The 52,919-nt window shown below is 69.4% G+C and carries 53 protein-coding genes and 2 pseudogenes; 34 read left to right on the plus strand and 21 right to left on the minus strand.

What is annotated here, in order from left to right:
- From Q8W71_RS24235 to Q8W71_RS24245, 3 genes and pseudogenes are all read left to right on the plus strand, one after another.
- A pseudogene (locus tag Q8W71_RS24235) lies at positions 1-881 on the plus strand (IS630 family transposase); the annotation flags it as partial.
- Positions 856-2,070, plus strand: coding sequence for a Nif3-like dinuclear metal center hexameric protein (locus Q8W71_RS24240; protein WP_305527980.1), 1,215 nt, complete (start codon positions 856-858; stop codon positions 2,068-2,070). The pseudogene Q8W71_RS24235 and the gene Q8W71_RS24240, both read left to right, overlap by 26 nt.
- A 190-nt stretch (positions 2,071-2,260) precedes the next feature.
- Positions 2,261-2,566, plus strand: a complete 306-nt coding sequence (locus Q8W71_RS24245; RefSeq protein ID WP_305527981.1) for a DUF4326 domain-containing protein — start codon at positions 2,261-2,263, stop codon at positions 2,564-2,566.
- Positions 2,567-2,789: 223 nt separating this feature from the next.
- On the opposite strand, the gene Q8W71_RS24250 is transcribed toward Q8W71_RS24245, so the two are convergent.
- From Q8W71_RS24250 to Q8W71_RS24280, 7 genes are all read right to left on the minus strand, one after another.
- Positions 2,790-3,224 carry a tautomerase family protein gene (locus tag Q8W71_RS24250; RefSeq protein WP_305527982.1) on the minus strand — a complete coding sequence of 145 codons (435 nt, stop codon included), beginning with the start codon at positions 3,222-3,224 and terminating at the stop codon, positions 2,790-2,792.
- A gap of 88 nt (positions 3,225-3,312) precedes the next feature.
- Positions 3,313-4,212, minus strand: coding sequence for a 3-methyl-2-oxobutanoate hydroxymethyltransferase (gene panB, locus Q8W71_RS24255; RefSeq protein ID WP_305527983.1), 900 nt, complete (start codon positions 4,210-4,212; stop codon positions 3,313-3,315).
- A gap of 65 nt (positions 4,213-4,277) precedes the next feature.
- Positions 4,278-4,574 carry a DUF6166 domain-containing protein gene (locus Q8W71_RS24260; RefSeq protein ID WP_305527984.1) on the minus strand — a complete coding sequence of 99 codons (297 nt, stop codon included), beginning with the start codon at positions 4,572-4,574 and terminating at the stop codon, positions 4,278-4,280.
- On the minus strand, positions 4,571-4,789 hold the full coding sequence (locus tag Q8W71_RS24265; RefSeq protein ID WP_305527985.1) for a hypothetical protein: 219 nt from the start codon (positions 4,787-4,789) through the stop codon (positions 4,571-4,573). The genes Q8W71_RS24260 and Q8W71_RS24265 overlap by 4 nt, the downstream gene beginning before the upstream one ends.
- A 28-nt stretch (positions 4,790-4,817) precedes the next feature.
- On the minus strand, positions 4,818-5,207 hold the full coding sequence (locus tag Q8W71_RS24270; protein ID WP_305527986.1) for a hypothetical protein: 390 nt from the start codon (positions 5,205-5,207) through the stop codon (positions 4,818-4,820).
- A 63-nt stretch (positions 5,208-5,270) separates the two neighbouring features.
- Positions 5,271-6,047 (minus strand): sterol desaturase family protein, encoded by a 777-nt coding sequence (locus Q8W71_RS24275; RefSeq protein ID WP_305527987.1) that lies wholly within the window; start codon positions 6,045-6,047, stop codon positions 5,271-5,273.
- 372 nt (positions 6,048-6,419) lie between these two features.
- Positions 6,420-7,844 (minus strand): MFS transporter, encoded by a 1,425-nt coding sequence (locus tag Q8W71_RS24280; RefSeq protein WP_305527988.1) that lies wholly within the window; start codon positions 7,842-7,844, stop codon positions 6,420-6,422.
- 164 nt (positions 7,845-8,008) lie between these two features.
- Between Q8W71_RS24280 and Q8W71_RS24285 the strand changes: the two genes are divergently transcribed.
- On the plus strand, positions 8,009-8,761 hold the full coding sequence (locus tag Q8W71_RS24285; protein WP_305527989.1) for a GntR family transcriptional regulator: 753 nt from the start codon (positions 8,009-8,011) through the stop codon (positions 8,759-8,761).
- A gap of 197 nt (positions 8,762-8,958) precedes the next feature.
- Here the strand turns inward: Q8W71_RS24285 and Q8W71_RS24290 are convergent, their stop codons facing one another.
- Entirely contained in the window at positions 8,959-9,522 is a 564-nt protein-coding gene (locus Q8W71_RS24290) for a MucR family transcriptional regulator (RefSeq protein ID WP_305527990.1), read from the minus strand.
- A 303-nt stretch (positions 9,523-9,825) separates the two neighbouring features.
- On the opposite strand from Q8W71_RS24290, the gene Q8W71_RS24295 reads away from it, so the two are divergent.
- The 6 genes from Q8W71_RS24295 (at position 9,826) to Q8W71_RS24320 (ending at position 18,103) form a co-directional block, all read left to right on the plus strand.
- Entirely contained in the window at positions 9,826-14,187 is a 4,362-nt protein-coding gene (locus Q8W71_RS24295; RefSeq protein WP_305527991.1) for a strawberry notch-like NTP hydrolase domain-containing protein, read from the plus strand.
- A 27-nt stretch (positions 14,188-14,214) separates the two neighbouring features.
- Complete coding sequence (locus Q8W71_RS24300; protein WP_305527992.1) at positions 14,215-15,270, plus strand: DUF7146 domain-containing protein; 1,056 nt, start codon at positions 14,215-14,217, stop codon at positions 15,268-15,270.
- 344 nt (positions 15,271-15,614) lie between these two features.
- Positions 15,615-16,541, plus strand: a complete 927-nt coding sequence (locus tag Q8W71_RS24305; protein ID WP_305527993.1) for a DUF2493 domain-containing protein — start codon at positions 15,615-15,617, stop codon at positions 16,539-16,541.
- Between the two features lie 72 nt (positions 16,542-16,613).
- Positions 16,614-16,865 (plus strand): type II toxin-antitoxin system Phd/YefM family antitoxin, encoded by a 252-nt coding sequence (locus tag Q8W71_RS24310; RefSeq protein ID WP_305527994.1) that lies wholly within the window; start codon positions 16,614-16,616, stop codon positions 16,863-16,865.
- Positions 16,858-17,265 (plus strand): hypothetical protein, encoded by a 408-nt coding sequence (locus tag Q8W71_RS24315; RefSeq protein WP_305527995.1) that lies wholly within the window; start codon positions 16,858-16,860, stop codon positions 17,263-17,265. Before Q8W71_RS24310 ends, Q8W71_RS24315 begins: the two co-directional genes overlap by 8 nt.
- A 664-nt stretch (positions 17,266-17,929) precedes the next feature.
- Positions 17,930-18,103: a hypothetical protein gene (locus Q8W71_RS24320; protein ID WP_305527996.1), complete on the plus strand. Its 174-nt coding sequence runs from the start codon at positions 17,930-17,932 to the stop codon at positions 18,101-18,103.
- A 145-nt stretch (positions 18,104-18,248) separates the two neighbouring features.
- Here the strand turns inward: Q8W71_RS24320 and Q8W71_RS24325 are convergent, their stop codons facing one another.
- The 3 genes from Q8W71_RS24325 to Q8W71_RS24335 all read right to left on the minus strand — a co-directional run bounded on the left by Q8W71_RS24325 (position 18,249) and on the right by Q8W71_RS24335 (position 20,711).
- The gene (locus tag Q8W71_RS24325) at positions 18,249-20,135 is read right to left on the minus strand and encodes a conjugal transfer protein TraG (protein WP_305527997.1); all 1,887 of its coding nucleotides are present in this window, start codon (positions 20,133-20,135) and stop codon (positions 18,249-18,251) included.
- Positions 20,136-20,251: 116 nt separating this feature from the next.
- Positions 20,252-20,449 carry a conjugal transfer protein TraD gene (locus Q8W71_RS24330; protein ID WP_305527998.1) on the minus strand — a complete coding sequence of 66 codons (198 nt, stop codon included), beginning with the start codon at positions 20,447-20,449 and terminating at the stop codon, positions 20,252-20,254.
- The gene (locus Q8W71_RS24335) at positions 20,433-20,711 is read right to left on the minus strand and encodes a TraC family protein (RefSeq protein WP_305527999.1); all 279 of its coding nucleotides are present in this window, start codon (positions 20,709-20,711) and stop codon (positions 20,433-20,435) included. Before Q8W71_RS24335 ends, Q8W71_RS24330 begins: the two co-directional genes overlap by 17 nt.
- Positions 20,712-21,193: 482 nt before the next feature.
- On the opposite strand from Q8W71_RS24335, the gene traA reads away from it, so the two are divergent.
- From traA to Q8W71_RS24355, 4 genes are all read left to right on the plus strand, one after another.
- Positions 21,194-24,976, plus strand: a complete 3,783-nt coding sequence (gene traA / locus Q8W71_RS24340) for a Ti-type conjugative transfer relaxase TraA (RefSeq protein WP_305528000.1) — start codon at positions 21,194-21,196, stop codon at positions 24,974-24,976.
- 148 nt (positions 24,977-25,124) lie between these two features.
- Positions 25,125-25,412: a hypothetical protein gene (locus Q8W71_RS24345; RefSeq protein ID WP_305528001.1), complete on the plus strand. Its 288-nt coding sequence runs from the start codon at positions 25,125-25,127 to the stop codon at positions 25,410-25,412.
- The gene (locus Q8W71_RS24350; protein ID WP_305528002.1) at positions 25,409-26,710 is read left to right on the plus strand and encodes a Fic/DOC family protein; all 1,302 of its coding nucleotides are present in this window, start codon (positions 25,409-25,411) and stop codon (positions 26,708-26,710) included. Before Q8W71_RS24345 ends, Q8W71_RS24350 begins: the two co-directional genes overlap by 4 nt.
- A complete protein-coding gene (locus Q8W71_RS24355; RefSeq protein ID WP_305528003.1) occupies positions 26,707-27,618 on the plus strand; it encodes a hypothetical protein in 912 nt (303 codons plus the stop codon). The genes Q8W71_RS24350 and Q8W71_RS24355 overlap by 4 nt, the downstream gene beginning before the upstream one ends.
- A 40-nt stretch (positions 27,619-27,658) precedes the next feature.
- Here Q8W71_RS24355 and Q8W71_RS24360 read toward each other — a convergent pair whose 3' ends face one another.
- The 9 genes from Q8W71_RS24360 to Q8W71_RS24400 form a co-directional block, all read right to left on the minus strand.
- Positions 27,659-28,036 (minus strand): DUF6180 family protein, encoded by a 378-nt coding sequence (locus Q8W71_RS24360; protein ID WP_305528004.1) that lies wholly within the window; start codon positions 28,034-28,036, stop codon positions 27,659-27,661.
- Positions 28,037-28,063: 27 nt separating this feature from the next.
- Positions 28,064-28,486 (minus strand): hypothetical protein, encoded by a 423-nt coding sequence (locus Q8W71_RS24365; RefSeq protein WP_305528005.1) that lies wholly within the window; start codon positions 28,484-28,486, stop codon positions 28,064-28,066.
- Positions 28,483-31,470: a hypothetical protein gene (locus Q8W71_RS24370; RefSeq protein WP_305528006.1), complete on the minus strand. Its 2,988-nt coding sequence runs from the start codon at positions 31,468-31,470 to the stop codon at positions 28,483-28,485. Before Q8W71_RS24370 ends, Q8W71_RS24365 begins: the two co-directional genes overlap by 4 nt.
- A gap of 11 nt (positions 31,471-31,481) precedes the next feature.
- A complete protein-coding gene (locus tag Q8W71_RS24375; protein ID WP_305528007.1) occupies positions 31,482-31,736 on the minus strand; it encodes a hypothetical protein in 255 nt (84 codons plus the stop codon).
- Positions 31,737-31,833: 97 nt separating this feature from the next.
- Positions 31,834-33,132: a DotG/IcmE/VirB10 family type IV secretion system protein gene (locus Q8W71_RS24380; protein WP_305528008.1), complete on the minus strand. Its 1,299-nt coding sequence runs from the start codon at positions 33,130-33,132 to the stop codon at positions 31,834-31,836.
- 11 nt (positions 33,133-33,143) lie between these two features.
- A complete protein-coding gene (locus tag Q8W71_RS24385) occupies positions 33,144-34,259 on the minus strand; it encodes a DotH/IcmK family type IV secretion protein (RefSeq protein ID WP_305528009.1) in 1,116 nt (371 codons plus the stop codon).
- A complete protein-coding gene (locus Q8W71_RS24390; RefSeq protein WP_305528010.1) occupies positions 34,256-34,912 on the minus strand; it encodes a DotI/IcmL family type IV secretion protein in 657 nt (218 codons plus the stop codon). The genes Q8W71_RS24385 and Q8W71_RS24390 overlap by 4 nt, the downstream gene beginning before the upstream one ends.
- The gene (locus Q8W71_RS24395; protein WP_305528011.1) at positions 34,909-35,268 is read right to left on the minus strand and encodes a hypothetical protein; all 360 of its coding nucleotides are present in this window, start codon (positions 35,266-35,268) and stop codon (positions 34,909-34,911) included. The genes Q8W71_RS24390 and Q8W71_RS24395 overlap by 4 nt, the downstream gene beginning before the upstream one ends.
- Before the next feature lies 1 nt (position 35,269).
- Positions 35,270-35,734, minus strand: coding sequence for a thioredoxin domain-containing protein (locus Q8W71_RS24400; RefSeq protein ID WP_370875520.1), 465 nt, complete (start codon positions 35,732-35,734; stop codon positions 35,270-35,272).
- Between the two features lie 949 nt (positions 35,735-36,683).
- On the opposite strand from Q8W71_RS24400, the gene Q8W71_RS24405 reads away from it, so the two are divergent.
- Positions 36,684-37,205 (plus strand): hypothetical protein, encoded by a 522-nt coding sequence (locus tag Q8W71_RS24405; RefSeq protein WP_305528028.1) that lies wholly within the window; start codon positions 36,684-36,686, stop codon positions 37,203-37,205.
- 23 nt (positions 37,206-37,228) lie between these two features.
- On the opposite strand, the gene Q8W71_RS24410 is transcribed toward Q8W71_RS24405, so the two are convergent.
- A complete protein-coding gene (locus Q8W71_RS24410; protein WP_305528013.1) occupies positions 37,229-37,738 on the minus strand; it encodes a hypothetical protein in 510 nt (169 codons plus the stop codon).
- Between the two features lie 108 nt (positions 37,739-37,846).
- Here Q8W71_RS24410 and Q8W71_RS24415 point away from each other — a divergent pair, with 108 nt between their 5' ends.
- From Q8W71_RS24415 to Q8W71_RS24500, 19 genes and pseudogenes are all read left to right on the plus strand, one after another.
- Positions 37,847-37,987 (plus strand): hypothetical protein, encoded by a 141-nt coding sequence (locus tag Q8W71_RS24415; protein WP_305528014.1) that lies wholly within the window; start codon positions 37,847-37,849, stop codon positions 37,985-37,987.
- Positions 37,988-37,991: 4 nt separating this feature from the next.
- A complete protein-coding gene (locus Q8W71_RS24420) occupies positions 37,992-39,137 on the plus strand; it encodes a type IV secretory system conjugative DNA transfer family protein (RefSeq protein WP_305528015.1) in 1,146 nt (381 codons plus the stop codon).
- Between the two features lie 3 nt (positions 39,138-39,140).
- On the plus strand, positions 39,141-40,322 hold the full coding sequence (locus Q8W71_RS24425) for a type IV pilus twitching motility protein PilT (RefSeq protein ID WP_305528016.1): 1,182 nt from the start codon (positions 39,141-39,143) through the stop codon (positions 40,320-40,322).
- Complete coding sequence (locus tag Q8W71_RS24430; protein ID WP_305528017.1) at positions 40,303-40,935, plus strand: YcbK family protein; 633 nt, start codon at positions 40,303-40,305, stop codon at positions 40,933-40,935. The genes Q8W71_RS24425 and Q8W71_RS24430 overlap by 20 nt, the downstream gene beginning before the upstream one ends.
- A complete protein-coding gene (locus tag Q8W71_RS24435) occupies positions 40,932-41,177 on the plus strand; it encodes a hypothetical protein (protein ID WP_305528018.1) in 246 nt (81 codons plus the stop codon). The genes Q8W71_RS24430 and Q8W71_RS24435 overlap by 4 nt, the downstream gene beginning before the upstream one ends.
- 17 nt (positions 41,178-41,194) lie before the next feature.
- Positions 41,195-41,833, plus strand: coding sequence for a hypothetical protein (locus Q8W71_RS24440; RefSeq protein WP_305528019.1), 639 nt, complete (start codon positions 41,195-41,197; stop codon positions 41,831-41,833).
- On the plus strand, positions 41,830-42,225 hold the full coding sequence (locus Q8W71_RS24445; protein ID WP_305528020.1) for a hypothetical protein: 396 nt from the start codon (positions 41,830-41,832) through the stop codon (positions 42,223-42,225). The genes Q8W71_RS24440 and Q8W71_RS24445 overlap by 4 nt, the downstream gene beginning before the upstream one ends.
- A 176-nt stretch (positions 42,226-42,401) precedes the next feature.
- Complete coding sequence (locus tag Q8W71_RS24450) at positions 42,402-43,172, plus strand: M23 family metallopeptidase (protein ID WP_305528029.1); 771 nt, start codon at positions 42,402-42,404, stop codon at positions 43,170-43,172.
- Positions 43,169-43,933, plus strand: coding sequence for a hypothetical protein (locus Q8W71_RS24455; RefSeq protein WP_305528021.1), 765 nt, complete (start codon positions 43,169-43,171; stop codon positions 43,931-43,933). Before Q8W71_RS24450 ends, Q8W71_RS24455 begins: the two co-directional genes overlap by 4 nt.
- Positions 43,930-44,949 carry a hypothetical protein gene (locus tag Q8W71_RS24460; protein WP_305528022.1) on the plus strand — a complete coding sequence of 340 codons (1,020 nt, stop codon included), beginning with the start codon at positions 43,930-43,932 and terminating at the stop codon, positions 44,947-44,949. Before Q8W71_RS24455 ends, Q8W71_RS24460 begins: the two co-directional genes overlap by 4 nt.
- On the plus strand, positions 44,946-45,932 hold the full coding sequence (locus Q8W71_RS24465) for a hypothetical protein (protein ID WP_305528023.1): 987 nt from the start codon (positions 44,946-44,948) through the stop codon (positions 45,930-45,932). Before Q8W71_RS24460 ends, Q8W71_RS24465 begins: the two co-directional genes overlap by 4 nt.
- 8 nt (positions 45,933-45,940) lie before the next feature.
- Complete coding sequence (locus Q8W71_RS24470; RefSeq protein ID WP_305528024.1) at positions 45,941-48,211, plus strand: DotA/TraY family protein; 2,271 nt, start codon at positions 45,941-45,943, stop codon at positions 48,209-48,211.
- A gap of 3 nt (positions 48,212-48,214) precedes the next feature.
- Entirely contained in the window at positions 48,215-49,537 is a 1,323-nt protein-coding gene (locus Q8W71_RS24475) for a hypothetical protein (protein WP_305528025.1), read from the plus strand.
- A gap of 193 nt (positions 49,538-49,730) precedes the next feature.
- Positions 49,731-49,862, plus strand: a pseudogene (locus Q8W71_RS24480) (IS630 family transposase); the annotation flags it as partial.
- A 105-nt stretch (positions 49,863-49,967) separates the two neighbouring features.
- On the plus strand, positions 49,968-50,147 hold the full coding sequence (locus Q8W71_RS33080; RefSeq protein ID WP_458351520.1) for an AAA-type ATPase lid domain-containing protein: 180 nt from the start codon (positions 49,968-49,970) through the stop codon (positions 50,145-50,147).
- Positions 50,148-50,177: 30 nt separating this feature from the next.
- Positions 50,178-50,585 (plus strand): IS66-like element accessory protein TnpA, encoded by a 408-nt coding sequence (gene tnpA / locus Q8W71_RS33085; protein ID WP_458351519.1) that lies wholly within the window; start codon positions 50,178-50,180, stop codon positions 50,583-50,585.
- A complete protein-coding gene (tnpB, locus tag Q8W71_RS24490) occupies positions 50,582-50,929 on the plus strand; it encodes an IS66 family insertion sequence element accessory protein TnpB (RefSeq protein WP_305528026.1) in 348 nt (115 codons plus the stop codon). Before tnpA ends, tnpB begins: the two co-directional genes overlap by 4 nt.
- Before the next feature lie 95 nt (positions 50,930-51,024).
- Complete coding sequence (gene tnpC, locus Q8W71_RS24495; RefSeq protein ID WP_305528030.1) at positions 51,025-52,590, plus strand: IS66 family transposase; 1,566 nt, start codon at positions 51,025-51,027, stop codon at positions 52,588-52,590.
- 61 nt (positions 52,591-52,651) lie between these two features.
- The gene (locus Q8W71_RS24500; RefSeq protein WP_305528027.1) at positions 52,652-52,891 is read left to right on the plus strand and encodes a hypothetical protein; all 240 of its coding nucleotides are present in this window, start codon (positions 52,652-52,654) and stop codon (positions 52,889-52,891) included.
- Positions 52,892-52,919: the final 28 nt, after the last annotated feature.

The raw sequence follows: 52,919 nt of genomic DNA on the forward strand, positions 1-52,919 counted from the left end.
GAGGGGCTGGCGGGTCTGCGCGACCGCCAGGCACCGGGCCGCTCCGCCAAGCTGACGCCCGAGCAGAAGCAGCAACTGGCGGCCCTGGTCGAGGCGGGGCCGGACGTCGACAAGGATGGCGTCGTGCGCTGGCGCCGGGTCGACCTGCAGGCGCGGATCAAGGAGTTGTTCGGGGTCGAGATGCACGAGCGCACGGTCGGCAAGCACCTGGCGGCACTGGGCTTCGTGCGGCTGTCGGTGCGCCCGCAGCATCCCAAGGCCACCGACGAGACCCAGCAGGCTTTTAAAAAAACTTCGCCGCGCGCGTGGCGGAGATCCTGCCCGAGCCCGCCCGCGACAAGCCGCTCGAGATCTGGTTCCAGGACGAGGCGCGCGTCGGCCAGCAGGGCACGCTGACGCGGGTCTGGGCGCGCAAGGGCACGCGCCCGCGGGCGCCGCGCGACCAACGCTACAAGTGGACGTATGTGTTCGGGGCGGCCTGCCCAGCGCGCGGCACCAGCGCGGCCCTGGTGCTGCCGACGGTCAACACCACGATGATGTCGCTGCATCTGGCTGAGATCAGCAAGCAGGTCGCGCCCGGCGCGCACGCGATCCTGGTTCTGGACGGTGCCGGCTATCACGGCACCGCCAAGACGCGCCGACCGCGTGGCCTGGTGGTCCCGGACACCATCACGTTGCTCCACCTGCCGGCCTCATCGCCCGAGCTGAACCCGATGGAGCTGGTCTGGCAGTACCTGCGCCAGAACAAGCTCGCCAACCGGGTCTTCCGCGACTACCGACAGATCGTCGACGCCTGCTGCGACGCTTGGAACTTCTTCGCCAACGACCCAGACCTCGTTACATCCATGACCTCGCGTGACTGGGCACAGGTCAACATCTAGGGCCATTGGTATCAACGATCAGTATTACACCGACGAGCCGCCGGCCGACGTGGTCGAGCGTCTCGCCGCCCTGGAGACCGAGATCGCCGGGTTCGAGGCGCGTGCCAGGATCTTCGACCCCGCCGGCATCGCGATTGCCGGTGCCTTCGTCTCCCTGGACTACGACGGCACGCCGATGGTCCGCCGCGGCTACGTCCGTCCGGAGGATGAGCCGGCCGAGGCGACCGAGGCGGATGGGGCCACGGCCGCGGCGGAGCCGGGAATGACGGCCGACGGCCCGGTTGCGCCTCCCGCGGGTGCCAGCGCCGCGCCGGCTCCGGGCGTGGCACGGGCGATCATCACCATCGGCGGCGGCTCGCCCGCGGCCAGCCCGGTGGCGGAGCCCGAGGAGGCCGACCGCCCGCTCTCCGAGCAGCACCGGACCGAGCTGACCAGCTACCGCACCATGGCCTTGCGCGAGGCGCTCGCCGACGATCCGGAGGCCGCCTTCATCGCGGTGCTGCACGCCATGGTGATCCGCGTCATCGACAACGCCTACCGCACCGGCACCTGCCTGGAGGTGTCGGCCACGTCGAGCCGCGTCTTCCACACCGTCCAGGGCCTCGACGCCTACCGGCCGGCGACCGCCCTCGACGCGCGGCGCGAGGCGTGGGCCCGGCGCCTGCCGGCCGATCACGGCGCGATCTGGGACTTCCTGATCGGTCTGCCACCGGAGGAGCGCACGGAGCTGTTCGCGCTGTGCGCGGGCCTGAGCGTCAACGCGATGCACGCCCCCTTCGACCGGCGTCCCGAGGCGCTGCCGCACGCCGACCGGCTTGCTCAGCTCGTCGGGCTCGACATGACCCGCGACTGGACGCCGACGGCGGCCAACTACTTCAGCCGCGTGACGAAGGGGAAGATCCTGGCCGCGGTGCGCGAGGGCGCGGGCGAGGACAAGGCCCGGCTCATCGACCACCTGAAGAAGGGGGACATGGCGCGCGAGGCCGAGCGCTTGATGGCCGGCAGCGGCTGGCTGCCCAAGCTGCTGCGCACCCCCGGCCTGAGCGCCGAGGCGACCAGCCCGGCGGAGATCGTTGGTTCCCCCGCGCTCGACGCGGCGGACGCAGCGGACCTGCCGGCCTTCCTCGACGGCGAGGACGGCCCGGCCGACGGCGATCCGGATCGGGGGTACGCCATCGCCGCCGAGTGAGGCGTGGCCCGGGGCGGGAGCGGGCCGTGCGCTCTTGCCCGTCCCGGCTCCGCTCGCTGCGCGCGTCCCGCATGACCGCGCCGGGGTCGGGGTCAACGGGCAAGCCGTTCCCGCTCGCCCGAGGGGCTCGCGTGACCCCGCCCCGCGTCCGCGGTCGCCCCGACGCATCAGCGAGCGGGGGGACAGGACGATGTGTCGAGTTCTGAACAAGCGTGACGGCACCCACGACGGGGCCATCTACATCGGCCGCGGCTCGAAATGGGGCAACCCGTTCGTGATCGGCAGGCACGGGGACCGCGCCGAGGTCATCGCCAAGTATGGGCGGTGGCTCGCCGACCAGCACCACCTGCTGCGGGCGCTGGACGAGTTGCGCGGGCGCGATCTCGTGTGCTGGTGCGCGCCGCTGGCCTGCCACGGCGCCCTGCTGATGACCCTCGCGAGCGCCACCCGCGACGAGCGCGTCGCGTGGTGGCGCGGGGTGAAGGCGGCTGCCTGACCGCCGCCCGCCCGGCGCGGATCTTCGAGTCAAGACTCGATCAACTTGGCCATGCGACAGGCTGCCTTCGACCCAAACTCGTCGTGTAAGGGCCATCGCGCGCTTCCCGAGAGTAGACATCGCGTCCACGTTGCTCCCGCAAAGAATGCGCCCAAATTGATTGTTCGATGCTGTCGATCGTCTGCTCTGAAGGGTTAGTTTGTCGGGGGGGTATTTTTAGGTATCAAGAGGCTTGTATGAGCTTATCGCGCAAGCCGTTCGGCAACGACGCCAGCCATTGCTCCTCGTCACCCGGCTCCGGCAGCACGCTCCCGAATTCCAGTACGCCCTGGGCCGGGATGTCCGAGATGTACACCCACACGTCCTGGTCCGATATCCCGAGGATCTCGCTGGTCTCCCGCATGATGCGGCGGAGCATCTTCGCCTTCTGGTCATTCGTTCTCCCGGAGCGAATGTCGGCGCGCACCCAAACATGGCCATGAGAGGCTGCTTCGCCGCCGATGAAGATCGAACCAGGCTCGACCTTGTAGAAAATGACCTGCACGAAATACCGCGGTGCGGTCGCTTCCACGTGATGAATGGCCGTGACGCTCTCGACAAGCCTCGCGCGTTGCTGGAGCGTCAGTTCCTTGGCGGTCGAAAATGCATAGGTCGGCATAGAGGTCGCGTCCTTCCCAGCTCGGTTTCACGAACGCTTTCGCCGGCAGGGCTTCGGCAACCGACAGGATGTCGGCATTACCTAGACCTCAAACATGCTTTCGCCGTTCGACCAGCGTCTGGAACTTTTCGTACTCGGCCTGATCGACGCGATAGGAGTGGTCGCCGTCAGGAAAGGCTACCGCCTTCACTTCCTCAACGTACTTGCGGATGCCGGTCACCGCGACCTCGGTGAGGTTCGCGTAGCGTTTCGTGAATTTCGGCTTGAAGTCCGTGAATACCCCGAGCAGGTCGTAGCAGAGCAGGATCTGGCCGTCGCAGCCCGCACCGGCCCCAATGCCGATGGTGGGTATCGTGAGCTGCTCGGAGATCAGTTTTGCGATCGGCGCCGGTACGGCCTCAAACTCCAGCATGAAGCAGCCGGCGTCCTCGATGGCCAGCGCGTCCTCCAGGATCTTCATCGCGGCCTCTGCGGTGCGGCCCTGGATCTTGAAGCCGCCGAAGTTGGCGATGGTGTGCGGCGTCAGCCCGATGTGCGAGGCGGTCGGGATGCCGGCGTCGACCAGCGCCTTCAGGATGTGGGCCTGGCTCCTGCCGCCCTGCGGCTTAACGGCATCGCACTGGCCTTCCTGCATGAAGCGCGTGGCATTCGCTAGAGCCCGGTCGACGGTGTTGTAGCTCTGGTAGGGCATGCAGCCGAGCACGAAGGTGTCCGGCGCACCGCGCCGAACCGCTGCCGCGTGCATGATCATCATGTCCATCGTCGCAGGTATGGTGCTGGCATGGCCATGGGCGACCATGGCGAGGCTGTCGCCGACGACGGCGACATCGACGCCCGCCATCTCAGCCCACCGGGCGGAGGTGTAGTCGGGCACGGACATATAGACGAACTTCTCGCCGGTCTGCTTGGCGGCCCGGATGTCGAGGATCGTCCGCTTCCCCGCCTTCTTTGCGGACTCATTGGATGCCGTCGTCGCGGTCGCGCTCATGTCCGCCCCTTGAATTTCTTCGCTGGTCGAGGCAGCCGATCCAGGCCGCCGAGCTCGCGGTGGGCCTATCGAAGGCTCTGCAGGACGCGGTCGATGTCGGCCGTCGTCATCTCCCATTCGTTTTGGAAGTTCGCCACGACGCTGCGCATGAACTGCGGCTGGAGGCGTTCCGCCTGGACGGTGTCGCCGAGGTGGTCGACCAGCATCGCGTAGGCGAGCTGCGAGGGTTCGGGACCCTCGTAGCTCCACTCGAAGCCGTTGCGCGAGTAGCGCTTGGCGTCCGTCCTTTCCGGCAGCGGTTCGCCGTCGACCGTGACCACGATCCCGTCGATGGTCCGGTCCCCTACGTAGAGCTTGCTCACGACCGTGCCCCCCTCACCTGATGGCGCGGGGTGCGGCCGTCGGAGCGGGAGCGCATCACCTCGGGGAAGATCCAGAGGCTGACGACCATGAACGGACCGAGGAACGCCACGGCCCAGCGCGGGCCTACCTGACCGAGGTAGCCCATGTAGAACCACCCCACGAGCGCTGCCAGCGCGACGGCCACGGACAGGCCGAACTTGATGGGAAACGGCATCGGATTTCTCCCGGATCGGTGGCTTTGCTTACAGCGTGAAGACGGAGCCGATCTGCTGGAGCAGACCGACCGAGCCGCCCAGCCCAGCCAGCACGATGGCGAGCCCGGCTAAGCCGTCGCGCCAACGCTGGGGCCAGACGTTGAACAGGCCCGGCGCGAACAGGATGGCCAGACCGCCCACGATGACGAGGCTCGTCCAGCGCAGGTTGGCGGCACCGTAGGCGAGGCCGCCGCCGACCAGCGCCAGCAGAAGCACGACGTTGGCGGTCAGCATCAGCAGGCCCAGGGGCCGCGCTTTCAAGTCGGGGCGGGTTTCGAGTGGGAACATGCCCGTGAGGACGTAGAAGCCTACGCTGGCGACGCCGGCGAAGAGGGCGAACCACCCGAGGGCGAGGACGTTCGGTTCGATCATGTTCATGGAAGACCTCCCAAGTTTTGGGGCGGCGCCTCGTCGGCGCCGCGCGTCGCGTGTGGCGAGGACCTACTCAGCCGGCTGCACCGCGCCGGGCGTGCGCGAGGTCTTGCGCATGTCAGTCTTCACGTGGCGGGTGTCGTAGCCGTTGAAGAGCGTGCCGAGCAGGCCGCGGTTGAGATCCGACGTGCCGAACAGCCAGTCCATGATTGGGAAGGTGAGGTTCATGTTCCGCTCCATCATGATCGACTGGTCGTGATGCGCAGTGTGGTGGCGCCGGTTCGTATTGATGAACGGCATGTTACGGACGAACCAGTTGTCCTCGACGTGGCAGCAGAAGTGCATGAACTCGTAGATCATGTAGATGCTGGTCGTCGTGGTGATGAACAGCCAGCCAACGTTCGGCGTGAACACGTTGCCGAGCACGATGGCGCCCGGGATCGACATCAGCGTGAAGGTGGCCAGCGCGTAGGGCGGGAAGAACGTCACCCGGTAATCGCGATGGTCGGCGAAGCGCATCTCGTGGTCGGTGAAGAACTGGTGGTGCTGGAGCGTGTGCCGATTGTAGACCGCGCGACCGATCGGGTTGCTCTGCGGGCGATGCATCACGTAGCGGTGCAGCCACCACTCGAAGAAGTTGCAGAACAGGAACACGACCGGCACCGTGGCGAGTTCCGCCCAGCTCGGCGCGTGGATGTTCGAGATGTAGATGTATAGCGCTGTCAGGCCGATCGTGTAGATGATGGCGATGTGTAGGATGCCGTTGTACCAGCCAGCGACACGTTGCCGATAGTTGGCTCGATAATTACGCTGCCGCTCGCTCATCTTCGTGGCTGCGAGTTCCATGGCATCTCTCCTTTTTTCAATGACACTCGGGGCGGCCACCGTAGTCGCCTCTGTGACGATGGTCAGTGGGATGCGACCGGCAAAGCGATGTTCGATGGAATGGCGGCCCCGACGATGGGACCGGACTGGCTCGGCGACCGCATGATGGCTGCGGATCGAATGGGGGCCGTAAGCTTCCTGGCAGGACATCCGCCGCATCCCCGACACACGGAATGGCGTTGACGGTCCTCCGCGTGACGAGCCGTCTGGCGCATGGCGCCCTCCCTGTTTGGGCCCCTACAAAATATCATTGATATATCAACTGTCAACATTATCGTGCCACGTTCGGTGATCCGGCGGGAGCGCGAGCGGCTTGCGTCCCGCCGGTTCCCGTCAGTGCGAGATCGCTTCGAGTGACTTCCCCTTGGTCTCGATGCCGAGAAAGGCCACGCTCGCCGCCGCGATCACGAAGGATCCGGCTCCCAGTGCGAAGACGCCGCCATGACCGAGCGTCGGCAGGATGATACCGATGGCGTAGGGGCCGATGAGCGAGCCGACCCGTCCGACCGCCGAGGCGCATCCGGCCCCCGTCGCTCGGGCGCGCGTCGGGTACAGTTCCGGCGTGTAGGCGTAGAGCACCGACCACATCCCGAACAGGAAGAACTGCATCATCAGCCCGAACGCGATCAGCCACGCGAACGACGGGGAGTGGCCGTAGAGGTAGGCGGCCACCGCACTGCCGAGCAGCATCAGCACGGCCGTCGGCTTGCGGCCCCAGCGCTCGACGAGGATCGCCGAGGTGATGAAGCCCGGCACGCCCGCGAGCGAGATCAAAATCGTGTAGACGACCGACTTGGTGACGCTGTGGCCGGCCTCCTGAAGGAGCGCGCCGAGCCACGTGGTCAGGCCGTAGAAGCCGAGCAGCGCGAAGAACCAAGTCAGCCAGATCATCACGGTCCGGCTTGCATAGCCCGGGCTCCAGAGTTCGAGGAAGGAGAAGCGACGCTCGCCCTGGACATGCTCGGTTAGAACATTTGGCTCGGAAAGCTGGCGGCCGTCGAGACGCGCTGCCACCTTTGCCTCGATGGACGACATCACGCGGTCCGCTTCTTCGTGCCGCCCGCGGTCGGCCAGCCAACGCGGCGACTCGGGCACGAAGAATCGGATCGCGAACAGGAAAAGGGCCGGCACGGCCTGCGCGAGGAAGACCGCGCGCCAGTCGAAGTAGCTGAGCAGCACGTAGCTGAGGCAGCCTGCCGCGATGAAGCCCAACGGCCAGAAGCCCTCCATGATCGCGAGGTAGCGTCCGCGGTTGGCGGTCGGCAGGAACTCGGAGACGATGGCGAGCGCCACCGGGAACTCCATGCCCATGCCGAAGCCGAGCAGCAGGCGGGCGTAGCCGAGCATGGTCGCGTCCGGCGCGTAGGCGCACCACACGCTGCCCAGGCCCCAGAACACCATGCTGATCTGGAAGACGACCTTTCGGCCGAAGCGGTCGGCGAGCATCCCGGACATCGCCGCGCCGGCGAACATACCGATGAAGCTCATGCTCGACAGGAGACCGGCCTGGGCGGTCGAGAGCCCGAACTCCGTCTTGATCGAGCCGAGGAGGAACGTGAGCGAGCCGAGGTCGATCGAGTCGAAGAACCAAGCCGTCGCGATGATGAGGAAGATATTGCGCTGAAATGCGGTCATCGGCAGCCGCTCCAGCCGCGCCGCTATCACCGCGCTCGACCCGGCCGCGACGCGGCTCGGGAGCTCGGTCGTGGCCCGTTCCGGCAGCGCGTCGCCGGCGGGTATCGCAATCTGCCCTACCATTTGTTGCCTCCCTGCGTCTTAGTATGCGCAGAGTGCTATTGCAGGATATTGCTCATAGGCGCAAGATATATCAGAGGTATGCCCCTTGCGCAGGCGAGCACGTGGCACCATGCACGGCCGACGGCGGCGTGATGTGCGGATCAGGCGGGGCTGGGGTGTCGTCCATGAACTTTGTGACCGGGAAGACGACATCCGTCCGTGCCGCGGAGCGTGGTGGGAAGAGGGCGAGGGAGGCCGTGAAGGGGACGCCCGATGGGGCGGCCGGCGGCGATGACCTGCCCGACCTGACGCTCACGGACAGGGCCTACCAGCAATTGGAGGAGATGATCACGACGCTCGTGCTTCCGCCCGGCATGGTGCTCGGCGAGCAGAATCTGGTCCAACGTCTCGGTATCGGCCGCACTCCCATCCGTGAGGCCTTGCAGCGTCTCGTCCGCGACGGCCTCGTGGTGGTCATGCCGAGGCGCGGCATCCTCGTCTCCGACATCAACGTCCGCACGCAGTTGCGCCTGCTGGAGACCCGGCGCGTTCTCGAACGTCTCATCGCCCGCCTCGCCGCGGAGCGGGCCACGACGGAGGAGCGGGACGTCTTCGCCGGAATCGCGCAGGACATGCGCGAGGCCGCCGCCGCGGCGGATGATTTGGCGTTCATGCGCTTGGACCGTCAGTTCAACGACCTGATCGCGACGGCATCGCGCAACGAGTTTGCGGTCCGCTCCCTGGAGAGCATGGCCGGTCTGTCACGGCGCTTCTGGTACCAGCATTACAAGCAGGCCGCCGATCTGCCGCTGACCGCCAACCTGCACGCCGACGTCTGCGAGGCGGTCGCCCGACGCGACGTCGATGCCGCTGGCGCTGCCTCGGACAAGCTCGTGGATTACATCGTGAGCTTCGCGCGCAAGACCCTTGATGTCTAACTCGCGACGCGTTTGGTAAAGGCCGAATGAGTTTGAATGCTCGCGCGGTGCCAGTGATTCCGCCAACAAGCTCAGCCAAGCCCCTTCAAAACGTCGGATGTCCGCTTATTGCAACTAGAGAGTTCGGAAGCGGACGGGTGGAAAACCACCCCAAGCAGCCCTCAGAACGGTCAAGCTGATGGGGGAACCCCAGGGCGTCAGCCCGGGCTCGCGCCCTGCGCCATCCCGCCCGGCCGGCGCCACCCACCCCCGGTGCGCTCCGGGCCGGACGCCTTCGGCTTGGCCAGGGTCGCGTCGCCCTGCGCCGCCACCTTGGCCTTCAAGACGTACTTCCGCCGAGGCTTGGCCTTGCTACGATCGTAATGCCCGAGCTTCCGCTGCCGAGCGAGTTCGGCGCGATGATCGAGGTCGAACGCCGGCATCATCGGATACTCGTCCGGCAGACCCCACTTCGCGCGGTAGGCGTCCGGCGTCAGGCCGAACAGACGCAGATGCCGGCTCAGCATCCGATAACGCTGGTCGTCCTCGAAGCAGGTCAGGAACCTGTCGTGGATCGAGCCCGCGATCTCCTCGCGCGTGAGCCGGCGCGGTACGACCTGCGGGCGGCGGTAGTCCGAACCGACGAGAGGAAGCTCCGGCGCGACGAAGGCGGGCTCCGGCGCGGCAGGGCGGATCCCGGCGTCGGGCGCGGACCTGAGCGCCCTGGACATCGTCATGATGAGTTCGACGACCGCGTCCGGCGGTAACCTGTTGCCGGCCACCTAACCCTTCACGATCCGGACCGTGCAGTCCACGATCCCGTCGTCTTCGCTCCCGTGCGGCCGGTGCAACCGACGAATCCCTCCGCGTCTTCTTTCCATTCGACGCCTGGGCACGATCGGTCAACGGTCTCGGACGCGCCATGCCTGTCCTGACCGTGCGAGCGTCGGCGGGTGTGCCCTGAACGCTCCGTCCAGCCCGTCCGAGCGTGGATCGAGAGGCAGAGGAGGCCAGCCGCATGTCGAGCCGGCGCGAGCGCGAGAGAGAGCCTTGCGGCCCGGCGTGAGCCGACAGGAGGCCGCCCCGTGAACGTCTCGATCAGCCCCAAGCACTTCCAGGCCAGCAACGCCCTCACCCCGACGCCGAACCCGGCCGGGATCCTCCAGGCCGGCACGCGCCTCGCCGGGCTCCTGGCGCAGGGCCGTGCGATCGGCACCGATACCCTGCGCGAGGCCGTGGAGGCGGCCTGCGGCGGCAGCGACGCCGAGGGCCTGTGGCTGTGGAAGGATGCCTACGAAGCCGGCGAGATCGCCCAGGCGCTGTTCCTGCGCCGGTTCTGGCCGGCGATGAGCGACAAGGCCGCCACCCCGGCGGCCCGCCTCGCGATGCTCGGCCGGATCGCCGGCCTGATGCCGACCCACACGCGCCGCAGCGAGGAGAGCGAGGCGCTCCAGCAGTTCTCGACCCCGCTGCCGCTCGGCTACGTCGCCGCGCTCGCGGCTGGTCTGCGCCCGGGCGAGCGGCTGCTGGAGCCGTCGGCCGGGACCGGCCTACTCGCGATCCACGCCGAGCTCGCCGGCGCGCGCCTGCATCTCAACGAGCTGGCCGCGGCCCGGGCCGGCCTGCTGCGCGCGCTCTACCCGGCCGTCGTCGTGACGCAGCTCGATGCGGCGCAGATCCACGACCGGCTCGACGCCGGCGTGATCCCCGACGTGGTGCTGATGAACCCGCCCTTCTCGGTCGCGGCGCATGTCGAGGGCCGCTACCGCGACGCCACCGCCACGCACCTGCGCTCGGCCCTCACCCGCCTCGCCCCCGGCGGGCGCCTCGTCGCCATCACCGGCGAGGGGTTCCGGCCGGATCGCCCGTCCACGGCCTCCGCCTTCGCGGCGCTGGCCGAGCAGGGCGGGCGGCTGGTGTTCTCCGCCGGCCTGTCGGGCCGGGCCTACGCGAAGCACGGCACCACCGTCGACGTGCGCCTGTCGGTCTTCGACCGGGCGCCGACCGGCGAGGCCGGAGATTCGGTGGCGCCGCTCGGGATCAGCCCCGATCCCGCTGCGCTGCTGGAGGCCGTGCTGGCCGGCGTGCCGCCGCGCCTAGCGCCAGTTCCGGCTCCTGCCAGCCGCAGCGCCATTCCGGGTCTGTCCCGCAGACCGACCGCCGTCCGCCGGTCCGTCCCGCGTCCGGCAGGCACCGCGGCCGCGGTGACGGCGGAGACTGCCGACCCGGTCGCCTACACGGTCATCGAGGAGCTGCCGGCGACGCCCACGGCGGACGCGGCTTTGTACGAGACCTATACCCTGGAAACCCTGCGCATCCCGGGCGCCCAGCCGCACCCGACCCCGCTGGTCCAGTCGACCGCGATGGCCTCGGTGCGCCTGCCGCGACCGAGCCACGCCCCGCGCCTGCCCGGCGTCGTGGTGATCGACGGCCTGCTCTCGGAGTGCCAGCTCGAGACTGTGATCTACACCGGCGCCGCCCATGCCCGTCACCTGCCCGGCCACTGGACCGTCGACGAGACCGGCACCGTGCTGTCCGCCGCAGCCGCGGGCGCGGAGGGCGCGGTGCGCTTCCGGCAGGGCTTCTTCCTCGGCGACGGCACCGGCGCCGGCAAGGGCCGCCAGGTCGCCGGCGTCATCCTCGACAACTGGGGGCAGGGCCGGCGCCGGGCGCTGTGGATCTCGAAGAGCGACGCGCTGCTGGAGGATGCCCAGCGGGACTGGCGCCATCTCGGCCAGGAGCCGCTCCAGATCGTGCCCCTGTCCCGCTTCGCCCCGGGCAAGCCGGTGACGCTCGGCGAGGGCATCCTGTTCACCACCTTCGCGACGCTGCGCGGTGCGGGTCGGAACGGGACCGGCTCGCGGCTCGACCAGATCTGCGACTGGCTCGGGGCGGACTTCGACGGCGTGATCGCCCTCGACGAGGCGCACGCCCTCGCCAACGCCGCCGCCGGCTCCGGCGACCGCGGCGTGGTCGAGGCCTCGCAGCAGGGCCGGGCGGGGCTGGCGCTCCAGTACCGGCTGCCGGACGCCCGGGTGCTCTACGTCAGCGCCACCGGCGCGGTGACGGTGGAGAAGCTCGCCTACGCCCACCGCCTCGGGCTGTGGGGCGGCGGTGCCTTCCCGTTCCCGACGCGTTCTGACTTCGTCTCCGCGATGCAGCAGGGCGGGCTCGCGGCGATGGAGGTGCTCGCCCGCGACCTGAAGGCGCTCGGCCTCTACACCGCCCGCTCGCTGTCCTACGCCGGCGTCGAGGTCGAGATGCTCGACCACGCGCTCAGCCCCGAGCAGACGGCGATCTACGACGCCTACGCCGACGCCTTCCAGGTGATCCACACCAATCTCGACGCCGCGCTCAAGGCGTCCGGCGTCACCGGCGCGTCCGGCACGCTGAACCGGGCGGCGAAGTCGGCGGCGCGTTCGGCCTTCGAGTCGAGCAAGCAGCGCTTCTTCAACCACCTGCTCACGGCCATGAAGTGCCCGAGCCTGATCGCGGACATCGAGGCGGGGATCGAGGCCGGCCACGCCGCGGTCGTGCAGATCGTCTCGACCGGCGAGGCGCTGATGGAGCGGCGGCTTTCCGAGATCTCCTCCTCCGAGTGGGACGACCTTCAGGTCGATGTGACCCCGCGCGAGTACGTCATGGACTACCTCGCCTCCGCCTTCCCGACCCAGCTCTACGAGCCCTACTCAGACGACGGCTGCACGATCCTGTCCCGCCCCGTCACGGACGCGGAGGGCCGGCCCGTGCAATGCCGCGAGGCGGTGGAGCGCCGCGACGCGCTGATCGAGCACCTGTGCGGGCTCGCGCCCGTGCAGTCGGCCCTCGATCAGATCCTCCATCACTTCGGCACGGGCGCCGTCGCCGAGGTCACCGGCCGCTCGCGCCGGATCGTGCGCCAGACCGGCAAGGACGGCGTCGACCGCCTCGTGCTCCAGAACCGCCCGGCCGCGGCCAACCTGTCCGAGACCCAGGCGTTCCAGGACGACGAGAAGCGGATCCTGGTGTTCTCCGACGCCGGCGGCACCGGGCGCAGCTACCACGCCGACCGCGGCGCGAAGAACCGGCGCCTGCGGGTGCACTACCTGCTCGAGGCCGGCTGGAAGGCGGATGTCGCGGTCCAGGGGCTCGGGCGCACCAACCGCACGAACCAAGCGCAAGCCCCGCTGTTCCGGCCGGTCACCACCGACGTGAAGGGTGAGAAGCGCTTCCTGAGCACGATCGCCCGCCGCCTCGACACGCTCGGCGCCATCACCCGCGGCCAGCGCCAGACCGGCGGCCAGGGCCTGTTCCGGCCCGAGGACAATCTGGAGGGTCCCTACGCCGCCACCGCGCTGCGCCAGCTCTTCTGGGCGATCGTGCGCGGCGAGATCGCGGGCTGCCCGCTGAAGCAGTTCGAGGCGATGACCGGCCTCGCCCTGACCAACGAGGCCGGGGGCCTGCTCGACGCGCTGCCGCCGATCGGCCGCTTCCTCAACCGGGTGCTGGCGCTGCACATCGCCGTGCAGAACCTCCTGTTCGAGGCGTTCGAGGAGCGTCTGGCCCTGGTGATCGAGGGCGCGATCGCGTCCGGGGTCTACGACGTCGGGGTCGAGGTGCTCACCGCCGAGTCGTTCACGGTGACCGAGCGCGAGGTGGCCTACACCCATCCGGGCAGCGGTGCGCACACCCACCTCCTGACCATCGCGGAACGCCGCCGGCTGCGGCCGCTCGACCTCGACGCCGCCCTCGACATGGTGGCCGGTGGCTACACGCCGGTTCTCAACGCGAAGTCCGGCCGGCCGGCACTGATGGGGACGGCGGCGAGCGAGACCCGCGAGGACGGCTCCGTGGTGGCGCGGGTCCGGCTGGTGCGCCCGCTCCAGCGCCAGATCCTCGACCGCGACCAGTACGCCCGCTCGCACTTCGCCGAGGCCAGCCTGGATGCCTTCCGGGCCGCTTGGGAAGCGGAGCTGGCGAGCCTGCCCGAGTTCGACGAGCGCACCCTGTACGTCGTGACCGGGCTGCTGCTGCCGATCTGGGACCGGCTGCCGGGCATCGACATGCGCGTGTTCCGCCTCGTCACCGACGCGGGCGAGCGCGTCGTCGGCCGCGTGGTCGAGCCCGAGGACCTGCACGTCACCCGCGAGCGGCTGAACCTCGGTGCCGGCACGGCCATGGCGCCGGCCGAGGCCTTCGCCGCCGTGCTCGGCGGGCGCGCCGGCCTGCAGCTCACCGGCGGCGTGCAGGTCAAGCGCGTGCGCGTCATGGGCGAGGACCGGATCGAGGTTTTCGGGGTGAGCGACGGCGCCCGCGCTGGGCTCAAAGCGATCGGGCTGTTCGCCGAGGTGATCGCGTGGCGCACCCGCCTGTTCATCCCGGCGGGCGAGCGCGGGCCGGCGATCCTGACGGCCTTGCTCGACCGTCACCCGCTGCTGCGTTGCACAAGCGCCAACGGCCACGCTTAATGCCGGCATCGGACAGGGAGGCCGACCATGCCGACACATCCCCCCGCCGCGGAGATCGCCCGAAGCCTCGCCGAGAACGTCGAGGCGGTCTGCCGCCGGTACCTCTCCAACGGCCACCGCTCCGGCCGATACTGGTGCGTCGGCGACGTCCACAACACGCAGGGCGCGTCGCTGTACGTGCGCCTGACCGGCCCGACCAGCGGCAAGGGCGCCCGCGGCAAGTGGCAGGATGCGGCCACCGGCGAGCACGGCGACCTGCTCGACATGATCCGGCTACAGCGCGGCGGCGGCTGGCGGGAGGCGCTGGAGGAGGCGCGGGCGATGCTGCGCCTGCCGCTGCCTCCGGAGCCGGAGCGCAGCCGTCCGCTCCCGCCCGCTCGCAATACGACCGAGTCGGCCCGGCGCCTGCTGCGCCACGGCCGGCCGCTCGGCGGCACCGCGGTGGCCTCCTACCTGCGCTCGCGCGGGCTGGAGCATGCCGTCGGCCTGCCGGCGCTCCGCTTCCACCCGCGCTGCCTGTACCGGGCCTCGCGCAAGCATCCGGGCCCGGACACCTGGCACCCGGCCCTGCTCGCGGCCGTCACCGACCTGTCGGGCGGCGTGACCGCGGTCGGCCGGACCTGGCTCGCCGCGGACGGGCGCGGCAAGGCCGAGTTGCCCAAACCCCGTCGGGTGCTCGGCAACCTCTTCGGCCACGGCGTGCGCTTCCCCGGCACCGCGTCCGACCTGCTGGTGGCGGGGGAGGGGGTCGAGACCGTGCTGTCGATCCACCGCCTGATGCCGGCCGTGCCGCACGTCGCCGCCCTGTCGGCCGGGCACCTCGGCGCCCTGATCCTCCCCCCTGGGCTGCGCCACCTCTACATCGCCCGCGACGCCGACGAGGCCGGCGAGCGGGGCGCTGCGATCCTGCGCCGCCGCGCCGAGGCCGCGGGGATCCTCGTGACCGCCCTGGACCCGCGCGAGGACGACTTCAACCGCGACCTGTGCCATCTCGGCCCGCGCGACCTCGCCCGGCATCTCGCGCCGCAGCTCGACCCGAACGATGCGGTGGCCCACCTCCGCTTCGAGGAGGCGGCGGCCTGAGCGGTCAGCGGAGTCATGGGGGAGCGCGCGATGTGCTGGCCCGGACCGGAGAGGGCCGGCGCCCACGGCCTTCTTGGGAGGGCGACGGATGCCGGGCCGGGGGCCTTGGGGGCAACCGCCCCGGGCGACGATTTTCCGCCGCCGCCTGACGGCGGCTTTGCATCGCGAACCAAAATCGCCGCCCCGGGGCCGTCCTCCGCTGGCGCTCCGGCCCGCGCGAGCCGCATCGCGGAGAGGTGCGCTGCGGACCGGTCGCGCGGGTGCGCCAGTCCTCCGGACCCGGCCTTGGGTCGCCAGGAAGGCCGCGATGGACGCCGGCCGCCCGGATTTGAGGGACCACCGCGATGCTCGACCACCTGTCCCACGACCGCGACGAGGACCTGCCCGCCGATCCCACCCTGCTGGAGGAGCTGGCGGTCACCGGATACCGCCCGTTCGAGGAGCACGACGACCCACGGCCCCTGCCGGACAAGCGTGCGATGGATGAGGCCCTGCGGCAGGCGATGGCCGAACTCGAGCGGGCCTTCGCCGGCACCCGCCTGGAGGACGACCTCGAGGACGTGCTCTGGGGCTTCGTCAACGTCTTCCACCGCCGGGTCGAGGGGATCGAGCGCAAGCTGGACGAGAACGAGCAGGCGCAGCGCCAGAGCCAGCGCGAGCAGGACGGCAGCGAGGTGCTGTCGGTCGAACTGGAGCGCCTCACCGCCCTCGGGCTCACCCTGTCGGAGCGCCGCAACGCCTTCGAGTACGCCCGCGACGCCGCCGCCCACGTGTTCACCCGGACCACCCGATCGTTGTGGCGCCCGCGCTCCGGCTCGCAGGTGAACCGGGCCACAATGACCGCGGCGATGATCGACAGTCGCGACTACATCAGCGCCCGGCGGCGGGCGGAGACCGAGATCCACCTGCCGCAGGGCACCCGCATCGCCTTCACCGGTGGCAAGCAGTTCCAGGACGTCGCCGTGATCTGGGACACGCTCGACCGGGTGCGGGCCAAGCACGCCGACATGGTGCTGCTGCACGGGGGCGGGGAGGGCGCCGAGCTGATCGCCGCGAAGTGGGCGGAGACCCGCAAGGTCGCGCAGGTGGTGTTCCGGCCCGATTGGAAGCGTCACAGCAAGGCGGCGCCGTTCCGGCGCAACGACGCGATCCTGGAGCAGTTGCCGATCGGGGTGGTGCACTTCCCCGGCGGCGGCATCAGCGACAACCTCGCCGACAAGGCCCTGACCAAGGGCATCCCGGTGCGACGGGGCGTGAAGACTGGCGCGTAGACGCCAGCACTTCCATCACGATTGCCCATAATAGCTGAATTGGCTATTATGGGCCAAACCAAGGAGATGGCGATGGCGAGCTTCACCCTGACGGATCTCGGCAACAGGTCCGGGGAAGTGGTCGAGGCCGCGTTCCGCGGTCCCGTCGACATCACCAAGCGCGGCAAGCGCAAGTTCGTCCTGCTGACAGCCGAGCAGTTTGACCGGCTCACCGGCAGGGGCACGCAGCGCGCGCATCGCGTCGAAGACCTGACGGGTTCGGAGCGTAGCGATATCCTCGCCGGGCTCGATGCCGTCGCGCAGGATGGGGAACGGGATGACTGAGCCGCAACACGGCGACATCATCCTCTACGCCTACCTGTGGGCGCGGGAGTACGACCGGGGCGAGGAGGCCGGGCGCAAGGCACGTCCGACCTGTGTCATGCTCATCGTCGCAGACCAGGACGGGCGCCGGAAGCCCCTGCTGTTTCCGATCACCAGCCAGCGCCCAGGCTCGGCCAGTCATTTCGTTGCGGTTCCGGAGACCGAGGCGCGCCGTGCGAAGCTCTACACGCCGGCCTGGATCATCGTGGACGAGTTCAACACCGACGACCTCGCCGCGTCCTGGGCGCTCGAAGACCCCAAGCCGCTCGGCCGGTTTTCTCGGAAGTTCATGTCGCGGATCGCTGCGGCGGCGGCAGCGGCCATCCGGGCCGGCGACGCTCGGCGCGTACCGAGAACATAACCGGCACCTTGACGAGCCGGCAGCGCTCGCCAAACGGGCACAGCACCCTCTCGTGATGCCGGTAGAAGGGCTGAGCCGCTTCCCGAGCTGACCCTGATCCATGAGTCGCTGCGCCACCGTTGCATCGCACCCGCGCGCGGCTGGCAACGTCGCATCGCACTCGGCCGAAGATTGGCGCCATCGGGTGCCAGGACAAAGCGGGCCTCCCCAGCAAGGGGGAAGCCCTACCGGCCAGGGGTGAGGCTGGAACCATCCCGCCCTGGCACCAGCATGCGGAAGCGCTCGCGCATTGTGGGGCGTCCTCCCGAGCCGCACGAGAGCCACGTCCAGGGTCGGAAACGGCCACCGCGCCTCATCCGGCAAGGACGGTGGCCGGCCGACCCGACCATGCGGAAACGTCGGTGAACCGCGGCAGCGACGGCCGCCACAGCGACGGACCGTCCCGACACGATGGCGACAAGGAAACAGACGCCGTCACCGCCCGCAACCGTCCGGCCGGACGATTTTCCCCTGGCGCTGCGCGCCATTCCTCGCGGGACAAAATCGCCCGTCCGGCCGGTCCTCCGCTGTGCTGCGGCCCCTGCGGGGTGCGGGCGGCGCCGTCGCCTGTTTGGGGGGTCGCATCGCGCAGGGACGGTCCCGAGCGCCACAGGAAACCCCGCTGATGCCGCGCCCCACCTCGAGCCTCCCCGCCCACGCCCGCTTCGCCCTGATGACCCACGTCGCGGAACTCCAGGCCGAGCTGGCTTCGGTCTCCTGCCCACGCGAGCGGCGCACGATCAAGGCCGAGCTGAAGGTCGCTCGGGCGGAGATGGCAAAGCTCCTCACGGAGGGCTGAGCCCCTCCACCGGGGCCGCCACCGGCGGCCATCGATCCCGTCGATCGGGGCGGCGCTTCGCCCTGGTTCGTGCCGCGCGGCGCGCCCCATCGATTTGCATTCCCGATTGAGTTTGACCGCGGCTTCCGCCGCGGCGAGCGGCCCGTCAAGCCGCCACTTTCACGGCCGACGCAGGCGCTATCTCGAACTCGAGATCGTCCTGCGCATCGCGGGTATGGAAGCGGTTCTCTTTGACCAGCTTCCTCATGTCGTCGCGACGGTAGTAGATCGGCCGGCCGCAGCGGATCGGCTCGACGCCGCCGACTAGTAGGATCTGCTCGTCACGGCGCATCGTGTTGATGATCTCGTCCGGCATGATCAGCGCGCGCTTGTGCAGGCTGGTCGAGGCCGACAGGCTGACCCCGCCCGAGTCCTTGCCGCCGGAGCGGGCCTGCTGGCTGTAGGAGACGATCTCCTGGGTGTAGTAGCCGCAGCGCTCCGACAGCCACTTGGCCGTGTCGACGTCGTTGATCGCGGAAAAGCTCTGCCAGGACGTCGACTCGAACCACGCAGACACAGCGTCCTTGTCGCCCCATTGCTGGCGCAGTTGCCCGAGCGATTGGTAGACCATGACGAGCGTGATGCCGTACTTGCGGCCGGCGTCCCGGGCGATCTCAATCAGGCTCATGTTGCCGAGGCGGGCGGCCTCGTCGAGGAGGAAGGCGACGCGGTCCTTGATCTCGCCGTCGGCGTGATAGAGCGCGTTGAGGAGACCGCCGATGATGACCCGGCCCAGACCCGCGTAATCCTGCAGGGTCTGGAGATCGAGGGAGATGAACACGTCGATATCGCCGTCGACCAGGTCGAGGCTGGAGAACTCCCCCTCGGAGACGATGGTGGCGTATTCCTTGAACGAGAGCCAGTTGGTCAGGTCGGCCGCCGTGGCGTAGACGCCCGAGAACGTCTGCGGCGTCATAGACTTGAATGGTCCGAGCGCGAGCGACGCGAACGAGCCCTCGTCCTCTGCGCGCAGGATGAAGCTCAGACGCTCCAGGAAATCCGGTTCCGGCTCGGAGATCATCTCGCGCAAGGTGCGCAGAGTGCGGGGCCTCTCGCTCTCGTCGTGCGAGCGATTGAGGCAGATGTAGGCGAGGACCCCGCGCAAGAGCTGCAAGGCCGAGTTGCGAAAAAAGTCCTTGGGATCGTCGCGCTTGACCGGTCCCGTGGCGATCCAGCCGACGACGGCCGCGATGTCCTTCTCGGCGCTGTTCTTGCCCCGACCGATCCAGTCGAGGACGTTGAAGCCGCTCCTCGTCTTGGTCGGCGTGATGCAGTGGACGGCCCGCCTCAAGCCCTTGCCGCGGATGTTCTTGCGATACGTATCGAGCATCGGATGCAGCTCGGTCGAGGGATCGAGCACCACGGCATTGTGGGGCCAGGACAAGAGCATCGGGATCACCGCGGCGGTGGTCTTGAAACCACCGGAGCCGGCGAAGATCAGCCCGTGGGTCGAGCCGAAATCGCAGTCGAACCCCATCATCGGCTTCCTGCCGCCCGAACCCCAGGTCGTGGGGTCGTTCGGCTTGAACACACGTGCGGTGCTCTTGGGGTCGAGATCGGGGCGATACAGCTCCCCAAGGACCAGGGCGCCGTCCTCGGGAAACAACTCGCCGGCGAGCTTCATCGTCGCCCATTCCGCATCGCCGTGCGCGGCCGATTTGGAGCGGATCGGCTTGTTGTAGCCGCGCGCGGTCTTCTTGACCCGTACCAGGGAAACGAGCGGGATGATGAACGCGACGAAGCCCGCGAACATCACCGCGCAGAACAGCGGAATGTCGGCCCGCCGCAGGAGGCGCCGCACATCGGCGCCCGGGTTCTGAGCCACCAGACGGGCGTACTCCTCCCGGACCGTCCAAGCGATCAGGCCGATCAGGAACAGGGACGCGCACGCGGCGACCGCGCGTCCGCTGTCGCCCGGCCGCGTGAGGCCCGCCGCGGCGAACAGCGCGAGGGCAGGGAACGCCACGGCGGCGACGCGCAGGGTGTGGAGCATGATCGAATGCCCCGGCTCCGCGGCATAGATCGCTCCGGCGAGGGGCGCGAGGAACAGGCCGATCCCGACATACAGCGCGAGGCCGATCGCGACGGTGATGGCGGCGTAGACCCACTTCATGCCTTGAACTCCTTGTCTCCGCGCCGAGCGAACTGCTCGAAGACGTTGGGGTCGCGGGTGCGCTCGCGACCCTCGATCAGGAGGCCGAGCAGAACGTTGCTCGGCAGGTCGGCGAGGCCGGCTTTGATGACGAGGCCGCCGAGCTGGATCTTGCGGTAGGCGTCGGCTCGCCGCTCCTCATGCCGCTTGGTCATCAGCTCCCGCCTGAGCTTCTCCAGCGCCTCGATGTCCCTTTGCCTTTGGCTTCGCCACCTCCTCCTTCCCCTCACGAAATCGGCCGACGATTGCCTGGAACTCCCGAGTCAGATCCTCGTCCGAAATGTCGATCGCGCCGATCCCGGCCTTGATCGCGAGGCCCCCGAGGCGCTCGGCCTCGGCCTTGTCGTGCGCCTTGAGCTTTGCCTGAAGCGTCTCGATCTCCTTGAGGATTGTTTCGCGTGACTTGGATCTAGCCATGGTTGTAGTCTTTGTGCTCCGTTGGAGAAACGATGGTTAACACTGACCTTCTCTCATGCAAACACTGCGTCAAAGGGTCAGAGAAGGCCTGGACCGGCGGGGTCCGGGAAACCCTCGGCCGTGATCGCCGTGTCACGCCGATGGAGCGGTCAAGCTTCTCTTCCTGGCCTCGGCGCGACACCTCATGCCGGACGCGCCGTCTCCGCAGATCGGGCTGTTGGCCGCCACAGGCGTCGTCACCATCCGCAGGGCTTGCACCTGCCCAAGCTCCCTCTTCCACCTTCCGGCGATAGCGCGCGATCACCGGTCGCGCAGGCTGGCTGGCGCCAGGCGGATCGGCGGCCTCGAGAGGGGCCTTATCGAAGCTGAGCTACGGCGCGCAGCGCCTCCGCAAAGTTCCCGAAGTCTACGAATGGGCGCACTTATGGGGAAATTGACATTTCCCTGATTTAATTGGTAAGGCCAAGCTCGGGTCTACTCGCATGGCCATCTACCACCTCTCGGCACAGGTCATCAGCTGCGGCGCCGGCAAGAGCGCCGTCGCCTCAGCCGCGTATCGGCGCGCGGCCACGATGACCCGCGAGAGCGATGGCAAGGTCATCACCTACGAGGGCAAGCAGCACGTCGCCCACACCGAACTCAGCCTGCCGCGCGAGCTCCCTGCGTGGTTCCGCACGGGTATCGACGGCCGCAGTGAGAACGGCGCCTCGGCCTATCTCTGGAACGCCGTCGAGAAGAAGGAGGGGCTGAAAGGCACCGGCTTCGCGATGGAGATGAACATCGCGCTGCCGATCGAGCTGACGCTGGAGCAGAACGTCGAGCTGGCTCGGGACTGGGTCGAGACCGCGATCACCGCCAACGGCATGGTCGCGGACTGGGCGCTGCACGACGTGCCGGGCAACCCGCACATCCACGTCATGGTCCCGCTCAGGAAGCTGACCGCGGATGGGTTCGCGGCCAAGTTCGATTTCGCTCGAGACCGCGACGGAAACGTCCTCTACCGCGAGGATGGCAAGCCTCGCTACGAGCGGCTGGCCGGGCCGATGAAGCACCTCGTGGCTTGGCGCCGCTCCTGGGGCGAGACGGCCAATCTCCATCTCGCCGCGGCCGGTCACGACCGTCGCATCGATCACCGCTCGCACATCGAGGCCGGCATCCGCATCGAGCCGACCGATCACGTGGGAGTGCGGGCCTCGAACATGGGCCAGCGCGGCACGGTGGCCGATCGTGTCGAAACGGAGCGGCAGCGCCGTATCCGCAACGCACAGGCGATCATCGACGATCCCTCGACCCTGCTGCCGATCCTATCGCGCGAAAAGAGCGTGTTCGATGAGCGCGATATCGCCCGGGCGGTGTTTCGCTACATCGACGATCCGGCAGCGTTCGAGGCGGTCCGCCTCAGGCTCGGCCAGTCGCCCGAACTCGTGGCGGTCGCCGAGGAGGTGTTCGACCCGGAGAGTGGGCGGGTGGTGTCGCCGGCCCGCTGGACGACGCGGGCACTCCTGCGCGCGGAAGTGGCGATGCAAGCCGCTACCGGCCGGCTCTACGCCGATCCGAGCCACCGCGTTTCCGAGCGGGCGCTGGAGCGCGCCTTCGCTGCCCGCCCGGAGCTGTCGGCGGAGCAACGCGAGGCGGTGCGGCACGTCACGACGCCCGAGCGGATCGCGGCCGTGGTCGGCTTCGCCGGTGCCGGCAAATCGACCATGCTCGGCGTGGCGCGCGATGCCTGGAAGGCGAGCGGTCATCGTGTCGTCGGAGGGGCGCTCGCCGGCAAGGCTGCGGAAGGGCTGGAGCGCAGCGCCGGGATCGCCAGCCGCACGCTCGCATCGTGGGAGTTGGCTTGGAAGAACGAGCGCGACCTGTTGGCGAAGGGTGACGTCTTTGTGCTCGACGAGGCCGGCATGGTCGCCTCCGAGCAGCTCTCCCGGATCGTTCAGGAAGTGGAGCGGCGCGGCGCCAAGCTGGTGTTGGTGGGTGACGCCATGCAGCTTCAGCCGATCGAGGCCGGTGCAGGGTTCCGGGCGATCACGGAGACGATCGGCTACGCCGAATTGTCGGAGATCTGGCGCCAAGCCGTGCCTTGGATGCGGCAAGCGAGCATGGCCTTCGCCCGTGGAGAGGTGGCGGCTGCTCTCGGGGTCTATCGCGAGGCCGGCATGGTCCGGTTCTCCCCCGATCGCGAGGCCGCTCGCGCGGCGCTGATCGCGGCCTGGAAGCCGGACTACCTCGGCTTTAAGCCGGACGGACGGGCGAATGAGACGCTGATCCTCGCCCAGACCAACGTCGATGTCCTGGCGCTCAACGCCATGGCCCGATCGGCCCTCAAGGCCGACGGGATGCTCGACGGCGAGGCCCGCTTCGTCACGGCGCGCGGCGAGCGGATGTTCGCACCCGGCGACCGGGTGCTATTCCTGGAAAATGACCGCTCGCTCGGCGTGAAAAACGGCATGCTGGCGACCGTCGACGCGGCATCGAGCGCCCGGCTGGTGGTCAAGCTCGATCGGGACGGCACCGGGGACGGTGAGCGGATCGAGGTGCGGGCCGAGACCTATCGCAACGTTGACTACGGCTACGCTGCGACCGTGCACAAGTCCCAGGGTGCGACGCTCGACCGGGTGCATGTGCTGGCCACGCCCGGCATGGATCGCCACCTCGCCTACGTGACGATGACGCGCCACCGGCAGGCGGTGGTCCTACACGGCGCGCACGCCGATTTCGTGCCGCCCTGGCGGCGGCTCAAGCTCGGCCTCGCGCCGTCCCCAGACATCCTCGACGCGGCCGCCCTCAATGGTCTGGCGCGGCGGATGGCGCGAGACGGTTCGAAGGCCTCGACCCTGGACCATGCCGCGGAGGCCGCGTTCCGCGAGGCGGCGGTGGCACTGACCCAGCCACCGGAGGCGGTGGATGGCGAGGCGATCCGGGCGCGCGAAAACGATGCTCCGCCGCTCGATGCTGGCCGGATGGCAGCCGGGATCTCGGCGTTGGCGGGCCGCCTCGAAGCCGAGGCTTCGGTTCCCGGAAACCCGGCTTCGCCTGCCGTCGAGGCAGACGCGGATCCGGCCTCGGTCGAGCTCGCCACATCGTCGCAACCGCCCACCGTCGACCCATCCAGATCCCCTGCGCTGGCGGCGCTCGACGCCGCCCTGGCGCGGCTGGAACGGGCGGAGACCGAGATCGCCGACGGTGTCCGCCCGCAGGATCTGCGCGCTCTGGCCTCGGCCTTCGCCGAGCGGCGCGGCCTCAACGGCCATGCCGCGCTCGCCTCCGCCCTGGTCAAGCGCGCGCGGGCGATGATCCGCCAGGTCGAGGGCCGCTGGCGCCGGCTGCACGGCCTCGCCGCGCGGCTCGTCGTGGCCTGGAACGCGGTGGCCGAAAAACGCCCCGCCGAGGCGGTGCGCGCTGAGACAACCGAGGCCGCACGCGCCGAGTCGACCGTAGAGGTTCGCGTCGATCCGGGGCCGATCGAGCCCTTCCTCGCGGCGATCGACCTCGGCGAGACGGGGCTCAACGAAGCGCTCTACGCCCGGGTCGATATCGAGACGGACCTTTCACCCTGGAGCGCACCCGTCGCCCAAGAGTTGCGGTTAGCGGTCAGGAAGCCCGGTCCGCTCTACGCCGCGATCCTGGCCGAGCTGCGCCAGCCCGGACGCGCATTCGCCGCCAAACTCGACGCCCTGTTTGCCGACGTCGAGCCCTATGGCGGCCTGCGTGGGCGGAAGGGCTTCTTCGTCCCGAAAGCGGAGAAGGAGGAGCGCGCCACCGCCGTGTCGGCCCTTGCCGAGGCCAGGGTCGCTGCGAGTGAGCTCAAGGGCCGTTTCGAGTCGATCGCCGGCAAGGGCCGTGCAGCCGAGATGCAGTACCGCAAGCGTCTGCTGATTGAGGTGCCGGGCCTGAGCCCGACGGCGGCCGCCGTCCTGGCCAAGGTCGGCCGCACGTCGATGACGGTCCCGAAAGCCCTCGATTTCACAGTGGCGGAAGCCGTCGCGACGCCCGAGCTGCGGGCGGAGGTGATCGCCTTCGCAGAAGCGGTGGGGCGCCGGTTCGCCGCCAACGGGGCGATCGGGCACGCGCCGCAGCGCAGCCTCGGCCCGGGGCAGTGGCTTAACGAAGAGGAGCGGGCGATCCTGAGCGGCGGGGGCTTCGTTGCGTCCTACATCAAGGACGATCTCTTGGATCAACTGATGTATCTGACGCAGAACCAGGAGTTGCATCAGGATAAGACGCTGCATCTGGACAAGAGACAGGATCTCGGGCTCTCGTTGTGACCGCGAAATCGCAGCGCTCGTATTGGCGCCCTGGCGATGATGGGTAAGGGTAGGAGACAGAGGGCAGCCGAGGAGAGAGCCGTCTCAGTACGGATCGAGAGGACCGCCCGGGCCGGCAACCGCCGGGTTCATCAGAGAGGATGACACCGTGAGCTACCGCGACCTGCCGGCGCTCGTGACCCAGCGCGAGGAGGCTGTGATCCTGCTCGAGGCGATCGCTTCGGGCGTCGACGAGCGCGAGCTGGCCCCCTTCGTCGCCGCGATGACGACCTACGAGGCGGAGCAGGCCGCGGCGATCATGCGCGGATCGGGCAACGAGATGGCCTTGCGCGTGCAGCTCGGGGCCCTGCTCGCCGAGGCCGAACTGGTGTCCAACGACGAGGTGTTCGCCGCGCTCGACGCGCGGCGCGCCCTCGGCCCGGGGGAAGCCGCATGAGCGCCGACCCCTACGTCTACGAGGGCACCGACGTCCTGCGGAACCGGGCGGAGATCCGCGACCCGCAGGCCCTGGCCGAGCGCGAGCAAATCGTCTCGTTCCGGGCCATGCTCCAGTTGCGGAAGGAGCCCGTGCTCGGTCAGTTCGATCTGACGCACTACGCCGCCGTGCACAAGCGGCTATTCGGCGAGATCTACGTCTGGGCGGGGGAGAACCGCACCGCCGAGCTGTGGAAACCGGAGGTCGTCCTGCAGGGCCGCAGCGTCGCCTACAGCCCGCCCGCCGCGATCGAGAGCCACGCGCAGGCCGCGCTGGCCCAACTGCGGGGCGAGCCCGGCAACCTGAAGGACAGCCGGCCCGCGATCCGCTTCGCGCAGACCATGGCGGCGCTCTGGCAGGCCCATCCGTACCGGGAAGGCAACACCCGAACCCTGCTGGCGTTCATGGAGCAGTACGCCCGGCATCACAGCCAGCCGCTCGACCAGGCGCTGATCACCCGGGTGCCGAGCGAGACCCGGGACGCCCTGGTGCTCGCAACCAACGGCACGATCCGGCCCTTCGCTGAGATGGTCCGCAACGCCCGCTACTCGGAGGAGCAGCGCGCGCACCCGGTGCTCGGCCGGCTGTCGGCCGAGGCGTTCGAGGCGGTGCGGCTGATGGGGGCGCCGCGCATCGTCCTGCCCGAGCCGGGGACCCAGGTCCGCGGGCAGGTGATCGCCACGAGCTACCGCCACGCCCTCGTGCGGGAGGCCCGGCAGATCTCGGCGGTCCCGCTGCACGCGTTTCACGCGCTGCCGGAGAACAACATCCGCCTCGACGTGCGCGTGCTAGCCGAGGACGAGCGCCTCGATCGCACGCAGCCGCGCGAGGAGGCCGTCCGGATCCAGGTCACCGGCCGCGTCCTGATCCCGGCGAGCTTCCGGATGCTCGCCGGTCAGACGCCGGAGGATGCGGTTCGCAACCGCATCGAGATCACAGGACCGAGCGAGGCCCTGTCCGAGGCACTCAGGACGCGCACACCGAAGGAGATCGCCGCCGAGCCACGACTGGCCGAGGAGGTGCGCCGGATCGATCAGAGCCTAATCGAGCGGTTCGGCCGCCAGGGATCGGCCCTGCTGATCCGGGGCGGCGCTGGCGAGGCCAGAAAGCTGCTTCCGCCTGGCCAGGACCTGGAGGAGATCCGCGCCGTCCTGAAGCCGCTGATCAAGGCCGTCGTCGCCGATGACCGGCTCCAGACGACGCTCGCGCAGCAGCAGACGCTCGGCCGCGACGAGCCGTATGTCGGGCGCTCGGTATGAGCACGCTGTTCCGGAAGCCCGTCCAGGCCACGGACGCCGGCAAGATCGTCGCCGCCGCGGTGCTCGCCTTCGCCACGCTGGCGGTGCTCGGCCTGTTCTGGTGGAGCCTCTCGCCGATCCTCGGGCGAGTCTATGCCGGCATCCGCCTCGCGGAGACCGCTACCCTGTGGCGGTTCACGGGCTGGGGCCGGTACTTCACGGGCATGCCGGCTGGGCAGCCGTTCGCCTTCGTCTCGATCTACAAATCGAGCGTCGGCTTCGGTCTGGCCGCCACCCTCATCACGGCGCTCCTCGGCTTCCTCGCGTGGCGCAAGCGCAGCCGGGAGCACATCGAGGTGCTCATCACCGCGCCGGCCGCCGGCTTCGCGCAGGAGGGCATCCTCTGTGCCTTCGACTCGGCCGACCGCCGCGTGCGGACGCCGGTCACGGATGCGGGGGCGCCCGCGCCGGCCGCCAACCCGTTCAAGGCACTGCGCGACCTGCGCGATATCCGGGCGGTGGAGACGGTCGAGGAATCCGTCCTCTGGCACCTCGCCGCCGCGCTCTTCCTGACGGCCGACGCGACAGCCCCACTCGCGGACCGGAAAGCCCGCGACGCCGTCCTCAAGGCCGCGCGGACGGCCGCTGACCGCCTCGCCGCCGATCCCGTCGCCGAGCTGCCGACCGAGCTGCTGTCGACCCTGCGCGGCTACATGCTGGTGGCGATCACCGAACAGGCTGGGAGGGACATCGACGCACTGAACCAGATCCACGCGGTGCTCGGACGTGGAGATGGCCTGAGGGATGTGCTCGCAGAGCTGGCGGCCCTTGCCGTCTCACGGAGAGTGCTGTTCTTCCCGGACTATGCCTGGCTTCGTCACGTCGATCCGAACCTGCAGTCACGGATCACCAGCTATGGGGGAAGCTGATTGGCTTTACCGCCCGCTGCACCGGGACCGGACTTGTCCCTTAGCTCGCGGCCTTGAGCAGGGCGGCATGGGCCTCGTCGGCGAAGGCGGCGACCGAGGCCCTCGGCCGGTAACCAATCCCCTGCACGACGTGGATAGTCTTATCCCCGGCCGAGATGCAGTAGGCGACGATCGCGCCCTTGCCGTCGCCGCGACCGCCGGTGATCGCGACGGTCGGCTCGCTCGGATCGGACACCGTGACCGGGATGCCACTCGCCTGTGCCGTCCGGCGCAGGATCTGCGTGCATTGGGCGAGACTCAGCTTGGCCGCGTCGGTCCGTCTGCATCCTTCAATCTTAAACCTATCCCCTGGCGAGACCACGATAAGATCCGATTCGCCCCGTAGATGTGCGCTGTAGATCGAGGGGAGGGGCGACATCCCTCCGCTCGATGCAGCGGGCCATGCTCAGGTGTTCCCGGTCATGTAGTTCGTCACGACACCGATGATCACGCCGAGAATGGTGATGCCCGAGCCGATGATCAGCCCGACCAGCGACCGGCCGGCATCCTCGCGGGCGTTGTCGTCCTGCGACGACTTGTAGAGCTTCACGGCCGAGATCCCGGCGAGGCAGATGCCCACCACGCCGAACAGGATCATGATCACGAAGCCGGCGTTGCTGCCGCCCTGCGCGATGCTGGTGGCGTTGAGCTGAGAGGACTGCGCCTTCTGCCTCGCCTGCTTGAGGATATCCAATGGCGCCGAGGGGTCGCCGGTGGTGCCGCCGGACGATTGTGCCAGAGCCGCCATCGCGCTCATGGACAAGAGTGTGCCACTCATGAGCACCCGGTCGTAGATATCCTTGTAACTCACTGAAGTCTCCATCGTCATGCGGCGGTTCTGGATCGGTCGATCGGAGGCTGAGCTTCGCTCGTGATCTCCCCCAGCACTTGATCGACGATCGTCTTTGCGATCCGGTCCTCGCCGGACCGCGCCAGCGCGGCCACCCGGCCCCACGTCTCGATGCCGGTGCCATCGGGGAAGCGGGAGGCCAGGATGCGCAGCGCCTCGTTGACCGCCATCCGGCGGTACAGCTCGTCGCGCACCAGGCGGTCCTCCGCCTTGGTGGTCAGGGCCCACAGCATCCGAGGCCCGAGCGCGTTGGTCAGGACGATCCAGCGCTCCTCCTCGCGGAGCTTGAACCGGGCGAGCAGGTTCGCGCCGCGCCGGCCCTGCGGACCGTGCACCTGGCGCTCCAGCGCGCTCTTCACCGCCTGATCGAAGCCGAAGGTCCGGCGCGCCGCCTCGCGGATCTCGTTCGAGTCGGCGTTGAGCACCAGCACCGTCGAGGCCATGTCGGCCAGCGTGTCGAAATCCGCCAGGAGCTGGCTGACCAGGATCAGCTCCAGACCCCACTTGCGGCCCTCGCGCGCGTCCGACTTCACCTGCTTGGCGATTGTCTCGACGCCGCCGGTCAGGTGGTACTCGTCCATGCACAGGCGCTTGGGCGTCTCCGCCACCGCGTGGTAGCGCACCTCCCAGTACCGGACGTACTCCGCGCGGAGATCCGGGTCAGTCGGGAAGTCCATCTTCGGGATCTCGTCGCTGAAACCGGAGATCTTCGACAGGTAGACGTGCCGGGCGATCATGAACATCAGCGCGTTGTTGCGCTCGGCCTCCGGCGACTTGTGGCGCAGGGCCACGTCCTGGAGATCGATCGACACCACCCGCGCCTCGCCGAGGTCGAGCCGGGTCGGGCGGGCGAAGATCGGGAACTTCTCGATCGCCGCTTCGAGCGAGCGCTGGACCTGGCGCACCAGCTCGGGCGTGAAGTCCTGCGCCATAATCGGCTCGCCGAGCACCCGGGCGAGATCCTCCAGCACCGGCATCGCGTGGCGCTGTGCCCGCTGCGCGGCGGTGTAGAGCCGGCGCTCGACCAGCGCGTCGACGATGCGCCACCAGCGCGTCCGGCCGCCCACCTCGATCCGGTGATGCTCGATGATGCGGTCCAGCTCCGGATCGACGTTCGGCTGGTACACCGACGGCGAGGACGAGAATTCGAGGTCGCTCTTGAGCTGGTAGAGCCGCGAGATCAGGCGCGGGATCAGCAGCGCCACTTCCGGGCTCGCCACGTTGAGCAGCGTCGTCAGGAAGTTCTCGATGAAGGTCCTCTCACGATCGAGCGGCATGCGCCGGCCGAGGCCGAGGTCGAACGGGTTGACGGCATGGTCGGCGGTGTTGAGCAGGCGCACGTAGTAGGCCTCGTGCCGCCGCTCGGCCGGCAGCGCGTTCCTCACCAGCTCGATGAAGCCCGACGAACTGACACCGACGTCGATCACCGCCAGGAACGGCAGCGCGGCGCCGGCGCTGAAGGCTGTGAACTCGACGTTGAGCCGGTTCATCAGCACGCTCTTGCCCGAGCCGGGCGTGGCGTAGATCAGGGTCAGCCAGAAGAGCTGCTCGGGCGAGAGCGCCTCGTAGGGCACGGGCTTGCCGTCGGGCGTCAGCAGCAGGCTCTGGCCCTGCTTGAACACCCCCGCGGTGCGGTGGAACGGCAGCAAGGCGGCGAGATCGCCGAGCGGCGCGATCGAGCCCGGGGGCACCTCCGCCTGGACCGTCATCCCGGCCACGGTCTCGCACAGCGCGCGCAGCGGGTTGTGGGGCGCGTCGGTCATCACCGCCTCGCCCCAGGTCATCATCCCGCTCATCAGGTAGGAGCGGCGCCGTTCCAGCAGCCCCGGATCCTCGCCGGGCTCGGTCCAGGTCGTGGCGATCACGCGGCCCTTGACGATCGCCTCGCCGTCCTTGTCGACCACGTCCTCCAGCGCGCGCAGCGCCCGGAACAGGTTCCGGTTGGTCGGGCTCGCGAAGGCGAGCAGGCCCGCCAGCACCTTGCGCAATCGGAAGCCGATGTCGGCGTCGCGCAGCGCCTCGATGTGGAAGCACACCCGGAACGGCATGTCGGCCGTCCTCGACGCGCTCTCCAGCAGCGTCTCCAGCAGCCGGTTGAACGGCAGGATGGTCGCGGGGAACATCCGCATCACGGCCAGCGCGTGGCGGCGCCCGCCCATGTCGAGGGCGCGCATGTTGCCGACGGCCGTGGCGTTGCCGGTCATGATCTGGCGGGCGAGGTTGGGGGTGAAGAACTCGCTGACGTCGTCGTCGTGGCGCTCCTTGGCGCCCGGGTAGCGCCGCGTGCCCGGCCCGTAGGGCGTCCAGCCGTCCGGGGTCTCGTGGTAGAGCACCGCCGCCCGGATCTGCTCCAGGTCGCGCCGCCGCCCCTGGTCGTCCGGACCCAGGATCCGGCCCTGCAGGCGGGCCTCGCCGAGCGCCTCCACGATCCGGCGCACGAAGGCGCCGTGCGGCCCAGCGAGGGAGCCGAGGTGCAGGTACGGGTTCTGGGCGTCCCGGGCCGGGGGCAGCGCCTGCCAGGCCCTCCGGTTCTCGCGTCGCTCGCGGCGCACCTCGTCGGGCGTCCCCGCCGTCGGCCGGGTCCAGGCGGCGAGCAGGATCGTCTCGGCCCGCGCCCGGCCCTCCAGCACGGCGCGGCCCTCCTCGATCAGCGCCTCGACCGAGAGGCCCTTCTGGCGGGCGCGCCGGCCCTGCTGCGCCACGAAGGGGTCGAGGATCCGGGCGGTGTTGAGCGAGGACTCGTAGGAGATCGTGATCTGGTGGCCGGGCCGCTTCAGGATCTGCGCGATCCCGCCGGCGAAGCGCTCGACCACGTTGTGCAGGTAGTCCTCGGTCGAGACGATCGAGCGGGTGCCGTCGATCTCGATCAGGGTGAGCTGCGAGCCGTCATGGGCGTAGACGACGGCCCCCTCGCGCTCGGGATCGTAGCCCGCGAGGTCGCAGAACTTGTCGGCCGTCCTCATCGTCCGAGCACCTATTCGGCGAAGTAGAAGGAGAGCTGGGCGATCACGATCGTGACGCAGGTCATCGCGCTGCCGATGATCGCGGCGATCACCCAGCTCCCGGCCGTGCCGTCGCCCGCCGCGTTGGCCTGGTAGACCCGGGTCAGGGCGTAGCCGGTCAGGAAGATCCCCATCACCGCCGCCAGGACGACGATCAGCCACGCGAAGGCCGGCGCGTCGGCGATCAGCCCGCGCAGGACGTCGGCGATCCCTTTCGAGCCGGTCATGGCCGCCTCGCGTCGCTGACCGGCAGAGCCTCGGTCCGAGAGCCGGGAGCCTGGGCCAGAGAGCACAGGACGCGGGCGATCCTCTTAGGGCCACCCATCACGGCCGCCTCGCGTAGGAGACCGGCAGGGTCTCTGGCCGGTAGCCCGCGCTGTAGGCCGGGTCGGACCCGAACCCGGTGCCGGCGTCGGCCGCGGCCCGGGCCGCGTCGAGCGGCACCACGACCGGCTGCAGGAAGACGATGCCGATCGGGAAGTTCACCGGCGAGGACAGCGTCGCGGGCCGGCCGAACGAGCGCGCGGCCGCCGACGTCATCGCCTGTCCCACCGGCAGGGCCGCGCCCATGCCGGCGGTCAGCCAGTCGATCTTGCGGCCCGACTGGACCGCGTAGCCGTCGGCGAAGGTGGTGGCGGTGTTGAGCTGCGTGAGCTGCTGGCCGATCTGGCCGACGCCCTGGAGCAGGCCGGCGACGACGAGGCCGCCGTAGCGCTCCAGCACGTGGTTGTCGACGTCCTCGGCCACGCCGGTGCGGGCCTGGTCGACGGTGATCGCGATCGCCTGCATCGGCCCCTGGCGGCCGTCCTGCAGGATCATCGTGGTGAACCGGATCGAGGCCTGCGTCTGCGAGTAGACGATCTGGCCCATCAGCCGGATGCCGTTGAGCGGCCCGGGCTGCTGACGCTCGTCGAGGTCGACGATGGTCGCGAAGATCGGCGCGGCCGGATCGTCGCTGTTGAAGCCCCGGTCGAGCACCGCGTAGGCCACGTCGCCGGCGCGCGCCACGGTGGCGTGCCGGACCCCCGGCCCGAACGGCCCGGTCATGGCCGGCGCAGCAGCGGCCCGCGGCTCGGGGGGCTTGGGCCGCTCGCCCTTGGCGAAGCTCCGCACCAGGAAGCCGCCCGGGCTCGGCTTGAGCAGCGCCTGGATCTGCTCGTTGATCGCCGCGACCTGCTCAGGCGAGGCCGTCGGCTGGACCGGCGCGTCCCTGTAGACCGTGTGGACCACGTCGCGGTCGCGGTAGACGATCTGGGGTGGGGGAGCCGGGGGCGGCTCGGTCGGCTTCGGCTCGGCCGGCTTCGCCTCCCCGGTGGACTCGGGCAACTCGCCCTGTTGCGGGCCGCGGCTCTCGCCGATCACGGTCGGGGCGACGTAAGGCTTGCCGGCGCCGGCCTTCTCGTCGGCCGCCTGCCGGTTCACCCCGGCGCGCCGGTCGGCCTCGGCTCGGCCCACCGGCTTCATCATGTCGTTGCCCGGATTGGGCGTGTTGCCCCGGATCTCGGAGGTGCCGCCCGCCCCCCGGTCGATCCCCGGCGCGTCGGAGAGGATGAACGCGGCCGAGCCGAGCGCCGCCACCAGGACGACGCCGCCGAGCGCGGCCGACGTTTTCATGTCGAGCATGGCCGTCCTCCTCAGAACGCGACGGTGATGGCGGTCTCGGCGCCATCGCCCTGCTCGGCGACGAGGCGCGAGACGGGGCGCAGGAACTCGTAGACCCGGTAGCCGGAGCCGGCCTCGGCCGAGGCGACCGGCTGCGGGCTGACGAGGTTGCCCTGGACCCGCACGTACATCCGGTCGCGGTAGAGCCAGGCCTGCGCCCCGTTCGCCGCGAGCATCTGCGCCCCGGCCGGGGGCGTCCCGGCGCCGAACAGGTGCAGCAGCGCCGTCGTGTCGGGCGCACCGGGGGGCGGTCCCGCGGGCCGGCCCCCGCCCTTGCGGGCCGGTGCGGGGCCGGCCGAGGCCACCTTGACCGGGGTCAGCGGCGAGGTGCCGGCGACCCGCACGGTGACCGGGATGTCCACCGTCTCGCTCGATCCGGACAGGATCATCAGCGGGATCGGGTAGGCGACGGCCTCCAGCCGGATCAGGATGTTGCCCCAGGTGTCGTAGCGGCAGGGCATCAGGTTGATCGAGCTCGGCCGGTCCGCCCCCGCCGCGGCCGCGACCTGGGTCGCGCCCATCCCGGTGTCCTGGCCGCACCCGGTCCCGTCCTGCGCGAACAGGCGCGGATCGTAGGCGACCGAGGCGATCGGCCAGGGGTTCCCCTTGCCGTCGACGAAGGTGATCGGCGAGACGACGCCGTAGGCGAGGTGCAGCGTCTCGGGCGCCGCCCGGCTGATCTCCTGCGTCACGTTCAGCAGCCGGGGCTCGGGCCGCGGCATGCGCCCGTCGCGGCCGGGGAAGGTCCCGGCGCCCTGCGCGTCCTGCACCGAGCGGCGGATGTCTGAGATCTCGCCGGGCTTGAGCATCACGCCCTTCGTGCCGCCGAGCATGCGCTGGCGCAGCTCCTCCAGCTCGGCCGGCGTCAGCGGACGGGGCGTGGGGGACGGCGCGGTCGTCGAGGCCGGCGCGCCCACCGGCGAAGCGCCGGTCGGAGGCACGCCGGCTGGACGGCGCACCGACGCCCCGCCGGCCGGCTCGCTCCCCGGAGTGGCGTCCTGCGCGAGCGCGGCCGGCGACGCCCACATGGCCGCCGCGAGCAGGCAGCCCGAGGCCCACACGCGCACCGTGGTGCTCCCAGCCGTCATGGATGCACCGGGTTGGTCAATTGCTGCGTCGAGATCACCGAGTCGATCGCGATGCCGTTCGGGTTGATCGGCGAGGGGTCGATCCGGACGATCGTCATCTCGAGCACGCGCCGCTCGACCTTGGTCTCGACGTTGGTGCGGTAGAAGATCTGTAAGGGCACCTCGACCCGCCAGTAGTACCGGCCGTTGGCCTTGCCCTCCTCGGAGATATTGGCCGGGTCCGTGGTGACGGCCGAGACGGTCTGGTAGCCGAGGACGACCTTCTGGATGATGCCGCTCTCCTGCAGGGCCGCGCGGTAACGGTCGCGCCCTTTCGAGGTGAACGACTGCGACAGCGCGTTGTTGATGAGCGCGCGCCAGTTGGCATAGTCGTAGCTGTTCAGCTCGATGGCCGACGAGACCGCGAATTCCTTCAGCCGGGCCTGGGAGATGTTGGGCTCGGAGAGCGGGATCGCTTCGCAGACCGCCTGCGCGTCCGACGTCCAGATGAACTGCTTGACCGGAAACCGGTAGAACGCGTTGTAGAACAGCAGGAGGTTGACGACGAGCGACAGGCACAGGAACACAGCAAGCAGCAGGATCCAGTACCACTGGTTCCGCAGCATCATCTGCCCGGCATCGACCTCGCGGGATATGCGCTCGGCCGACTTCATGGCTCGGCCCTTCCAAGTCGCTCCAAAGGCAGGGGCCGTGGAGCGGCCACGGTCTGCACCTGGCAGCCGAACACGCCGCCGTCGGCGACGTAGGGGATCACCTCGGCCCGCTTGAGACACAGGTACGTCAGCCACATCATCGCCAAGAGCGAGGCGAACACGGCGCCGGCCAGGAAGGCGGCGGTCCGCGCGTGGCCGGTGAGCCGGTCGGCCAGCGCCGAGGGCGACAGGCAGCCTCGGGCAGACGGCAGGCTGAACGCCCCGATCGCGGAGCGGTAACCCAACAAGGCCCCGATCGCGGAGCGGCGGCCGAACAGGGCCCCGAGCAGGCCCCCGGTCGATGCGAGCCGTACCATCTCAGCTTCCGGTCAGGACGGCGCGCAGCTTCGCGTCGTCGCCCGGCTCGTAGCCGACCATGATCGCCAGCCGCCCGTCCGGGCGCGGCACGAACATGGTCGGCACCCCGGGCCGGAGCTGGGGCGCCGCCGCGAAGATCGAGGCGAACGCCGCCCGGTTCTCGGCGAGCTTGGCCGCGAGCTCCGGGCTCACCGGGGCGGTGGGCGTGAGCTTCGCGGCGAAGGCGCTCTCGAGGGCGGCCACGCGGTCCGGGGCGGAGAGGATCGCCGCCGCCATGCGGCTGCCGGCCTCCGGCTCGCCCAGCACCACGACCGGCACCCACCGCGCCGCGACCCGCCCGTGCAGGGCGGTGAAGGCGGCATGGCAGTACGGGCAGCGCGGATCGAAGAAGATCGTCGCGACCCGGCCCTCCGGCGTCCCGGCCGGGACGTCCGCGACGGCGTCGAGCTTGCCCAGCGTCTCCATCACCTGGCGGGCGACCCGCGCGTCCTCGATCGTCGCGTAGGCCTGGTTTGCGGCGGGCGGCGTCGTAGCGGGTTGCGGCTTGGCATTTTGCGCTGCAGGAAGTTGTGCAACCTGTGGTGTGGCGTGGGCAGTCGCAGTCGCGTCGGCGGCTTCCGCAGATGGCGCGGGCGCAAGTGCCGGCACGGGCTGATGAGGCGCGCTCGCAAGGATCTGCACCGAGAGCGGAACCCAATTGTGCGTCGTGGCAAGATACACACATGCAACCAGTGATCCGGCCCAGACTAGGTGCTTAACTGCGTTCTCCATCCTGTCGCGCCCCAATGAAGCCGCTCAAACCCGGCATCAAGTCCTTATTGCGAACGTCGATCCGACATGTCAATGAACAGGCGGGCGTGCATCGACCTGTTGCGAAGATTTTATGGAGTCATTATGGTGACAATGGCACACAAACGTGCGTTGTATATTTTGAGCGTATTTGGAAATTACGACGGTATCATTCGGTTGATTCAATCTATTGGATGAAGCGAGTGTCAGTAAGCTCTATGCAGCGCGGTCGGCGGCGCCAGCAGTGGAATGTAGAAGCGGGCCCACGCCCAGCGATTAATCTTATGTTAAGAATTGCAACCTGCGTGATCTTACTTGAGGTTAGTGCTCTCGCTGCATCGCAGCACGCCGTCGCCAGTCCGGCGGCAACGGAACAACAGAAAAGGGGCCGATCGAGCTTTGAGTATAACGATGGAAGTCCGGAGGAAAAACGATCCTATAGACATCCGGATCTCGATGTAGACCCGACAAATCTGAAGCTGGAAGAGTTGAGGGGGCGCATCAACGGGCTGGAGGAGCGCCTGGAGCGCCTGGAACACCAGTCAAATGTTTCTTCTAACGGTTCTAGCAAGGTGCGGTAATGGCTATTCCGGATCTCAGCGGAGTGCTAGTCTCGTTGAGCGAGGTGTTTCCCCTCGCCGTCAACCTGATTTTTCTGTCGATCGCCCTGCTCGGCATCTGGTGCGGCACATCCGGGCTCTACGCACTCTACAACGTGGCCGCTGGAGAATATAAGTTTTCCAACCGGCCGGTCACCGTCGATGCGGCGGTGGGCAAGCTCGCGCTGGCGAGCGCCATGGTCGTCGCGCCGGTCCTGCTGTGGAAATTCGCCAACAGCTTCGTGCTCGGCGGCGACATCACCTACAGCATGTTCAACTACGGCGCCTCGTCGCGCGGTTCGACCTGCGACCAGATCCGGCTCGCCGTCACTTACTTCTTCATGTGCCTCGGCGCGCTCGCGTGGCTTGTCGCCGGCATCAAGCTCTACCACGCCACGACCGGTCAGCACGGCGGCTCGGGCTCGGCGTTCCTGTACCTCGTCGGCGGCACGCTTGCGTTCTTCATCAACGACGTGGCGCAACTCGTCAGCACCACGATCAAGATGGACGTATCGCTCGCGAACGTCTGTTCGATGATGGGGAGCTGACGATGCGCGTGCTCCCCGCCCCGCTAGCGGCCGCGCCGAAACAGGCCGTCGACCTCCGCGGCCAGGAAGGCGCCGAGCGGCGCCCGCGCCTCGAACGTCCGGCCGTGCTCGAGCTGCCACGCGCGGTAGCGCGACACCATCGCGGTGGCGCAGATTATGAGGCACAGGAGCAGCGCCCCCACGAGCGTGAGCCAGGAACGCGCGTAGACCGCCCAGGCGGCAGCGAGCACGCCGATGATCTCGGCCGCCACGAACAGCGTGACGGCCTGCCGCCGCTCGTGCACCGCCAGTTCCCGCACGTCGGCGCCTTCGAGGGCGAAGGTGCGGCCGAGTTCGGCCAGCGCGTACTCCGCTCCGCACTTCGGATCGTCGCACCTGCGCCGGTCGAGCGCGTCGGGCACGGCGACGAGCTGCCCGCGCCGGCAATTCGGGCAAGGCGCGTGCGTGCCGCCGAGCACCGTGCCGGTCAGACCCACGAAGCTGCGATGCTCGGGCCCGACCCGGCGCGAAAGGCGCGCGCTCACAAGCGACATGATCCCCATGGGTCCCATCCGATAAAGACGTGCCTGCGTTACGGCTTGTGTAACGACACGAGTAATGGTCGCAAGAAAAATATAGATAAAATCTTACGGGGCATCGATATGGATCGCGGCCGCATCAAGATCTTCGTTCGATTGGCGATCGCGCTTCTCGGCATGTCCGTTCTGCTTCCGGCCTGCGTCAGCACCGGTGGCAGCACCTCGGTACACGTCGATGCCAAGCTGCGCGAGCACGGGATCTAGAGCCATGCGCCTGACGGGATGGATCCTCTCCGCGGCGCTCGGCACCACTGCGCTCTGCGGCGTCGGCGCGCCGGCCAAGGCCCAGGTCGCCAATGTCTTCTGCGCCCAGAACCCGGCGGCGTGCGCCCCCGTCGCGCCCGCCTATGGCGCCGGGTACGGCGGGGCCTACGGCGCTGCCCCGACCGCCTACGCGCCGGCCTACGGCGGCTACGGGGCCAGCTACCCCGCTCCCGGCTATGGCGGTTACGGGGGCTATGGGGGCTACGGTGCGCCCGGCTACGGGGGCTATCCGCCGCCGGGCTACTACGGCCCCGGCGGCGTCGCCCAGGCCAACGCGCTCAATCAGATCGCCAATGGCCCACGCACCCTGCCCGGGGGAGACAGCCAGCCCTTCCCGGCGAATGTCGGAGACAACCAGCCGCCGCCGGCTCTCCCGCACCCGGCCAACGCCGACTTCTCGCGCTACTCGGCCGGCGTGTTCGGCGACGCCAACCGCCCGACCAAAGTCGTGCAGCGCACCGCCCGCACCGCCGGCATCCAGGACGGCTACCGCGAGGAGTCGAGGCGGATCGCCGCCTACCTCGACACGCCCGAGATCTCCGCCCGCCTCGACGCCCGCTACCCGTTTCCGGCGGTGATGGTCGGGCCGGACATCGTCGCGCCGGTGGTGTCGGAGCTGCGCGGGGTGCGCCAGACCCCGAACCGCACCCTCCTCGTCACCACGCTCGGCTCGTTCGAGATCCTGCGCGACGCCCGCGTCACCGTGCAGCCGCCCAACTGGCGCGACTATCTCACCGTCACCCCAACCCCGGAGGCGAAGACCACGTGGACCCCGCCCAAGGGGGACGTGGAGCAGGCCAACTGGGACGCAGGCTACAAGGGCGGCCTGGACGTCGGCGTGGAGCAGGCCCGCGCCGCCTTCGACGACGCCCTGGCGCGGCTCGACCGGGACTTCGCCGGCATGCGCCGCTACCAGGATCTCGCTGCCCAGGGCGCGGTCAGCCTGCCGATCGTCAAGGTCCGCGCCACCGCCCTCAAGCTCGGCTGGGACGGCCGCTCGGCCGCGGTCGACCAGCGCCTCCTCAAGATCGTCGTCGCCCCGAAATTCCAGCGCACCGCCACCGCCGCGGCGGCCCTGGCCACGGAGTGAGCCATGCTCTGGACCGGCGCCACCCGCTACCCCGAGGACGACATCGTCGTGCACGGCCGCGACGAGGTCTCCCGCCTCCTCGTCCACGCCGTCGCGATCGAAGCCTCGGACGTGATCTTCCAGTCCGGTCGGCCGGTGCTGGCCTCCGTCCACGGCCACCTCTGCGCGCTGACCCGGGTCTGGCTCCAGCCTTCGACGCTGGCGCGCATCGCCACCGAGCTGACGGCGACCGACTCGATCATGTCGAAGCTCTACTCGGGCCAGGATTTCGACCGCGCCATCACGATCGAGGACCGGGCCGGCGCTGGGCACCACGGCGAGCCGATCCGGCACCGGTTCCGCATCAACGTGACGGCGGGCTACCACGAGGGCGATGTCGGCGTGCAGATCGTCTGCCGCCACATCCCGGCCGACCCGCCCTCCGTGGCCACCCTCGGGGTCGAGGACGACGTCGTCGCCGAGTCGACGCCGGCCCAGGGCGCCGTGGTGATCGCCGGCGAGACCGGCTCGGGCAAGACCACGACGCTCGCCGCCCTGATGCGGCGCATCCTCGAGGAGCCGACGCCGATCCACGGCAACGTCCTCAGCTACGAGGCGCCGATCGAGTTCGTGTTCGAGGCCGTGCCGTCGGCGAGCTGCACCGTCATGCAGCACGAGATCGGCCTGCACCTGCCCTCGTTCGCGGCCGGCGTGCGCAACAGCCTGCGGCGCAAGCCCGCCCTCATCATGGTCGGCGAATTGCGCGACATGGACACGATCCTGGCCAGCGTCGAGGCGGCCCAGACCGGCCACCCGATCTACACCACCACCCACGCCAACGACGTGGCGCACATCCTGCGGCGCCTCACGCTGAAATTCCCGGCCGACCTGCAGGTGCAGGCCTTCCACGACGTGCTGGCGAGTACCCACCTCCTCGTCTCGCAGCTTCTGGTGCCGCGGGTTGGCGGCGGCCGGGTCTGCCTGCGCGAGTGGCAGGTCCTCACCGACCGCGTCCGCCGCGAGGTGGCGCGCGCCGGCATGGCCGAGGCCGTCGACTCGCTGCGGGCGATCATCGCGCGTGGCGAGGACGGCCGCTCGATGCGGGCTACCGTTACGGCGGCGCTGGAGCAGGGCCAGATCGACGTGAAGACCGCCCGCCGCGTCCTCGACCGCTACGGATACCGCGATGCCCGTCTCGCGGCGTAGCCTCCTCACCGGCCTCGCGGCACTCGCCGCCCTGCCCGCCTGCGGGCTCGACCGGGCCTACGCCGCGGCGCTCGCTGCTGCTGCTGCCGCGCTCCCGCCGCCCGTGCGGCTGTGGCTACGGCGCGAGGGCACCGGCGAGGAGGTGAGCGCGATCGTCCGGACTCCGGACGGCTACAACGCACGCGACCTCCTCATGCTGTCCTGGCTGCTGCGCGACGTCCGCGACGCCAGCGCGGCGGTGTGGATCGACCCGCGCCTGTTCGAGCTGCTCGCCTCGGTCCAGGTCGCGATGAGCGCCGTCCACGGCGCCGTCGTGCCGCTGATCGTCACCTCCGGCTATCGCACGCCCGGGCACAACGCCGGGATCGAGGGCGCCGCCCGGGGCTCGCTGCATCTCGCCGGCCGGGCCGTCGACCTGAAGGCCGTCGGCTACGCCCCGGACGCGGTCGCGGTCGCCGGCGCGCTGTGCGGCCGCGGCGGGGTCGGGATCTACCCGTCGTTCTGCCACCTCGACATCGGGCAGGCCCGCGTCTGGGCGGGCGGACGGAAGGCGCGGCCGGCCGGGCAGCCGGTGCCCGGCACGCCAATCACCAAGCCCGGGGAGCCCGCATGAGCGACGGTCACCTGCCCTGGCGGTGGTCCGCCGTGCCGCTGCGCTTCTTCGGCCTGCACGGCAGCATCGCGGCGTTCTTCCCGCTGCTGATCGCCACGGGACTGAGCCGATACACGTTCATCGCCCTGGCTCTGTACGCGGCGTTCCTAGCCTACTGCAATCATTGCAAGATGGGTCCGATGCGGTTCCTCAAATACCTTCGGGCAAAATTCATCGAGGGTGGCAAATGGCCCGCATTCTAGCGTCGATGCCGTTCCGGATGCGGACCGCGCTGCGCATCGCCGCCCTCGCCGGCGGCCTCGCGCTCGCCGGCGCCGCCCCGGCCGAGGCCCAGTCGAGAGGGAACAACTGCCTGGTGCGTCAGGCGGCCGACGCCGCCGTGCAGCGCCAGATCGCGCTGATCGATGCGGCGAAGGTGAACCCGAGCGCATTCTTCAACGGCCCGAACTCCTGCATCGCCGGGGATCTCCTGAAGCGCTTCGACCTCTCGAACCTGATCCCGGACCTGTCGGGGTTCCTCACCTCGGCGGCGACCAACCTCATCTCGTCGGTGATCGACGCGGCCAAGCGACAGGTTTGCCAGATCCTCGACGATCAGCTTCGCGACACGATCCGGAGCATCAATCAGCAGATGGGGAGCTTCCAGAGCTCGATCACCGGTGACCTGTTCCGGCAGCTCAATGGTTCGATCTCGCCGATCACCATCCCGAACATCAACGGCATCGGCTCGTACAACCTCATCCAGAACAGCGCGTTCGGCTCGGCGCTCAACCTGGGTCAGTCTACGCAGAGCGCGTCCCCCGTGGTGGTGCAACAGAGCGCTCCGGTACCGGCTGCTGCTCCGGCGGTCTCCGCCCCGGCGACGTCGGGCGGCAACTTCGGAGGCATGTTCCAATGATCCGCGCGGCCCTCCTCTCTGGAACCCTGGTCCTGGCGGCCTTTGGCTCTGCGCAGGCTCAGAGGCTGACCCTGCCGGTCGGCGAATGGGGGCTCCAGGGGGCGAAGGGTCCCGACTGCAACCCTGCCTTCCTCAAGATCGAGAAGGGCCAGGTTATCAAACGGCTCGGCGGTGGGGAAGGTCGTTGCCCGATCAAGAAGATTAAGAAAGAGGGCAAATACCTCATGGTCGAAGTGAAATGCGTGTACGACAAGTCGATCCCAGCAGAGCATCTGATCGAGGGGGATGACGATGACGACTCCTTCTCGCTGATCGTCAAGAGCCCGACTCTCATCCTGTTCAACAACACGCCCCATGGGCTTTGCCGTTCTGCGGCGGAGATGGGCAGATGATCCGCTCGATCCCCCATGCTCTGACGTGGATTGCTGTTGCTCTCTCCTCCGGGCCAGCCACGGCGGGGACGTGCCTCACCGCCGACATCATGAACCCGGCCGGCCAGCGGGTCTCGTCCCACTACGGTGTCAACAGAACCGGCAGGCCGGGTGCCTCGGCTGGCTATCACCAGGGCATGGATATCGTGAACAGCCAGGGTGCTGGCACGAAGATATTCTCCGGATCTTCCGGCAGTGTGTCCTATCATGGCTTTCGCGGGGGTGGCGTCATCGCTGACGTCACGTCCGGAGATACACGGTTCCTGTATCTCCACATGAACACGACCACGCTTAAGGACGGACAGTCCGGCCAGGTGGCGGCCGGCGATCAGGTCGGCACGATGGGCTGCATGGGAATGAAGCAGTGCGCCCCCCATCTCCATCTCGGCACGCTCCTCAAGGGCAGCGTCATCTCGACCACCGGCACCAACGGTCGTGTCTGGCGGATGGGGTCCGGTAAGGGCGCCAGCCCGATGACCGCCGACGCGATCAAGTCGGCCCTCCCGCAGGCCTGGTACTACGTCAACCCCGAGCCGTTCCTGCCGCGCCAGATCCCGATCTCGAACCCGTACCCGGACATGGCCGGCGGGCCACGGAGCACGACCCTGCCTCGGACCTGCGCGCCCGGCGCGAACGAAGGGGCGGCCAGCGAGACGGTGTCGCAATCGGACAGCCAGTCCCGCCAGAACGCCATCGCCAGCGCGGCCGAGAAGGCCACCGGGTCCGAGGACCACGCGGTCAAGGTCGCTAACCAGCCCAACCGCAGCCTCTACATCGAACTCGCCCGCATCAACGCCACGGAGCTGACCGCCAACACCTTCGACTACGACGCGCAGATGGATGCCGCGCTCGCCCAGCTCGTCGCCCTCTACGCCCTCGACGCCCGTCCCCCGGAGGGCAAGCCGTGAGGCGGTCCGTCCCCCTCCTCACGGCGAGCGCCGCCCTGGCCGTCGCCCTGTCGCCCCCGGCCCGGGCGCAGGGGCTGTTCCCGCAATGGGAGATCTCCCTGCAGCGCCTCCTGTCGGGCATGAAGGTGTCCGGGGCGCAGTCGAGCGCCACCGCGCTCCAGACCACCAACGGCCACAAGGCGGCGGCCGAGGCCGCAGCCTCGACCCTGGTCAGCCAGGACAACGCCCTGCGCCTCGCCCGGGCCCAACATCAGTACGGCTACGACACCGGCACGGGCTACGCCGCCTGCACGATCACCCTCGGGATCTCGCAGGAGCGCGACAGCTACGCCTCGGCCGACAAGGCCCGGCAGGCCTTCCGCGCGGCCGACGCGCGCTGGCTCACCGGCGGGGGCGACGCCGCCGCGCGCATGGGTGCCAGCCTCGATCAGCGCCGGACCTTCTACTGCTCGCCCTCCGAGCAGGAGACCGGCTGGTGCACCGGCGCCAAGCCCGGCGGCTACGGCGCCGGCGACTCCGACGCCGCGCCCTGGCTCCTCAACCGGGACTACGGCGCCGAGGAGGTGATGACGGCCGCCGACTACCTCGACGTCGTCGCTCCCCTGCCCACGGTCAAGCCCGACCCCACCACGGCGGAGCAGGACGCCGACCTCGTCCAGGCCCGGCGCCTGGGTGCGATCCTGAGCGGCGCCCGCGCCGGCCTCGTCGGCGTGATCGTCGGCGGCATGGGCGGCGACATCCGCCAGGGAGGCACGCCATGAGAACGCTTCGCCTGCCCGCGATCGGGAGCTTGAGCGCCGTCGTCGTGGCGACCGGCGCCGTCGCCCCGGCGCAAGGCCAGACCTGCTTCGGGGTCGAGGCGCGCGTCAACGTCGCGACCTCGGCCCTGACCACGGCGATCACCGGCGCGATCACCACCACCGAGGCCGCCCTGGTGGCGCAGGAGATCGCCGAGCGGGCACGCCTTCTGTCCGCGGTGAAGGTGCTCACCGCCCAGTCCGCCGCCGGCTCCGACCAGGTCTCGAACGGCTTCCGGGCGTCGAGCGAGGCGCTGGCCACCACCGTCGTCACCCAGGATCAACGCCAGGCCGTGGCGCTGGCCGCCCACCGCTACGGATCGATTGGCTACGACCCGTGCGGGTCGAACACCAAGGCGCAAGACCTCTACACGGCCCTGGCCGGGACCACCGCCGTGCGCCAGCAGATCGTCGCACCGGTCCGCGCCCAGCCCGGCCGCTACGCCGATCCGAAGGATTGGGTCGCCGATGTGAAGGCCGGCGACGCTCCCGACGGCGCCGCGCTGTACAGCGGCGACGCCGCGGCCGCCTCCAAGTTCATCAACGCGATCGTCGGCCCACCCGACCCGCAGCCGCGGATCACCACCACGACCGCCACCACCGATCTCGCCAAGCTGGAGAAGACCGGCCGGGACACGTACCGCTCGATGACCGCGGTGGTCCTCGCCGACATCGCCTCCGACTACCGGGCCGACGGCCCGGTCACGAAGGCCCGGGCGCTGTCGACGCACTGGCAGGGCAACGACGGCGGCGCGGCGTGGGCCGCCGGCGTCGCCGGCCAGCACGACCGCGGCATCATCCAGGACGCGGTGCGGATGGAGGCGGCCAACCTCGCCCTGCTCGCCCACCAGATCAGGCGCGGCATGCGCACCGAGGCCACGGCCGCGGCGCTGCTGCTCGCCATGGTCAACGCGCGCATCTCGAACACCGTGCCCGCGCCAGGCCGCGCCACCACCCCCGCGAGCTTCCAGACGCCATGATGAAGCCGGTCCTTCTCGCCGCGGCGCTGGCCGCTCTCACCCCGCCCGCAGCGGCGCAGAGCTGCTTCGTGGCCGATCCGCTCTGGATCGCGGGCCATACCAGCGCCACCACCGCCCTGAACGGCCGGGTGGCGACCATGGGCACGAACCTCGCCACCCAGCGCAGCCTCACCCTCGAGATGCTGCTCTCAGCGATGAAGGTGCAGACCGCGCAAACCGCGACCAACGGCGAGCGCGAGGTGAACCTCACCAGCAACACCCAACAGGCCGTGGCCGCCGCCCTGTCCCAGGTCGGCCAACGCCGGGCCCTGGTCGACGCCCGCGAGCAGTATTCCATCGACACCGGCCAGGGCGTGAACGCCTGCGGCTCGATCGACCTGATGAACGCGACCAACCGCGCCATGGGCAACGTCATCATGACCGGCCGGGAGACCTACCGCGGCCTCGACGTGGCGCCGGGCAAGAGCGTTCCCGTCCAACAGGCGGCGCGCGACCGGCTGCAGGATGCGACCAAGACCGACGCGGCGGTGTTCTTCGATCCGGCCGCCAGCGACGACGACCGCAAGACCGTCATCCAGGCGATGGCCGGCTTGCCGATGCCGAAGCCCACCGCCGCGATCCCGGGCGGCGAGGCCGACCTGATGATGCTGCGCGCGCGTCGGGTCGAGGCCCTGCGCTCGCCCGCCCTGGTCTCGCTCAGCGCGGTCCGGGCAATGTCGATCGCCGAGGGCCACGAGGTCGGCAGCTCTGCCCCTTCCCCGCTCGCCCAGCTCGACGCGCTGGTCGGCCAGTACGGCGGCGGGCCTCAGTACGAGGCGTGGTCGGCCGGCCTCGCCGGCCAGTCCGAGCATGGGCTTCTGATCGAGCTTACCCGCATGCGCTCGATGGCCTTGGCGCTGCGCCAGCAGCTCGTCGAGCAGCAGGCCCGCACCTCGGCCGTGCTCGGCACCATCCTGGCCGTGCAGGCCGGCGGCGACCTGTAGAGGCGCCCATGCTCCGCAGGATCACGGCCGCCGTCGGCAGCTTCACCCTTCTCGCCGCCGCGACGGCCGCCCAGGCCCAGACCACGGCGAAGGAGATGTTCACGCCGGTCCAGAACGACCTGGCGCTGGTGAACCTGCGCAAGCTGCTCGGCTGCGTGGTCGATGGCGTCTGGACCGCCGCCACCTGCAACGACGACCGGCCCCTGACCGTCGCGCTCGGATACTTCAACGTCGGCACCCTGATCGTCGCTACGATCCTCGGCTGCTACCTGCTCTACTCGCTGGTCGCCGACACGGCCAACGACGGTGAGGCGTTCGGGCGCGGGTCGAGCGCCAGGTACACCCTGCTGCGCGTGATCACCGGCGCGATCCTCAGCCTGCCGATCAAGAGCGGCCTGTCGCTCGTACAGATCCTCGTGGTGCAACTCGCCGTCTGGGGTTCGGGCTTCGGCGACACGCTCTGGGCGCGCGTCGCCGGCACCCAGCTCACCGGCATGTACGGCACCCTCGCCCAGCCGACCCACCAGAGCGGCGACTTCGTGCTGCGCGGCAAGCTCGCCGAAATCCTCATGGGGCGGCTCTACGGCTACGTCTGCGCCCAGGCGTTGCAGAAATACGCAGGCAACGTCTCCGGCCGCGACGGTGCCGCCTCGATCATCTCGCAGAAGACCGACAACATCGGATTACTTGGGTTGTCGTCGTCGAAATCGACGAGCTACCATTTCGCCGATACCAACGGATATTATCGCAAATCTGACAACTTCTGCGGTTCAGTCGTCTACGAGTACGCCAAGCTCGACCCAAAACTGCCCGACACGAAGGACGCCAACACCACCAAGGTCCTTCTCGACTGGGCTGAACAGCAGAGCCAGCGCTCCTTCCTGGCGGCTATCGACAGCCTCGACGGCGCGGCGAGCGGCATCGCCAGCACTATCACCTCCGGCACCCGCGACGATGCCGCGATCAAGACTCGCATCAAGCAGGCGATCGACGCGGCCTACAACATGGCCAACCAGAGCCTGACCCAGAGCAACAAAGCCCAGCTCGACGCAGCGTTGAAGGCCTATCTCGACAACGCGACCGGCAACGGCTGGCTCTCGGCCGCGCTCTGGCAGCGCTCGATGAGCCTCGTCCAGGTCAAGCTCCTCGCCACGTCGGCGGCCGCGACCGGCTCGATCAAGGTGGTCCCCCCAGCTAACATCACCGCCTACATCCCGTATCTCGCGCGCAGCGCCTACGCGCCGCTCGTCGAGGAGGCGCAGCGCAACCTCACCTACGTGACCTCCTTCGGCGGCTACATCGCCGCTCAAGGGTCGGGCAGCGTCGCCAGCGTCGCCAGCGACAGCCCGGCCGCGCAGGCGGACCCGTCCGACCGTTTCGCCAAGGCGCTTTCGGCGATCTACTCGGGCATCCTCTCGATCATCAGCACGTCCGATAGCCCGACATGGAAAGATCCGGTCCTCGACGTGCAGCAGATCGGGCAGATCATCGCGTATTTCGGGATCGGAGCGACGACCGCAGGGGTCGGGGCCGATTTCGCCGACTGGGCGCTGGGTTTGGTCAAATTCGACAAGGATGGTGGGCTCAGACAGGCGGCACAAGGCGCCGCCGGGTTCTTCTATTTTCTGGCTCTCATTCTCTTCGTGGCCGCCTTCATGCTGATCGGCCTCGTGCCGTTCGTCGTGATCGTCCACTTCCTGATGGCGACGTTCAACTGGTTCCTCGTCGTCGCCGAGGCGATGATCGCCGTGCCGATCTGGCTGCTGACCAAGTTCATGCCCGCCCGCTCCGACAGCTTCGTCGGCAACAGCGGCCAGGGCTACATGTTCTTCCTCGGCATCCTGCTCCGGCCGCCCCTGATCGTGATCGGCCTGCTCGTCTCGCTCCTGCTGATGCGGGTCGGCCTCGACATCACCAACGTCTTCTTCCGCGGCGCGCTGGCGATGATCGCGCCCGACGGCACCATCGCCTACGCCATGGTCGGCACCGCCGGGCTGTTCGTCTACGCCGTCGTCCTGTTCTCGATCGTCACGTTGGCCGCCGGTCAGATCAGCCTCCTGCCCGAGACCGTGCTCTCGTGGATCGGTGGGCAGATCGAGCGCCGCACCGGCAACACCGCGGCCGTCGGTGCGGCCGGCATCGTCATGCCGCACGCGCCCACGCAGATCCCAGCCCGGAATATCGGCAGGATGGTCAAGGATAGCCGCCAGGGGGACCGAACCGTGCTGGAGAAGATGCGGGTCGGCGAAGGCCGCAAAGATCCCGGAAAGGGGAAGTGATCGGTGAACGACGCCACGCCCAACGAAGTCGCCACACAGTTCGGGATCGCGGCCGCCCTCTCCTTCTCGGCGATCGCAGCCCCGTTCGTCCCCGAGGCAATCCTGGCCTACGCGGGATACCGCTACCTGCGCCACTTCACCTACGGATGGCGGACCTGGCGCGCGCCCGCGCGCGTCCCGCTCCATCTCGGCCGGCGCGGCTACCGCGATGCGACCACGCGCCGCCGCGGCGACGCCTCTTGGCCGATCGGGCTTGCTGCCACCGGTCAAGTCTGGCTCCGGCGCGAGGACCTGGTCCAGGGACTGAGCCTCCACGGCGACGATCCGGAGTGGCAGGCCCAGGCGATCGGCGCCCTCGTCTTCGGCGCCTGCCTCAACCGCATGGGCGCCATCGTCGTCCAGGGTGCTGCCAACGAGCTGCTGACCGATCAGATCGCCGAGGTGGCCAAGCCCTTCGGCCGGGACAACCAGATCGACACCCTCAACCTGGAGGGAACACCCAAGCCGCCGCTGCGGATCGCCACCTCGACCCTGGCCGCCGCCATCGCAGACCTTCGGCTCGGGCCCGAGGCCATCGCCCTGAACCAGGCGCTGATGCCGGTCCTTGAGATGCTCGCCACCCGCTACAAGCAGACCCCGCTCGCCCTCTATGGGGCCTTCATCGACAAGGATGCACTCGCCCGCCTCGTCAAAGGGGAATACGAGATCGACCAAAGCACCGTCAGCGTCGGAGACGACGCCTCGGTCGATGCTGCGGCCCTCGGAGAGGTGCTGAAGCCGCTCTCGAAGATCTCGGACGAGGACCGCGAGATTGGTCGCAAGGCTCTCGAGGTGCACGCGCCTGAGCTGGCCGGCTTGGTCTGCGTCTCGCTCACCGAGGGCTTCGAACTGCGAGATGCCATCGCGGCGGGTGGCTTGGTATGTATCAGGCCGTCCACGCCCCTGATCGCCGCCCTGGTTATCGCGCGGTGTGTCGAGACCCTGGCGACCACGGACCCGGCCCACGCCAGCCGCGCGCTCGTTCACATCGCCTACCCGGACGAACTTTCCGGCGCCTCCGCGAAGCGGTTCCGCGCCGCGGCTACGAAAGCTGGTGCCATTGGGACCCTTTCCCTCCCGGCCCGGCCGACAAATCACATCTACAAGGCCACCCGAAAGATCTGCGCGTTGCGCATCGGCAGCCATACCGGAGGCCGCGGAGGCGGCGCTGTCGCGGGCACGATTTCTTCCACGATCAAGGAGTGCTCGTTCACCCTCGACATCCAGCTACCTGAAGCGCCGGAGCCGACATCGGCGAGCGATTTGACAAATAGAGGTCTACGTTGAGAAATTAGCTCAGCTTACATGCAGGCCGCCATTTGGGTTGACAGTTTCTAGCGTGGCAGCGGAGATGCCTTTTCGCCGGCTTCCACCATCCTCGAACGGTACGAGCGCATCAACGGCGCGGGCGACTGGAGAGGCTTCCGAGCAGGTTGCGACGCGGCTGCGTTTGCGGCGTTGACGTGTGAAGGAGCCGCTGATGCCTTCAGCGTTGTTCCTGGACCTGCGCGAGCGCGTCGCGGCGGCCTTGGCCAAGGGAGCGTCCTGCCTTCAGGGTGCCGCGCGCTTCAAGTTCAGCGTATCGAGCGCCTGCCGCTGGTCGGAGCGCTTCCGCTAGGACGGCCACGTCGCCCTCTAGTACCGCCTCGCCGTCGCGGAGCTGCGGATCCCGCGCTTGCGGGAACGGTGGGAGGATATCCCGCTGCTGTTCGAAGTTATCGCGTCTCAGGCCACCGAGGCGCACGGCCGGACGATGTGTCCCCTCAGCGCCCGGCTCATGCAGGACCTCGTGGCACGTCCCTGGCCCGGCAACGTCCGCGAATTGTGCAACGCCGCGGAGCGCTACGCCGTACCCATCCGCCGGAGGCCGCCTTGTGTGAGGTCGGGGCGGGGCTGAAGTCCTAGGGGTATCCCTAGGAGTAGTCCTATGCTGTCGCGGGTTGAGGTGATCACGTCGGTGGAGCGTCGGCGGCGCTGGTCGCGGGCCGAGAAGGAGCGCTTGGTCGCCGCGTCGTTCGAGCCGGGCGTGTCCGTGTCCGAGGTGGCGCGTATCGCGGGCCTGCATGTCTCGCAGCTGTTCCGCTGGCGGAAGATGCTGTGCGCGGGTTCGGCGTCGGGCTTCCTGCCGGTGACGGTCGCGCCGACGCCTGATCCCCAGCCTGAGGCGACGTCCGAGTTGCCCTCCGAGACGCCCACGCGGCGGTCGCGGATACGCAGCCCACATCGTGCCGGGGCGATCGAGATCACCCTGCCGGGCGGCGAGCGCGTGCGAGCCGAGGGGTCGGTCGACCCCGACCTGCTGGACCGGGTGCTGGCGGCGCTGAGGGCGCGATGATCCCCGTCCCCACCGGCGTGCGGGTCTGGCTGGCGACCGGCCACACCGACATGAGGAAGGGCTTCCCCAGCTTGGCGCTGCAGGTGCAGGAGGTGCTGCGCCGCGATCCCTTGGGCGGACACCTGTTCTGCTTCCGCGGTCGCCGCGGCGACCTGCTGAAGGTGATCTGGCACGACGGCCAGGGCGCGTGCCTGTTCACGAAGCGGCTGGAACGGGGCCGCTTCCTGTGGCCGAGCCCGGCTGACGGCGCGGTGACGATCTCGGCGGCTCAGCTCGGCTACCTGCTCTCGGGCATCGACTGGCGCCATCCCCAGGAGACGTGGCGGCCCAGCTCGGTCGGATGACGCTCGGCCTTTGCAGCGGCGGACGGGCGTGATTCCCTCAGCCCGTGACCCACGCCCCTGAGTCGCTGCCCGCCGACCTCGCCGCCGCGCACGCCATGATCCTGGCCGAGCGTGCCGCGCGCTTGGCCGCGGAGGCGGAGCGATCGAGTGGCGCAGCGCTGATCGCGCATCTGAAGCTGCAGATCGAGAAGCTGCGGCGCGAGCTCTACGGCACCCGCTCGGAGCGCACCGCGCGGCTGCTCGATCAGATGGAGCTCGAACTCGAAGAGTTGGAGGCGGCCGCCACCGAAAACGCACTCGCCGCCGAGGCGGCGCTGGCAGGAACGCCGGGCGCCGCGCGTCCGCGCCGAGCACTATCGCGCGAGCCGTTCCCCGCCCATCTGCCACGCGAGCGGGTCGTCATCCCCGCGCCGAGCGCGTGCCCGTGCTGCGGCTCGGCCAAGCTGTCGAGGCTCGGTGAGGACGTGACCGAGACGCTGGAGGTGGTCCCGCGCTCGTGGAAGGTGATCCAGACGGTGCGCGAGCGCTTCTCGTGCCGGGCGTGCGAGACGATCACGCAGCCGCCCGCGCCCTTCCACGTCACGCCGCGCGGCTTTGCCGGGCCGAACCTCCTGGCGATGATCCTGTTCGAGAAGTTCGGCCAGCATCAGCCGCTGAACCGCCAGAGCGAGCGCTTCGCCCGGGAGGGGATCGCGCTGTCCGTCTCGACGCTGGCCGACCAGGTCGGCGCCTGCACGGCGGCGCTCGCGCCCCTGCACGGGCTGATCGCGGCGCATGTCCTGGCGGGCGAGCGCTTGCACGGCGACGACACCACGGTGCCGATCCTGGCCAAGGGGCGCACGACCACCGGCCGGATCTGGACCTACGTGCGCGACGACCGCCCGTTCGGCGGACCGGACCCGCCGGCGGCGCTGTTCTACGCCTCGCGCGACCGGGCCGGCGCGCATCCCGAGGCTCACCTGAGCAGGTTCGCCGGCATCCTGCAGGCGGACGCCTACGGCGGCTACAACCGCCTCTACGATCCTGCGCGTCCGCGAGGGGCGATCACCTCGGCGCTCTGCTGGGCGCATGCCCGGCGCGGGTTCTTCGCGCTGGCCGACGTCGCGGCGAACGCGCGGCGGGGCAGGACGGCGACGGTGATCTCGCCGATCGCGCTGGAGGCGGTGCGGCGCATCGACGTGTTGTTCGCGATCGAGCGCGGGATCAACGGTCGCCCGGCCGGCGAGCGCCTGCGCGTGCGCCGTTCCGAGAGCGCGCCGCTCGTGGCCGAGTTCGAGGCGTGGTTGCGCGACCACCGCTCCCGGCTATCGCGCTCCTCCACTGTCGCCGAGCCGATCGACTACCTGCTGCGGCGCTGGCCGGCCTTCACCCGCTTCCTCGACGACGGGCGGATCTGCCTGACCAACAACGCCGCCGAGCGCGCGCTGAGGGGTTTTGCCCTCGGACGGAAGGCGTGGTTGTTTGCCGGTTCGGAGCGAGGCGCCGAGCGGGCGGCGGCGATGGCGACGCTGATCGTGACGGCCAAGCTCAACGCGATCGATCCGCAGGCTTGGCTCGCCGACGTTCTCACCCGTATCGCCGATTACCCCGCCCCTCGACTGCACGAACTTCTGCCGTGGCATTGGCGGTCAGCGACCGCTCCGCTTGCCGAGGCTGCCTGAGCATTCTCGCCAGCCACCCTCGACCCTGACGAGACGATCGGGCCGCGACGGAAGGGAGCCGATGCAGCGCAATAAGGTGAGCACCGTGTTCACGCTGGCCAGGGTCGCCGCCGACCTCGGACAGGATGAAGACGCCCTGTTCGACATCATCGTCGACATGGAACCCGAGGACGGCCTGATCTGGGTCCACGGCTCCGGCGACGAGGCGTACCCAGCGTTTACCAACGATGGGATCGACGAACTGAAAGAGCGGATCGCCGCCCATACGGCGGAAAGTGATCTGCTCCCGCCGAAACCGTAGCTCCCGCGTCCTTCACCGGATGGATACG

It is taken from the genome of Methylobacterium amylolyticum, assembly GCF_030700245.1.
GTDB lineage: Bacteria > Pseudomonadota > Alphaproteobacteria > Rhizobiales > Beijerinckiaceae > Methylobacterium.

Excerpts from the sequence above, each read along its gene's own strand:
- Q8W71_RS24245 (WP_305527981.1), top strand. The coding sequence starts at position 2,261 with ATGTGTCGAGTTCTGAACAAGCGTGACGGCACCCACGACGGGGCCATC.
- Q8W71_RS24250 (WP_305527982.1), bottom strand. The coding sequence starts at position 3,224 with ATGCCGACCTATGCATTTTCGACCGCCAAGGAACTGACGCTCCAGCAA.
- panB (WP_305527983.1), bottom strand. The coding sequence starts at position 4,212 with ATGAGCGCGACCGCGACGACGGCATCCAATGAGTCCGCAAAGAAGGCG.
- Q8W71_RS24265 (WP_305527985.1), bottom strand. The coding sequence starts at position 4,789 with ATGCCGTTTCCCATCAAGTTCGGCCTGTCCGTGGCCGTCGCGCTGGCA.
- Q8W71_RS24270 (WP_305527986.1), bottom strand. The coding sequence starts at position 5,207 with ATGAACATGATCGAACCGAACGTCCTCGCCCTCGGGTGGTTCGCCCTC.
- Q8W71_RS24275 (WP_305527987.1), bottom strand. The coding sequence starts at position 6,047 with ATGGAACTCGCAGCCACGAAGATGAGCGAGCGGCAGCGTAATTATCGA.
- Q8W71_RS24280 (WP_305527988.1), bottom strand. The coding sequence starts at position 7,844 with ATGGTAGGGCAGATTGCGATACCCGCCGGCGACGCGCTGCCGGAACGG.
- Q8W71_RS24285 (WP_305527989.1), top strand. The coding sequence starts at position 8,009 with ATGAACTTTGTGACCGGGAAGACGACATCCGTCCGTGCCGCGGAGCGT.
- Q8W71_RS24300 (WP_305527992.1), top strand. The coding sequence starts at position 14,215 with ATGCCGACACATCCCCCCGCCGCGGAGATCGCCCGAAGCCTCGCCGAG.
- Q8W71_RS24305 (WP_305527993.1), top strand. The coding sequence starts at position 15,615 with ATGCTCGACCACCTGTCCCACGACCGCGACGAGGACCTGCCCGCCGAT.
- Q8W71_RS24310 (WP_305527994.1), top strand. The coding sequence starts at position 16,614 with ATGGCGAGCTTCACCCTGACGGATCTCGGCAACAGGTCCGGGGAAGTG.
- Q8W71_RS24315 (WP_305527995.1), top strand. The coding sequence starts at position 16,858 with ATGACTGAGCCGCAACACGGCGACATCATCCTCTACGCCTACCTGTGG.
- Q8W71_RS24320 (WP_305527996.1), top strand. The coding sequence starts at position 17,930 with ATGCCGCGCCCCACCTCGAGCCTCCCCGCCCACGCCCGCTTCGCCCTG.
- Q8W71_RS24325 (WP_305527997.1), bottom strand. The coding sequence starts at position 20,135 with ATGCTCCACACCCTGCGCGTCGCCGCCGTGGCGTTCCCTGCCCTCGCG.
- Q8W71_RS24330 (WP_305527998.1), bottom strand. The coding sequence starts at position 20,449 with ATGACCAAGCGGCATGAGGAGCGGCGAGCCGACGCCTACCGCAAGATC.
- Q8W71_RS24335 (WP_305527999.1), bottom strand. The coding sequence starts at position 20,711 with ATGGCTAGATCCAAGTCACGCGAAACAATCCTCAAGGAGATCGAGACG.
- traA (WP_305528000.1), top strand. The coding sequence starts at position 21,194 with ATGGCCATCTACCACCTCTCGGCACAGGTCATCAGCTGCGGCGCCGGC.
- Q8W71_RS24350 (WP_305528002.1), top strand. The coding sequence starts at position 25,409 with ATGAGCGCCGACCCCTACGTCTACGAGGGCACCGACGTCCTGCGGAAC.
- Q8W71_RS24355 (WP_305528003.1), top strand. The coding sequence starts at position 26,707 with ATGAGCACGCTGTTCCGGAAGCCCGTCCAGGCCACGGACGCCGGCAAG.
- Q8W71_RS24360 (WP_305528004.1), bottom strand. The coding sequence starts at position 28,036 with ATGTCGCCCCTCCCCTCGATCTACAGCGCACATCTACGGGGCGAATCG.
- Q8W71_RS24365 (WP_305528005.1), bottom strand. The coding sequence starts at position 28,486 with ATGACGATGGAGACTTCAGTGAGTTACAAGGATATCTACGACCGGGTG.
- Q8W71_RS24370 (WP_305528006.1), bottom strand. The coding sequence starts at position 31,470 with ATGAGGACGGCCGACAAGTTCTGCGACCTCGCGGGCTACGATCCCGAG.
- Q8W71_RS24375 (WP_305528007.1), bottom strand. The coding sequence starts at position 31,736 with ATGACCGGCTCGAAAGGGATCGCCGACGTCCTGCGCGGGCTGATCGCC.
- Q8W71_RS24380 (WP_305528008.1), bottom strand. The coding sequence starts at position 33,132 with ATGCTCGACATGAAAACGTCGGCCGCGCTCGGCGGCGTCGTCCTGGTG.
- Q8W71_RS24385 (WP_305528009.1), bottom strand. The coding sequence starts at position 34,259 with ATGACGGCTGGGAGCACCACGGTGCGCGTGTGGGCCTCGGGCTGCCTG.
- Q8W71_RS24390 (WP_305528010.1), bottom strand. The coding sequence starts at position 34,912 with ATGAAGTCGGCCGAGCGCATATCCCGCGAGGTCGATGCCGGGCAGATG.
- Q8W71_RS24395 (WP_305528011.1), bottom strand. The coding sequence starts at position 35,268 with ATGGTACGGCTCGCATCGACCGGGGGCCTGCTCGGGGCCCTGTTCGGC.
- Q8W71_RS24400 (WP_370875520.1), bottom strand. The coding sequence starts at position 35,734 with ATGGAGACGCTGGGCAAGCTCGACGCCGTCGCGGACGTCCCGGCCGGG.
- Q8W71_RS24410 (WP_305528013.1), bottom strand. The coding sequence starts at position 37,738 with ATGTCGCTTGTGAGCGCGCGCCTTTCGCGCCGGGTCGGGCCCGAGCAT.
- Q8W71_RS24415 (WP_305528014.1), top strand. The coding sequence starts at position 37,847 with ATGGATCGCGGCCGCATCAAGATCTTCGTTCGATTGGCGATCGCGCTT.
- Q8W71_RS24420 (WP_305528015.1), top strand. The coding sequence starts at position 37,992 with ATGCGCCTGACGGGATGGATCCTCTCCGCGGCGCTCGGCACCACTGCG.
- Q8W71_RS24425 (WP_305528016.1), top strand. The coding sequence starts at position 39,141 with ATGCTCTGGACCGGCGCCACCCGCTACCCCGAGGACGACATCGTCGTG.
- Q8W71_RS24430 (WP_305528017.1), top strand. The coding sequence starts at position 40,303 with ATGCCCGTCTCGCGGCGTAGCCTCCTCACCGGCCTCGCGGCACTCGCC.
- Q8W71_RS24435 (WP_305528018.1), top strand. The coding sequence starts at position 40,932 with ATGAGCGACGGTCACCTGCCCTGGCGGTGGTCCGCCGTGCCGCTGCGC.
- Q8W71_RS24440 (WP_305528019.1), top strand. The coding sequence starts at position 41,195 with ATGCGGACCGCGCTGCGCATCGCCGCCCTCGCCGGCGGCCTCGCGCTC.
- Q8W71_RS24445 (WP_305528020.1), top strand. The coding sequence starts at position 41,830 with ATGATCCGCGCGGCCCTCCTCTCTGGAACCCTGGTCCTGGCGGCCTTT.
- Q8W71_RS24450 (WP_305528029.1), top strand. The coding sequence starts at position 42,402 with ATGGATATCGTGAACAGCCAGGGTGCTGGCACGAAGATATTCTCCGGA.
- Q8W71_RS24460 (WP_305528022.1), top strand. The coding sequence starts at position 43,930 with ATGAGAACGCTTCGCCTGCCCGCGATCGGGAGCTTGAGCGCCGTCGTC.
- Q8W71_RS24465 (WP_305528023.1), top strand. The coding sequence starts at position 44,946 with ATGATGAAGCCGGTCCTTCTCGCCGCGGCGCTGGCCGCTCTCACCCCG.
- Q8W71_RS24470 (WP_305528024.1), top strand. The coding sequence starts at position 45,941 with ATGCTCCGCAGGATCACGGCCGCCGTCGGCAGCTTCACCCTTCTCGCC.
- tnpA (WP_458351519.1), top strand. The coding sequence starts at position 50,178 with ATGCTGTCGCGGGTTGAGGTGATCACGTCGGTGGAGCGTCGGCGGCGC.
- tnpB (WP_305528026.1), top strand. The coding sequence starts at position 50,582 with ATGATCCCCGTCCCCACCGGCGTGCGGGTCTGGCTGGCGACCGGCCAC.
- tnpC (WP_305528030.1), top strand. The coding sequence starts at position 51,025 with ATGATCCTGGCCGAGCGTGCCGCGCGCTTGGCCGCGGAGGCGGAGCGA.
- Q8W71_RS24500 (WP_305528027.1), top strand. The coding sequence starts at position 52,652 with ATGCAGCGCAATAAGGTGAGCACCGTGTTCACGCTGGCCAGGGTCGCC.